A 57,671-nucleotide genomic window follows, 5' to 3' on the forward strand; every position below is an offset into this window, starting at 1 on the left:
TCGCCGTCCGGCCTATCGCCGTCGCCGTCCGGCCTATCGCCGTCGCCGTCCGGCCGATCGCCGTCGCCGTCCGACCGATCGCCGTCGGTCATCGACCGTCCCCGTCCGGTCCGCCGTCGCTCGCGGCGGTGCTCGTCCGGTCGGTCGTCCGACTCGTCTCGTCGCGCTCGTCGTCCGCGACGTCGCCGTCGATGGCGGGCTGCTCCGCGACGAGGAGCTTCGACGTGCCGAGGAAGCCGGTGCTCGGCTCGAGGTCCTCGAACCGACTCCCGCAGTGGGGACACTCCGGCGCCGACAGCAGCCCCAACTCGACGCCGCCGCCGCAGTAGTCGCAGTCGGCGGTCCGCACTCCGTGCCGGTTCGCGGTCCGCGTCAGCGCGTCCACGCGCTCGCGGTCCGCTCGGTCGCGCTCGGCCGCGTCGAGCCGGCGCTTGACCTTGACGACCGCGTTCGCGACCCGGGAGAGCTTGTCGTCGACCTCGGTCAGCTCGTCCGCGGAGATCCCGGCGAGATCGGACTCGACGCCCGAGACCCGCTCGTCGACCTCGTCGAGGCGATCGTCGACCCCGGCGAGGCGGGCGTCGACGGCGTCCAGTCGGTCGCGGACGGCGTCTAACTCGTCGAGGCGGGCGTCGAGGTCGTTGACCCGGCCGTCGAGGTCGTCGACCGCCTCCGAGGACGGGGCGTCGGCGACCGCCGCGTCGAGGCGGTCCAGCCGGGCGGCTATCCCCTCCAGTTCGTCGGTGAGGTCGTCGAGGGGCGCCGCGTCTCCCCCGGCGGCTGCCTCCCCGTCGCCGGCGTCGAGCGACTCCACCTCGCGGTAGAGGTCGATGAACCGCTCGCGGAGGTCCGCGACCTTCTCGTCCAGCTCGTCGTCGAGGTCGTCGAGGCGCGCCTCGAGCGTCGCCACCTCCTCGGCGTCGGGAACGTCGACCCCCTCGGACTCCGCGAGCGCGACGAGCGCGCGCTTGAGGAGCTCATCGCGGCTCACGCCGGCGTCTTCGGCCGCGGCGTCGAGGGCGGCCGCCGCCGGATCGAGGTCGCTCATCGCGGGTCCTCCGTCATCTACCCGTCGTTGCGTGGCGAGGCTTAAGTAACCTGTCGCGCCGTTCTCCCGATCGATACTCGGCGGCGGGGTCGAGTCGAGAGAGGCGAGGACGGCGGACGTACCGGGCGGACCGCACTCGCTACCGGATCTTCCGCACGTCGCTGATGTCGAACCCGCCCTCGTGGATCTCGGTCTCGAAGCGGACGATGTTCTCGGCCTCCAGCTGCGAGAGCACGCCGCGGAACTCCCGGACGAACATGGTCCGAGCGCGCTGTGACCCGCCGCTCTCCCAGGAGAACTGCAAGGTCCCGCCGGCGGCGTCCATCAGGGTGCCGAACTCGCGGTCGCGCAGCGAGTCGGTGTTCACCAACACGAGCACCAGAGCGTCCCACTCGTAGGCCGCCTTCTTCAGCCCCTTCATCACCATGGCGACGTCGCTCCAGTCGGTGTCGTCGGAGACCATCGAGACGAGGTCGGTGACGGAGTCGATACAGACGAGGCTCCCCCGGCCGTGTTCGGAGAGATAGTCGCCGAAGGCGGTAAGCACGTCCTCGTACTCGCCGCGGTCCCCCAGTTCGGTGATCGACGCCGTCGCCGTCTCGTACCAGTCGCGGGGCACCGGCGACAGCTGGAAGTACTCCGGCGAAAGGTCTCGGAAGGAGATCTCCGAGACCGCCGCGTCGACGATCTCGTCGGCCATCGTGTACCCCATCTCCCGGGTGATCGCGTCGGTGCCGGCGGTAAAGGAGATGTAGTGGACCGACTCGGGCAGCGCCGCGTCGGGGTCGACCTCGCCGTAGTACAGGTCGAACAGCTCCTCGTCGGCGCGCGCCAGGGCGTTCATTGCGGCGCTGGTGTAGCAGAACTCCCGGGCGCCGGCGCCCGCCTCGCCCGCGAGCAGCACGACGCTCCCCGGCGGCGCGCCGCCGCCGAGGATCGAGTCGAGGCGCGCGACCCCGAACGGAAGACTGGACATGGCTTACGCCCCGTCGCCGCGGGGTTTAGTGTTACCCCTCTCCGGGTCGGCGGACTGCGGGTCCGTCGCCCCGATCCGCGCCCCCTCGTTCGACGCCCGGACGACCGACACCTCGCCGTCGACCCCGGCCGCGTCGAGGGCGCGTTCGCCGGCGACGAGCGCCGCGTCCGCGCGGGCCGCGTCGGTGACGCCGTAGACCGTCGGCCCCCACGAGGACTGCCCCGCGCCGAACACCGCCGAGGCGGCCGACAGCGACGCGACGATCCCGCCGACCGGCGGCCGGTACACTCCGCCCTGTTCGTCGGCGTACCACGCGCCGTTGAGCCGACCGATCTCCGCGACGGCCGCGCCGAACGCCTCCGCGTTCCCGGTGGCGATCGCGGGGAGGACGCGCCGGGTGACGATCCCGCCGATCCGGTCTGCGAGCCCCGGATCGGCGCGCTCGACCGCGGTCCGCATCGCGTCGTCCTCGGCCGCCCCGCTCCGCCCGGCGTCCGCGTCCGGCTCGACGAGCAGGAACCGCCAGTCGTCCGGGACGGCGTGACGGGCGGCGACGGGCGGCACGGTCCACTCGCCGTCCGCCGGGCGGTCGGTGGTGAAGCGCGCGGTCGGGTGGCCGGCGTCGAGGACGAAGCCGCCGGACTCGAACGTCGCGACGCCGACGCCGGAGCGCCCGCCGCGCCCGAGCGCCGGCGCGCGCTCGCGAACCCGAGTCGGTTCGCCGTGCGCGGCCGCGACCGCCGCGAGCGTCGCCGCCGCCAGCTGCGTCCCGCTGCCGAGGCCTGCGTGTCGCGGGAGCGACTCGCGGACCGCGATCCGGGCGCCGTCGACGCCGAGCTGGTCGACCGCGACGGTCGCGTACTCGCGGACGTCGTCGCGCACGCCCGGAGCGGAACCGGTCGACGCCGCGGGGTCCTCGACCGCCGCGTCCTCGACCGTCACGCGTACGTCCGTGGCCGGCTCCGCGTCGATCACGACCCGTGGCGCCGCGAGGCCGACGCCGAGGGCGCCGTACAGCCGCTCGTGGGAGAGGCTGAGGTTACAGAAACCGAAGTGGAGCCGCGCCCCGGCGCTCGCGCGTGCCATCTCGGTTCCGGGTTCGGGACGGAGTACTAAAGGGCCCGTGACCGTGGCGGGAGTTGCCTCGGAAGCCGCGAACCGGCGCGCGAGACCCGCGAACTGGCGGGAGCGACCCGCGAACCGGCGCGCGAGACCCGTGAACCCCGCCGCGCCGATTCGGTCGGTGAGGCGACCGAACTGGTGCGCTTTTGAACGCGGGGGACCTCCGTTCGCGTATGACCGAAACGCTCAGGCTCGCGACTCGCGGGTCGGACCTGGCCCTCCGACAGGCCGAGACCGTCCGCGAGGCGCTGTCGAGCCGGCGCCGCGACGTCGAACTCCGACGGGTGGAGACGCGCGGCGACCAGATCCCCGACGAACTGATCCACCGCCTCGGGAAGACGGGCGCGTTCGTGCGCGCCCTCGACGAGGAGGTGCTCGCCGGCGACGCCGACCTCGCGGTCCACTCGCTGAAGGACCTCCCCACCGAGGAGATGGCGGACCTCGTCGTCGCGGGCGTCCCCGAGCGCGCGCCCGCCGGCGACGTGGTCGTCCATCCGGACGGACTCGGAATCGAGGACCTCCCGGCCGGCGCCGTCGTCGGGACCGGGTCGCTCCGGCGGGGCGCGCAGATCCGGGCCGCCCGACCCGACCTCACCGTCGAGCCGATCCGCGGCAACGTCGACACCCGGATAGAGAAGCTGCTCGCGCCCGGCCTCCAGGCGGAACACGAGCGACGCCTGATCGCCTCCGGGGAGGAGGCCGCGCTGACCGCCGAGGCCGACGACGCCGGGGACGCGGAAGCCGAGGTCGACGACGCCGGGGACGCGGAAGCCGAGGTCGACGAGCAGTTCGACCGCACCGTCGAGGAGTGGTTCGACTCGCTGTCCGACCTCGAACGCGCGGCGATGGAGCGGAAGGTCGAGTCCGAGTACGACGCGCTCGTCCTCGCTGAGGCGGGCCTGCGGCGGTCGAACCTGTTCCACGAGGTGGAGACGACGCGGCTCCCGCGCGAGGAGTTCGTCCCCGCCGCCGGGCAGGGCGCCATCGCGGTCACCGCGAGCGATCCCGACGTGATCGAGGCGGTCCGCGACGCGGTCGACCACCCGCGGACCCGCGTCGCGGTCACCGTCGAGCGGACGGTCCTGGGTGAGCTCAACGGGGGCTGTGTCGCACCGATCGGCGTCTCGGCGCTCGTCAAGGGCGAACACGTCCACGTCCGGGCGCGGGTGCTCTCGACGGACGGCACCGAGGAGGTGGCCGACACCCGCGACCTCCCGATCCGGTCGCACGCGACCGCCGCCGCCGAGTTCGCCGCCGACCTCGCGGACCGAGGCGCGGACGACCTGATCGCCGAGGCGCGCGACGAGGCGGAGACCGGAGGGGGCGATGACTGACTCCGGCACCGGCGCGGGCCCGGGATCGAACGCGGACGAACCCCCGACTCGCGGCCGCGACGAGCGGGTCGGCACCGTCTTCCTCGTCGGCTCCGGGCCGGGCGACCCCGACCTGCTCACGGTGAAGGCGAAGCGGCTGATCGAGTCGGCCGACGTGGTCCTCCACGACAAGCTCCCGGGTCCGGAGATCCTCGGCGAGATCCCGGAGGCGAAACGCGAGGACGTGGGGAAGCGCGCCGGCGGGGAGTGGACGCCGCAGGAGTACACCAACCGCCGCATGGTCGAACTGGCCCGAGAGGGGAACCGGGTCGTCCGGCTGAAGGGCGGCGACCCGTTCGTCTTCGGCCGCGGCGGCGAGGAGGCGGAGCACCTCGCCGACGAGGGGATCCCGTTCGAGGTCGTCCCTGGCGTCACCTCGGCCATCGCCGGCCCCGCGGTCGCCGGCATCCCGGTGACCCACCGCGACCACGCCTCGTCCGTCTCCTTCGTCACGGGCCACGAGGACCCGACGAAGGACGAGTCGGCGGTCGACTGGGACGCGCTCGCGGCGACCGGCGGGACCGTCGTCGTGCTGATGGGCGTCGGGAAGCTGCCGGCGTACACCGCCGAACTCCGCGACGCGGGCCTCGACGGCGACACGCCCGTCGCGCTCGTCGAGCGCGCCACCTGGCCGGGGATGCGCGTCGCGACCGGCACGCTCGACACCATCGTCGACGCCCGCGACGATGCCGGGATCGAACCGCCCGCGATCACCGTGATCGGGGACGTGGCCGCGACCCGCGACCGCGTCGTGAGCTTCCTCGAGAACGCCGGCTCGGCGCCGGTTCGGTCGGCGGGCGAGGACGGGGGAGCGGCCGGCGACGACGATCCGACCGGAGGCGACGGAGCGTGAGCGACGAGACCGACCGCCCGCGCGTGGCCGTCTTCCGCCCCGACGACGAGCGGATCGAATCGGCGGTCGAACTGCTCCGGTCGCTCGGCGCGGACCCGGTCCCCGACCCGATGCTCGAAGTCGAGCCGACGGGCGCGGTGCCGGCCGACGCGCCGCTGGTCGCCTTCACGAGCAAGACCGGCGTCGAACTGGCCGCCGAGGCGGGCTGGGAGCCCGGAGACGCCGACCTCGCGGCCATCGGGCCGGCGACCGCCGCGGCCGCCCGCGAGGCGGGGTGGACGGTCGACGCGGTCCCCGACGAGTACACCTCCGCGGGGCTCGTCGCGGCGCTCGAACCGCGCGTCGCGGGCGAGCGCGTCGTCGTCGCCCGCTCCGATCACGGCAGCGACGTGCTCCTCGACGGTCTCCGCGAGGCCGGCGCCGAGGTGACCGAGACGGTGCTGTACCGGCTCACCCGGCCGCCTGAGGCCGGCGACTCCGCAGAGGCGGCCGCGTCGGGCGACCTCGACGCGGCCGCGTTCACCTCCTCGCTGACCGTCGACAACTTCCTCGCGGCGGCGGCAGACCGCGGCGTCGACGAGGGGGCGCGTGCCGGACTGGCGGACGCGGTCGTCGGCGCCATCGGGCCGCCGACCGCGGAGACGGCCGCGGCCCGCGGCGTCGACGTCGACGTCGTCCCCGACGAGGCGTCGTTCGAGTCCCTCGCGACTGCGGTCGTCGACGCCGTCGACGCCGTCGACGCGGGGACCGCCGACGCGTCCGACGCCGACCCACGGTAGCCGGAGTCAGGCCTCGCCTCGTGGCCGCCGCGGGAATCAGACGTGCCGCGGAGTCGATAGGTCCGCGAGTTGATGAACGTATCCGAGTCTCTCGACCGAGAACACCGAGGGGGCGTCTTCGACGGTCGCTCTGAAACGTCTCGGTTGTGGTTGCTGGCCGGATCTGTGCGATCAGCGCATCGGTCGGTAGTATTGTATCTGATATTTTGACGCGGAGGTTTATAATCAGGAACGTGATATCTGAGGGTATGGAACCGAGCGAGCGCTGGCTGCTGCGGGTCGAGGACGACGTCCTCGTCGTCGAGTTCCCACACGGGACTGGACTGAGCCCCGCGGACGGCGAGGCGCTTCTCGGTCGGTGGCGGAACGCGGCGGACCCCGACGCCGTCGAGGCCGTCGTGATCGTCGTGCGGACCAGCCGGCCGTGTTCGGACGCCGGCCGTCGGGCGCTCCGCGAGTCCGCACAGATCGCGGTCGCCCGCGGCGTCGACCGCTTCGCCGTCGTCGGGCAGCGCTCGAAGCGGCGCTACCTCAAGCGGACCATCGACATCGAGGGCGTCGACACCGAGGCGTTCAACGACGACGACGCCGCGATGCGGTGGGCGAGGTGCCCGTCTACGGGCGCCTCGTCGGTCGAGACCTCCTCGTAGTTAACTTCCGGCTGCGGTTCCGTTCGCCGCGTCGTCCGTCTCGTTCCCGCCGGTAGCGTCGTCTCCGTCGGAGTCGTCGTCCGCCGTCTCCCCGTCGTCGGAGCCCTCCTCGTCGTCTGATCCCTCGCTTTCGGCGTCGTCATCGTCCTCGTCGTCGATCTCGTTGACCTCGATGTCTCGGCCCGCGACTCCGCTCCCCGAGATCACGGGCTTGAGGATGTAGCCGTTGTTCTTTCCGCGTTTGACGACGTTGATGTCGAAGACGAAGCTCACCGCCTCGTCGGGCGCGACCTCGAACTCGTTCGTGATCTGGAGCTTCTCGCTCGGGAGCTTCACGTCGACCTCGCTGCCGTCGACGATCCCCGACACCGCGGACACCTCGAGTTCGATCTTCTCGTAGCTCCCCGCCGGAATCTCGCCGTCGAACACGGCGATCGCGTCCTCGTCGATCACCTGCGTGAGGTCGACCGTCGCGCCGCCGAGCTCGACGACGGTGAAGCCGCGGTCGCCCTCGTCGTCGTCGTCTTCCTCCTCGTCGTCGTCTTCCCCGTCGGCCTCCTCCTCGTCGTCCCCGCCGTCATCGACGTCCGTCTCGTTCGCGTCGTCGTCTTCGTCCGCCGTCTCGTTCAGGGACTCGTCGTCATCGTCCGTCTCGGTGGCGTTCCGGTCGGCGCCGTCGTCCGCTTCGTCGTCTTCATCGGGCTCTTCCTCGTCGTCACTCTCGTCATCGTCTTCGTCCTCCCCGTCCCCCGCCTCGAAGACGCGGGCCCGATCGAGGGTGACGTCCAGCCGGTCGAAGTCGCCGATGTCGGCCGGGGCGTCGCTGATGAGGAGCCGGAAGTTCCCGGTGAGCGTCTCCGACCCGCCGGAGCCGTCGGAACCGTCGGAGCCGTCTGAGCCCCCCGCCGACGGGAGGGACCCGTCGCCGGCGCAGCCGGCGAGCAGCGTCGCGCTCGCGCCGGCGCCGAGGGCCACGAACTCCCGTCGGCGGACGCCGTCCGCGGACGCGTCCGCCGAGCGTCCGCCGTCCGCGGGCCCCGATCCGCCGTCGCCCGTCGTCCGCGATTCGTCGCCGCCTGTCGTCCGCGATCGGTCAGTCATCGTGAGCGGACGAACGGGTCCCGAACGGGTATAAGCGGTAGATACTCCGTCCGAATTTGTGCGGATAAAGCCGGTTTTCCGCCGATCGCCGTGGTTCGGGACCGAAGAGGGCGGGATCGCTGAGCCGGGCTACGGGCCGGCCGTCTCGATGCCGGCCGCCTCGACCACGCGCTCCGCGTGGCGCGTCGCGCGCTCGCGGACCGCGGCGGCGTCGGTCCCGACGTGCTCGCCGTCGGCGTAGCGGACCTCGCCGTCGACCATCGCGAAGGTCACGTCGTCGCCGTGGGCCGCGTACACCAGGTGCGAGAGCGGGTCGTGGAGCGGCGTCGCCCTGGTCAGGTCGGTCGAGAGTCCGATCACGTCGGCGCGGTGCCCCTCGCGGAGGGCGCCGAGGCGGTCGAAGCCGGCGGCGCGGGCGCCGCCCTCGGTCGCCATCTCCAGCACGGTCGCGGCCGGGAGGCGGGTCGGGTCCCGGGCGTCGACCTTTCCGAGCAGGCTCGCCTGCCGCATCTCGGTGAAGGCGTCGAGCGTGTTGTTACACGGCGGGCCATCGTTGCCGAGCGCGACCGTGATCCCGCGGTCGAGGTAGTCTTGAACCGGGGCGATCCCCGATGCGAGTTTCATGTTCGAGGAGGGGCAGTGCGTGACGACCGTGTCGGTCTCCGCGAGCACCTCGCGCTCGCGCTCGTCCGTGTGGACGCAGTGCGCGAGCGTCACGTCCGGGCCGGTCAGGCCGACCTCGTCGAGCCAGCGGACGTTGCGCTTCCCGGTGTCGGCCTCGACGGTCTCTACCTCGTCTTCGTTCTCGCTGGCGTGAGTGTGGATCGTCACGCCCTCGTACCGGTCGGCCAGCTCGCGGCAGCCGCGGAGGCAGGCCTCCGTACAGGTGACGGCGAACCGCGGCGTGACCGCGTAGCGGACGCGACCGCCGGCGGCGCCGTGGTACTTCCGGATGAGTTCCTCGCTCTCCGCGAGCGCGGCGTCGGTCTCCTCGATGAGCCCGTCGGGCGAGTCCTTGTCCATCAGCACCTTGCCGAGCCGCGCGCGGATCCCGGTCTCGATCGCGGCCTCGAACGCCTCGTCGGCGTGGTTCACCGAGAGGTGGTCGACGACGGTGGTCGTCCCCGATTCGAGACACTCCAGGTAGCCCAGCTCGGCGGCCGCCCGAGTCGCCTCGGCGTCCATCGCCGCCTCCATCGGGAGCACGGCGTCGAACAGCCAGTCGAGGAGGGCGTCGTCGTCGGCGATCCCGCGTCCGAGCGACTGGACCGAGTGGACGTGGCCGCCGACGAGGCCGGGGGTGACGATGTCGAACGCGCGCCGCTCGTGGTCGGGGTAGCGGTCGCGGAGTGCGGCCTCCTCGCCGACCGCGGCGATCGTGTTCCCCTCGACGACGACGGCGCCGTCGGGGATGACGGTCTCGGAGTCGGCGACGACGGTTCCGGCGATCAGCATGTCCGTCCGTTCCTGACGGTCGACCGGTAAGAGGCTGTCCGTTCGCGACCCCCCGATCCCGTCCGTTCGGGGCTGCCGGGCGATCAGGTGTCGAGACGGCGGATCAGCCCAGTACCAGTGACGCGATATTTAAATATGAGTGAGCGGCCGCGCGACCGCTTATAAATGGGTGCGGTGGCGCGTGCCTGCGAGCGGCCGCCCACGGCGGCCGCGAGACAGCACGCGCGAGGGACGCGGCGACCGGAGCGAAGCGGAGGGGGCCGCGAGGCTGGGGAGGCGTGAGGTGCGGTCCCGCGAGCGACCGGAGGGAGCGAGCGGGAGCACGGAAGTCGCAGCCCGCGCAGCGAGCGAAGCGAGCGAGCAGACCGTCTTCCGGCGGTTGCGGTGCGGGGCGGGACTCAAAGGGGCAGCCGCGAGGCGGGCGCAGGCGACGCAAGCACTGGAGGGAGCGAGCAACGCGAGCGACTGAAGCGCGCAGCGAGCGTGCGCCCGCCTCGCGGCTGGGGCTTTGGAGGTGTTCGCCGTCGATCCTCGAACAACTATTTATAACTGAGCGGTAGGGGATATCGGCATCCCAGAGTCAACAATTTATAAATAGCCACCAACTCAGTCCGATTAGATCTATGCCAGTCGGCGATCGCGGAACGCCCGAATCACGTCTTGGCGCGCGATGATCCCGACGATCCGCCCCTCCTCGTCGACCACAGGAACGCGGTTAATATCCGGGTCGTCGCCGACGAGCAGGTCCAGCACGGCGTCGACACTCGCGTCCGGCGTCACCGTCGCCACGTCGGTGCTCATCACCTCGGAGACGGGGCGGTCCGCGTTGCGGATCAGGTCGACCCCGAGATCGATGTCCGCCCACGGTCGCTTGATCTGATAGGAGAGCGTATCGACAAAGGGAGGAAGCCCGATCGGGATCCACAGCGTCTCGTCCTCGGGCTCGAACAGGTCGACGAGGTCGGACTCGGTGATCACGCCGACCACCCGCTCGTCGTCGTCGACGACCGGGAAGCCGCTGAACTCGTAGCGGGCGAACCGCTTGAACACCTCGGCGACGTCGTCGTCGGGCGAGACCGTCTTCACGTCCGGTTCCATCAGGTCGCGGGCGGTCAGTGTCATACCGAAGCGTCACGGCGGGAGGCCGTAGGCGTTTCGCCCCGGGCGCGCCGACGCAACGATTTACGTGCCGACGCAACGGACTTAGGGACCGGGAACGCAGTCGCTCACATGCACCGCAAGGGTCACGTCGGGGCGTCGCTCGTCGTCTACGCTCCGTTCGGGTTCCTCGTCACGGCCCTCGCCTCGATCGAGGTCGGCGTCGTCGGCGCCGCGGGCGTCGCCGCGATGGCGATGGTCCCCGACCTCGATATGCGGATCCCCTTCGTCAAACACCGCGGGATCACCCACACCGTCTGGTTCGCGCTGCTCGTCGGCGTCGCCTTCGGAGTCGTCGGGCTGGCTGTCGGCCTCCAGACCGGGGCCGTCGAGGCGCTGTTGTTCGGCGGCGCCGGGTTCCTGTTCGGCGCCGTGACGATCGTCTCGCACCTGCTCGCGGACGCGCTGACGCCGATGGGGATCCGGACGTACGCACCCGTGCGAGGCCACGAGTACACGCTCGACCTGTTCACGGCGGCGAACCCGCTCGCGAACTACGGACTCCTCGGGGTGGGCGGCGTCGTCGTCGCGGTCGCGCTCGTCGCCGGTGAGGCGGTTCCGGTGTAGGGGGTATGCTGTATGACCATTTTTGAACGTAGATTTCTGAGCGTCACCCCGGCGCGCGGGTGTCTATTTTATACGCTCTTGAGCTCCGAAACGTCACTGGCCAAGAAAAGCCAGTGACAGGTGACAATGGACGCAAAACAGATTCCAATACTGTTCGCGGCAGCACTGTGTTTGGTAGCATTGTTTATGTTGGCAATCCGAATTTTGTCCGTCGGTTTCTGAAACGCCGATGGACACCTCCGTTTTGCCGTTCTGATTTATTTGGAGGATGTACTCCTGAGAAGGAGAGCCAGATTACTACCCGGAGGTGGGTGTGTATTTCAACTCTATTATGGTGGTTGTACTTACCTGCCTTCTGTTACCGATTAGAGACTTCATCTCTCCTTCTCACTCAAAAGTTGAGACTGGCCGTCTCAATGCATACGGATCTGACACTGATTTCTTTGTACAGGGTCTCTCGATCAGTCGAGCCCGTGATTTAATTTGAGCGCGTCGTCGATTTCGCACATTGTCGCGTCGTCGAGACTGCCAGCAACCGAATGGATTCGGTTCTCGACAGACACGACTCGAATTTGGTCAAGCCGCACGAAGGGGTCTTTCTCAAACAGTGAGTCCGATGCTTCCACAAGTAACGCCAATCGATCCGTCAAGAAGTGAGAACGATGATACCCGACCGAGGATTTCTTCTGTCCGACATACTACGGTCGGTAGCGGCCGAAGCTTACAATATACACTGAATAGTGAACGGAGCATATAAAATGATATCAACACCCAGGAGTTTGCGTGATGAGAATAAACGGATCGCGCTCGCGGTTGTAGTCGGCGACGTCTCCGGCGACCGCCTCGATGAGTCGGCGATGAACTTCTCTAGCTGCTCGTCCCTCGTCTGGGCTTAGGTAGTGGAACCCGCCCAGACTCTTCCAGAAATCACCGTCAAGCCAAAAGAGTGTCTCGTCGTCCGACTGATAGATGATATCGCCGTTATCGGTCAGTCCCTCGGTGTCAAGTTGACGACCCGAGAGCTGGGCGCGTGCCAGCACCGCCACAAGCTGCCGGCGTGAAATGGATGCATGAACAGCAACATCGTCGATCAAACTCCCGAAGTAGGCTTCGACAATATCAATCGTTTGGGAGAACTCATCGAGCGTAACGGAATCTAACGGTATTGTTTCTCTTGGTACTTCTCGAGTTTCCCAAGAATAAGAGCCGCTAAGTAATACGTCAGATGCAAGGTTGAGTTCAATACTATCCGCCGTTCGACAGTACTGTGTTCTATCCCTGCTCTCGTCCGCAGTGACCTCTTCTAAATACATATTCTCAGAAAGTTCCTTCACACGTCTATAACAGGTGGCAATCGGGATATCTAGCTCTTGACTCAGCCAGCTAACTGATCGCGGTTCCTTCGCCGCCCGCAGTATATCTACGCTGTATTTCCGCCCGAGTACCTCAACTGCTTCCGTCGACATCTTGTTACCACGATTGATTCTCAAGGCTGAATAGCTGTACCCTATATTTATCGATCTAATTCTATTAGGGCCGATATGAAATGGTTCTCTAAGCGAAAACATAATACAGCGGAACAACAAAATCGGATGTATGAGCGATGGAGACGCGTACACGGACCATACCCCCGCAGGACTTCTCGAGTTGTCTTCGGAACTGAATCAAGCTGGTTCTATCGAGGACGTCTCTGTCGTTGCTGTCCGAATGTTGGATCTCAATTTTGATGCGCCTCTTTCGGCGATCTGGGAGTACAATGAAGAGGGAAACGAACTCCGCCCAATCGCCGAATCAACTGAGGCACAAGAGGTGATTGGCGATGCACCTATCCTTCCAGTTGATTCTCTCGCGGGGCGTGTGTACAGACAGAATCGTCCGGAAGTGTTCGACGATGTCCACGAGGCCGACGGCACGTATAATTCAGGCACCCCGATTCGGAGCGAAATTCTCGTGCCAATCTCGGACTTCGGCGTCTTGAGTGTCGGAGCTACTGAAGTGGATGCCTTTACCCAGAAAGACGCAGAACTGGCGAAACTCGTCGCCTCGAATCTCGAAGACGCAATTTCACGAATCCGATACGTCGAGGAGCTACAGGCCGAGCGTGATTGGACACACACGTTGTTTGAAGGCTCCAACGATGCCATTTTCATTAGTGATTCAGATGCGAACTTCGTCCAAGTGAATCAGGCTGCTTGCCAGTTAACTGGCTATGCGCGAGCGGAACTCCTCTCGATGCGTATTCCCGATCTTCACGAAGAGGTCGACTTACATGCCTATCAGGATTACCACGACCAAATTTTAGCCGGCGAACCAGCAACCACTGAAGCGAAACTACTTCGGAGCGACGACAGTAAAATCGATGTCGAGTTCTCGAACCGTCGGATCGAGCGCGATGGGGCGGCCTATATGCATACCGTTGCGAGAGATGTGACGGAACAGCGGGAACGCCGGCGTCGCCTAGAGTCATTTAAATCGGCCATCGAGAACGCGAGTGATGGGATTGCTATTTTGGAGAACGAGGAGTACACGTACGTTGATCAAACGCATGCCGAAATGTACGGGTTCGAGGACCAAGATGAGTTACTCGGGCAGACTTGGCGTGATTTGTATACTGATCCCGTTGAAATCGAGCGAATGGAGGATGAGGCGCTTTCAGCGCTCCGATCTGATGGTGAGTGGAGAGGCACTGTAACTGCCTCTCCAGAAGGCAAGGAAGAATTTCCGACTGAACTATCGCTGACACGCTTGGAAGACGATCGAATTGTCTGTGTTGTCCGTGACGTGTCTGAAAAATATCGGCGTCAAGCGGAACTTCGGGAGAATGAGCGGCGTTTCGAGTCGGTGTTCGAAGACCCCGAAATGCTGGTGGCGTTATTAGAAACTGATGGTGAGACGATTGAGGTCAATGAAACAGCGCTAGACTACGTTTCGAACGACAAATCCGATATCTTGGGGGAACCGTTCTGGGAAGGAGACTGGTGGTCGCATTCCTCGGACCTACAAGAAGATCTTAAAGGCTGGATCGAACGAGCGGCTGCTGGCAAGTACGTCAGTTTCCAGGCGGAACATCCGGATCGGGACGGTAATATGCGGTTCGTTACGGGCACAATCCGTCCGGTTACAGGGGAATCAGGCGTCGAATCACTCGTTATTTCCAGTCGGGATATCACGCCCCGCGAGCAGCGCCGTCGCGAATTGGAGACGTTCCAACAGGCTGTCGAGGATGCGAAAGACGGCTTCGCCATCCTCGAAGATGGAGAATACACCTACATCGACGAGACACACGTGGATATGTATGGATTCGATGATACTGACCAACTCATCGGGAACTCTTGGCGGATACTCTATGACGAAGATGAGGTAGAGCGCCTTGAGTCGGAAGCCTTCCCTGTTCTTGAGTCGGAGGGGCACTGGCGGGGCAAAGTAACCGGATCCCAACCAGACGGAACGACGTTCCCGGCAGAGATCTCTCTGACTATCATCGATGATGGTCCCCTCGTGTGTACTGTGCGCGATGAAACTGAAAGACAGCAACGGGAACGTGAACTCGAACTCAAGGAGCAAGCGATTGACTCCTCGAATGTTGGGGTTATGATCACCGACCCACAGCGAGAAGGCAACCCAATCGAGTACGTAAATAAAGGATTTACCGACATTACTGGCTACGAAGAGGACGACGCGTTGGGTCGTAATCCACGTTTCCTCCAGGGACCCGAGACAGACCCAGACGAAATATCGAAGCTCCGAGAGGCGATTGCGGCCGGTGAACCGGTGACAGTAGAATTGAAAAACTACCGAAAAGACGGGAGTGAATACTGGAATCGATTGTCCGTCACGCCAGTCACTGATGTAGATGGGACGCTTTCGAAGTTTATTGGCATACAGCAGGACGTAACAGGTCGGAGGCAACGGACTCGGAGCCTGGCAGAACAGAACCGGAAACTCGAATTGGTTCTTTCTGGAACGGACACTGGTATTGCAGAGTGGAGTCTTGAGACGGATCAGATATCATTCGACGACACGCTTGTCGATTTACTTGGCCATGATCCGGACAATTATGAAGAGTTCGTACAGATCGTCGCGCCGGAAGATCGGGACCGTGTTCGTGAGTCACTAGAACAAGTCGGCGAGACCAACGACTTGTCTGCGGATTTCAGAGTTATTGATGCCAACGAACAAACGCGATGGATACACACAGATGCTGTTCTGATACCCGATGACGAAACTGGAGAGAGACTTGTCGCGATTGCCACGGACATAACGGATCAAAAACGACGGATTCGGCAGATTCAACAGGAGCGGAAGCGATTCGAGATCCTCTCGGAAAGTCTCGAGGAATACGCCTTTGTCCTTCTCGATGACGATGGACAGATCGACAGCTGGAACGATGGAGCAGCCGACATCTTTGGATATGACGAAGAAGCTGCAATTGGTATGCCAGCAGCAGAGTTACACCCTGAACAGGATCAAAAACGTGGGATTGCTGATCGGTTACTAAAACAGGCATCACTCGCAGGAGAAAGTACTCACGAAGGACAGCGAGTCCGTCAGGATGGATCGTCGTTTCCTGCAGAAGTCTCATACGTCCCGCTTCAAACTGAAGATGGAGTGTTCCTGGGATACGGGATGGTCATCAGAGATCTTACTAACCAGCGTCAACAGCGGCGTAGAACAGAGCGGTTCGTTGAGGAATCAGTCGACGTCGTGTCTATCTTAGATCGCGACGGGTGTTTCACCTATCTTAGTGGCTCTACTGAACGGGTTCTTGGATATGATCCAACTCAGCTAAATCAAGAGAGTGTCTTTGATATTATCCATCCTGAGGATCGGGAACGTGTAATGGAAGCGTTTTTCGCCGCCGTGGAGGATTCCGATTCAAGCGTTCAGCTAGAGTTCCAAGCAATGGATGCGGATGAGGAGTGGATTACTGTAGAGGCACGTGGACGGAATCTCTTTGACGATGAAGCAATTGGTGGGTTTCTGTTATATATACGTGACATCAGTAATATAAGAGAACAAACGAAAAAATTCGAATCCGTATTCAATCAAACGTTCCAATTGACAGGGCTGATGACCCAGAGTGGTGAAATCCTCGAGCTAAACGACCCACTCACAGAGTTCGGCGGCATACGTGTGGAGGAGAGCAGAGGCACACCGCTCTGGGAGTACTCTCTGTTCGCGCATTCGTCTGAAGTGCAAACTCAAATCAGGCAGGCAGTTACTCAAGCATCTTCGGGTTCATTCGTTCGGTTCAACGTGGAAGCAGAAGGCGTTGATGGACTCGCCAGCTTCGACTTCTCGGTCAAGCCGATCTCAAGCCAGCGCGGGGAGCTTAGCTTCCTGGTATTCGAGGCACGAGATATCACAGCTCAGGAGCAGCGTCGGCAACACGTCCAGGTCTTACACCGGATTATGCGGCACAATATCCGAAATGATCTGACGAAACTGAGAGGGTATGTCGATCTGCTTGCGTCGGACACAGAGACAGACACTCGTGAACAGCGCGCTGCGACGATCCGAGACATTCTCGACAAGTGGGAAAGAATGGCAAACAAGACCCAAGAGCTCCAGAATATACTCACGAGCGAGAGCGCTCTCGCTTCCTACCAGAGTGCTCAGCAAATAGCTCAGGATATTCAAGCCAAAAAAGAAGACGAATATGCTAATGCGAATATCACTATCACAGCCGACCACGATCTAGAATCACAAATACCGAGTGAACTTGACAAGGCGATTTCTGAGCTCGTTGAGAACGCCATCACAGCGAACGATACTGAGCATCCATCCGTACAGATCAGTGTCTCGCAAGCCGATGAACGGTGGGTAGAGGTTTGTGTGTCCGATACTGGGCCTGGACTCCCGGAAATGGAGAAAAATCTCCTCGAAACTGGCGAAGAAACGCCGCTGAGTCACGGGCAGGGACTCGGATTGTGGATGGTGCGATCACTGGTGGCTCATGCCGGGGGATCGATTTCAGTTGAAACCTCGGGCGATGGGAGTGAGATCACATTGGAAGTCCCCACCCAACCGGCTCGAGAGGACTTATAAAAACCGGGCATCGTGTCGTAAACTATGACCCAAAACGGAAACACAAAAATCCTGGTCGTCGAGGATGACCAAAATTTGGCTGAGCTGTATGCAGAGTGGCTCGCAGACCGCTATGTTGTCGAAACCGCATACTCTGGCGAAGAAGCCTTGGAGGCGTTCGATGCGACTGTCGATATCGTTCTTCTGGATCGGATGATGCCCGGGTTATCCGGCGGAGAGGTTCTCACGCGACTCAGACAATATGAGTCGAACTGCCAGGTGGTTATCGTCTCTGCGGTGACACCGGACTTCGATATCGTCAAAATGGGATTCGATGCGTATCTCGAAAAGCCCGTTGAAGCTGACGACCTCGAAGACGTTATCTCCCAGATGCTCACTCGTGCCGAGTACAACGAGGATCTGCAAGAGCTGTTCTCGCTGATAGAACGCCAATCGACCTTGGAAGCCGTCATGGAGGCAGATACCCTCGAAACGAGCCCGAAATACCAGGCACTCACAGACCAAATCACAGAACTCGAGGATAAAGTCGAACGGTACCTCCAGAACCTGCCAGACAGGGATTTTCGAGTGGCTATTGAGCGCCTGCAACGAACAGCAGCAGAGCGCAGGGAACAACAGCAGTACCAGTCCCTCACTGAAGACGTCCTGGACACATCAGAGGAAGGGATCGTTGTAGTTGATCGCGACGGACAGGTGGTGTGGGCAAACGAAACTACGGAAGAATTACTCGGAGTTGATAGAGACGATATCCAAGGGTCTGACTACAGTCGCATTGCTTCTGAATCGTACAAGGAATATCCCTCAGGTGAGCAAACACTGTCTGACCTCGTAACTCATTCTCTAGAGAATATGCATTCCGAAGTCGAAGCCGTCGTCCGTATCCCTGAAACGGCTTCGAAAGAGCAGCAGTGGTTGGAGTACTGGAGCGGGCCGATCAAAACTGGTCTCTATGCGGGCGGGCGGATTGAACACTACCACGACATTACAGAGAGGTACGCGTATGAACAACAGCTCGGGGACCTGCATGCGGTTTCTCGCGATCTAATGACAGCCGACTCGGAACGTAGCATCGGCGAGACCGTGACAACTGCCGCAGTCGGTGAACTCGGATTCGAGTTTGCCGCGATATATACACGAGAAGAGCACACGGGACGCTTGGTCCCACTAGCACACGCATCCACGGAAGATGTTACTGAAATCGATCTTCCCACTATCTCTGAAGGAGACACACCAGTCTGGACGACCTATGTGACTCGAACGGAACAGTTGGCTCCCGACGACGAAGACGTAGTAGATACTCGGTCAAGCCAGTGGTTGGCAGAGGAGTTCTCGTCGTGGCGACTCTACTCACTAGAATCAGAGGGGGTTCTGTTGGTGGGGATGACCACGACGTCAGAGATCTCCTCAAGAAAGAACAAATTGGCAAAGACGTTAGCAGCGAACGCAGCAAGCGCATTCGAACGAACAGCACAAGAGGCGGCCCTTCGGCAACGCGACCAGCGGTTAAACGAGCAAAACGAACGGCTGACACGACTGGATCGAATCAATACACTGATACGGTCGATAAGTGCCACGGTTATCAGTGCAAATACACGAGAAGAACTGGAGCAAGAGGTCTGTAATGCTTTAGCTCATCTGGATCTGATTAGCGGGGCGTGGATCGGTAAAAAAGATATTAATACGAATACGATCGAGGTCAGAGCCAAAACGGAGTCGCTCCAATATCAAAAAGTGGGGGCGAACGACACTCCAGCAGATGACAATACCCAGCGGAGTAACTCTACATTGCCACCTGCTGAACGGGCATACAGGATTGAAGGTTCGGTCGTGGAGAGCGACTTAATGACCGCTCGCTCCGAAACGGAGTGGGAACAAGACGCACTGAAAAATGGCACCAACTCGATTGTGGCTGTACCACTACAGAGCGAGGCGTCGATCCTTGGCGTATTAGAAGTCCACTCCAAACTACCAAACGCCTTCGCTGAAGAAGAGGTGACAGCCCTCACAGAGCTCGGTCAAATAATAGGTCACGGGATATCAGCACTCCGGCAAAAGGCGGCGCTTCTATCTGGTGGGGGCACAATTCTCGAAATTCAGTTCGAGGACGATACTGGCCTTGCAACTCTTGTTTCGGATATGGAGACGGATCTCGAAGTGTTGAATGTAGTGACTGAGAGTCCAGATCACCTCCTGTTCGCGCGAGTGACCGGTGAAAACGTGACCCCCGAGGCGTTCGAAGCTGCTGGTTTCGATCCAGAGACGGTCATTTTGAGCGACTCTCGAAATGGTATCTACTGTAAAGTCCCGGTGCGGAACAGCAGCTTTTGCGAGAAACTGACCGACCAAGGAGTTGCGATAAATCAAATCACAAACGCTTCCGAGTCCAACGAGATCGTGGTTTCAGTAACCGTGCCATTCACCGTCGACGTCGGGGAATATCTGAGTTCACTCCGGGAAGACTACAGCGATCTCACCCTGTTATCCAAACTGGATAGTGAGCGGGGAGAAACTAATACCTCTCTCTCAGCACGTCTTGATGGAGCTCTTACCGCCCGGCAAGAAGAAGTCTTGCAGACGGCGCTCTACGCAGGATATTTTAATTGGCCGCGGGATGCAGATTCGACGTCGATTGCCAAGACTCTCGATATCGCACAGTCAACGTTCAACCAGCATCTTCGAGCTGCTGAGTCTAATCTGCTGACGACTCTCTATCAGGATTCAACCGAGCTGTGACCTGCCTCAGTATCACGTTCTACAGTACTCGGGCTGTCCTGCTTATCGACATTCGGAAAACTGGCTCCAAATAGTGGGCCTTTCCATATAGGCATTAAATTTGGCAACCCGATATTAGAGGGTAGAAGACGTTTGATTGTAGAATAGATGTATTCTTTATGGCCCAAAGCTCTCCGCACCGAGAGTCTGAACCTACGGGATGGAGTACAGATTCCCAAATAGTGCGTGAATTTGATAGACCTGTCCGTGTTTCGGATGCGGTCATTGAGACACTTATGGAAGCTGTCGAAGACTGGCCGGAACTCAGTAGATCACCTCCGGTGTTCGAATTTGTTGATACAGACAAATTAGATGGCTTGTTCAAAACTCGTACAGTCGAGGAGACCAGTCATATGCCCTCTGTGGAGTTTCTCTTTCAGGACGCACTTGTGACGGTCATGTACGCATCAACGGTGCGTGTCATCGTCGAACGAGATGCGTGAGTGAGAATAGATGACCCATTCCAGTACCGTTCTGATCGTCGAAGACGAAGAGAATCTCGCTGACTTGTTTGGCATTTGGCTACAGGAGCAGTTCGAGGTTCATGTGGCCTATTCCGGGGAAGATGCACTGGAAATCTTCGCTGAGGAACCGATTGATATTGTCCTTTTAGATCGTCGAATGCCGGGCCTCTCTGGCACGGAGGTGCTACAATCAATTCGTGAAGGCGGCGATGCCCAGCAGGTGATCATGGTAACAGCTGTTCAGCCAACGGAAGACCTAGCGTCCATCGATGTGGATGACTATCTTCTCAAACCAATCGACCGGACGAAGCTTCTTCGAGCTGTGGAAGCTGCGGAGCTGGTTCTAACATACGAAGATTCACTCACAGAGCTTCTCTCACTCACCGCGAGGAAAGCCACGTTAGAAGCGAACCTCGACAAGACAGAGCTAGAAAAGGACGACCGATACGGCGGTCTCCTCCAGAGAATACGAGAGTTGGAGGAAGAAGCTGATACGACACTCCAGCGTCTCGAGACAGATTATCAGATCGATATGCTGGTCAGAGACCAGCGTATCGGATCCCAACCTGTAGAGCAGTTCTGATATGGTGCGAGGAGCCGTGGCATCCACTAATTGTGCTACCAGCAGCAGTATCGAAGTACTCGCAGAAAATAAATATCCACTGCTCATCGGATTGGTCTTCGTACGAGCTATAGATGCGAGTCTCACGTACTATGGGCTAAGCATCGGACTGCGAGAAGCCAATCCGATTGTCGTACTTATTGTTGAGACTCTCGGAATCATCCCCGGCCTATTCTTTCTCTCGTCGGTGTCACTAGTGTTATTATTCTTTCTTGGTGAATACCTGCTTCCCTGGGTCGGACAATCGAGACATAATATCGATCTGTGGAGCAATGTAGCATACCTTTCAGCTTTGGTCGTATGGAGCGCTGTGTCGCTTCATAATATGGTACTCATTTGGATATGAGATTGATCGAGTTTGTCGGCGTATTATTATATGTTTCAATTGTGTTAATTATATCATTTGCTATGCTGCTTTCTCTGCTTTAATTTCTGCAATGAAGCTCCAAACCCTCACTTTATAAACGGTATAGGAGGATGGCTTAACCCTGCGGAAATTCACGGATTAAAACTGGATAGAGTATTGGCACCTATTAGCAGAGACAATCCACGAGTTACACTATACATAGCCCCGTTCACCCCTCAAAGCCGGATTATAGATAGTAAGGCCAATACTTAGACGTTGACAATATTGATCAGGTACATCTATTGGGTTCAGAATTATGTTCTTCCTCAATAATAATCGAACCGGATACCTCTCAAACTGGTATCCAGCGAAGCGTCAGAGGCACACCCACCCCACCCCCCCCCGTTTAATTAAATATAACACGCGTTTTGAGTTCGTTCTACTTTCTATAGACTGATGCCCTACACCAGTCAGTCCTGTCGGACTGTGTTTCGACGAATCGCCCAACGACAATATAGTGAGTGGCCGGCGTACAATTCGACACCACTGTACGATCGAACGTCGCTCGCTGGACTGGAATCAGATATCCGGACAGTCTCGGAGACGTGGTTCGATCACGATAGTCACGACTCTATCGAGGAGTTCGTCTGTGCACTCCCGCTAGCCTACTTTCGATTTAGCGCCCATGATCAGTATGCGGGGTCGACACGCTACCAGATGGCCACTCTCTTCCGGGTGTTCGTTCTGCAAGAATGCCACGGGTGGGAGCACGAAACCGCACTCGTTGGCTACCTCAGGAACCGCCCTGAACTCCGCGATAAACTGGGGTTCGAGACGATCCCGTACCAATCGACACTGTGGCGAAGCTGGCACGAGCGGTTCACCCCTGACCTCCGAGAGACTGTCGAGACAGCGGCTCGAACGATTCTCATCAAAGCACAGAATGTAGGTGTCGCGGTTCCGCGTGAGCCGGCACGAAAGCTCCGATACCACGGGAACGAGTCTGGTGAGTCAGACCCGAATGATCAAACTACGTTGGAGCAGGCAGAGAAGATCACCGGACACGTCAGCCGCATCGTGTTCCCGGCGTTTTCGCTGGAACGTGGCGAGGGCTGTGAGATACACGAGAACGCCTACTGGGACTTACAGACGTATCTCGGACTTCGCGAGCGGCTGGCTGCGAACGAAGGGGCTCGCAGTTTTGTCTACGAATCGACTCGGGATCGGACACCGCTGGGCCACGCCCATCGCGAGCACATCCGCGACCTCTCGGTTGACCAAGTGCGAGAGATGTACCGGCAGGCCATCACTCGGCTCCTGAACGAAGTTGCGGAGACAGAGCAGTTCTTTCGAGCGGGGATCGTCGCGATTGACATTACCGAAGCTGACCCCTTCACAGGCGATAGAACTGGCTACGAGGATGAGATCATCGGAACGAAGGAGAAGAACGACGAATACGCCTACCAGTGGGCGACAGTCCAGTTAGTCGGGAATGCCGTTCCGATCGTTCTAGACGCGCAGCCAGTTCGGAAGGGTGAGCCCCGCTTAGAAATTGTTGAGGGCCTCTTGGATTCTGCCGAGGAGATGGTTCACGTCGATAACGTGCTGATGGACCGAGAGTTCGATAGCCAGCACGTCCTGGAGATGCTCAGCCAACGTGGGCTTTCATACGTCGTGCCGAAGCGAATGCAGACCAGCGAGAAAGCCCAGGCCAAGCGATTGCTCCAGCGCGACCAAGACCGCTACGAGACCGACCGGAAGCTCCATCTCGGAAAGAATGAGTGGCACGAGACGACGCTGATCTACCGCCGGAAAGAGGACTCCGAGCACGACGATCATCGGCAGTACTCGGTGTTCATGATGAACCGGGGGAGCGGACACCTCACGGAGTACGGCTACAGGTGGGAAATCGAGAGTGGGTACAGGTCGATCAAACGGTTCATGGCGGCGACGACGTCGAAGGATTTCGGGCTGCGATTCTTCTACTTCGCGTTCGCCTGCCTGTTGTATTCGATCTGGCGGGCTGTCGATCTGCTCGTGCAGGTTGAGTTGACTGGTGAGTACGAACATTCGCCGATCGTAACAGCCGACAACACGCTGACGTTGCTGAAGAAGGAAACGGGAATCGGGTAGAGAGACACCCTGTCTGGGTTAGCGCGCCGTTTGAGTGGCTACACTATTGGATGTCTCGAAAATTCGCCCTTACGATTGGAAGTGTGACAATAATGTCCGCTTGGAGAGTGATCTGGAGCAGTTTCCGCTGACCGAATCGTTCAAATTCGCACATCACAGGCCCGCTAAACCCACTGTAGTCTCAACTTCACGATCCAAGGGGTAGTTGAGACTGGTCGTCTCAATGTATAAGATTGGATTCGACGGTTGAACGCCAATCGTTTTCCCCGCTACCCCCTTCGATTGAATTGTATCGATTGCCGAGCACGTCGCACCGGCTGTGTGTACAGATAGAACGTATGCCACTCGCTCAACTCCTCGAACAATACGTCAGTCTGGGTATCTTCGTCCTCGCTGCAGGCCTGAGTGTACTCAGCTTCCTCGCATGGCGGCGGGAACGTGATCGTCGTATGTGGATCGTTACGCTCGGGTACGCGATGTTCGCCGTCTATGGGTTCATCGTGTTCCTTGAGTACCCGCTGCTCCCGTACTTCCCGTACGCGACGCTGGAATTGCTCGAACACGGGAGTGCAATCCTGATCCTCGGTGGCCTCCTGGCGTTTTTCGTCGCTTTGACGCGGGACTAAGCAATGTCGGACCCGGATCTCGAATTGGCCTCTCGGCGGGAAATCTACCAGCGGATAGCCGATACGCCCGGAATTCACTTTCGCGCGCTCCTCGACGATCTTGAGTACGCACAAGGGACACTCCAGTACCAGCTCAGGTGGCTCGCCGATGGGGACCTGATCGACGTCTCGGATGACGGCAAGTACACACGGTACTATCCGGCTGCCGAGTTCGACGAAGCCGATCGAACAGTGATGAACGCGCTGCGCCGGGAATACAGTCGCCGCATCCTCGCACATCTTCTCACAGACGGCCCGCTCTCGACAACCGAACTCAGCGACCGCCTCGACAAGGCACAATCGACCGCCTCGTGGCATCTTTCGAAACTCGCCGAGGCCGACCTCGTCACCAAAGAGCGTGACGGCCGGAGTGTCGTCTACGAAGTCAGCGATCCTGATCGGGTAAAATACCTCTACACGGTTCACCGGCGCTCGTTCACTGACAAAGTCGTCGACCGTATCCTGGGCCTCTGGGACAGCTACTAGCTCGCCGCCGCGTTCGACGGGAGCCCTCGAAGCACCAACAGACGCAACAGGAGCACGTACACGAGAAACGCCACTGAGGGTCCCAGCAGGGGACGAATAAGTCCCGTCAGATCAGTCCCGATCGCTACAGCATGGATTGTCCCGAAGGCGAACCCAGCATACGCGAATGAGTGGACGACGCGTGGGCCCCAGGGGCGCTGGAAGCGTCTTGCGTCAATAAAGCCAAGCACCGCGACGACAAGCATGAGCAGTGCCCCCGCACCGACGGCGACGCCGCCGAGAAAGTACGGCATCGAGTATGCCGGCGCTGGAACCTGTCCGGTGATAACGAACCACGCATCAAGGACACCGAGTCCCGCGTGTAGCAACGTGACGATCATCGCGAACACGGATAGTTCGATATGGATTCGTTGAGCGGCCTCGTGGAGCATTCCAAACGATTCCGTGTTGTAGAGGATGCCCGTGAGAACTGCCAGATACAATGCCGGATACGTGACAAGTGCGGCACCTCGGTCGAGGAGCCAGACGAGCTGTGACATCACGATGCCCCCGTCGTTTCGACGATATCGGGACAGCCGTCCGCGTCCTGGAACCCGTTTTTCGTTTCCGGTCGTGTCGGACACGTATCCGCGGAGTCGTTGATATCATCATCATCGTAATCGGCTGGGGCCTGTCGCGTTGAAACGGTCTGGTCGACGAGGTCGCTTTGTTTTTGTTCGATCGCTTGGGCGGCACGCACGTCTCCGATCTGCCAAAGAGCAGGGACAGCCACCACTAAGACGACCATCGCCACGACGGTGATTCGTTGCTTATGTGTCCAAAACATGTGTCTCAAAGCCATCTGTCGTATGGAAGACGCCATCGTGGATGATGAGCGCCTCTAGACCCTCCCAGTCCGATGCTAATTCGCGTGCCTTGGCAAGCGGGAGTGCCGCGAGGGTCGTCGCCAGGGCGTCGGCTTCCATACAGTCTCGGCGTGCCACGACGGTGACCGATTCATGGCGAGAGCCGAGCGATTCGGTGGTCGGATCGTAGACGTGGTCAGTGCCGTTTCGTGACCGTCGGTATCCGCCCGATGTTGCGACATACCAGTCCGTGTCGAGGACCTTCAGCGGTGTGTCGTCACCGTACGGGCTCTCGATGGCGACCGGTCCCGTCGGTGGGGACATGTCACCGCCACCACTGACGAACCCACGTCGGCCGACGCCGCCGAGTGCCTCGCTGGCCCGATCAACGATGTACCCTTTGGCGAGGCCATTCAGGTCGAGTTCGACGTCGGTCGTGATGTGAGAGCCGCTGGCTTGGACAGTTCCAGTATCAAACTCTGTTGGTAGTGTTTCACTGTCACCGCGCAGGAATGTTTTGAGGGTGTGTTCGACGCGGCCCTGATAAATATCGAACACCCCGTCGGTCCGGTCGTTGTATTCGATTCCACGGCGAACGATTTGGGCAACGTGTTCGTTCCTGACTTCTCCTTCACGGTTGAGCCGGCTGACGGCACTCGCCGCATCGAAGGCGTTCAGTTGGACTTCGAGTGATTTAGCCGTTTTTCGGGCCACAGTAGCCCCAGCCTCGGCCCAAACGCCCGTCGCCTGAATCCGAAACGTTGTGTCACAACACTCGAACTCGCGTTGGGTGTCCCCGAACCGTTCGTAGACCGATGCGAGCGATCCCATCATCTCGGTCACTCATCCTCTTCGTGTTCTTCGTCCTCGTGTTCCTCTTCGTATTCTTCCTCGTCGTCTTCATCTTCGTCGTCTTCTTCGTACTCCTCGTGTTCTTTGTCCTCGTATCCGGACTGTGTCTGGACTGCTGGGGTGAACTCCTGATTCGGCGTCGGCGCATCCGAAGCGGCCTGTTGTGCTACATCCGATGCCGTTGAACCGGATGAGTCAGTTTGCTCGCCAACTTGCGCGAGGCCGCCACCGGGCAGCGCGAGGGCCCCGGCGACACCAGCTGTGAGGAGCGCACCGACGAGCGTGAAGGCGACGAGTTTGTTTTTCGGGACGGGAACGCGCATAATTAGCTACCCCTCGGTTCAGAACCACTATCTTCGACGTGTCGGTCGTTGCGTTCTGTCATTGCAAATAGAGGGTTGAGACAGCCGTAGTAAGGCGTTCGCGTCCAACCATCGAATGTTCGTACAGCTATCGAATCTGTTCAGGACATGAAATGGGTTCTGAGCACGCATGTGATTCGGTTACCAGGCATCTGGTGCGATCAGTGTCTGTCTGACCCTGTGCACGCAGACGATTCGATGGTTGTACGACGATTCGATAGATGGACGCGAATGCTATTTTGTAAACTGTACCTATGTGGGATTGCAATGCCAAGGAACAAGATAACCAGTATCGCGCTCGTTGCCTTGCTAATATTGAGTGCAGGTGCAGCAGCAACTGGTTCCGCCACCGCCGCGCCCGCGAACCAAACAGCAGATGCTGATCAAGAAACGAACAGTACTGCTACGGGGACGAGTGAGATAGGGATAGAGTCACTTAGCGGACTATCGCTATTTGATTCGCTCGGAGCACTCTTTTCCGATGATAGTGCATCCGATAGCTTGACTGCCGACACCCCGAGTGAGACCATCGATATCGACGACATCAACGAGACAGACACTGACGACATCAACGAGACAGATACTGACGACATCAACGAGACAGACACTGACGACCTCAACGAGACCGACACCGACGACAATTCGGATTCAGAGGATACGGTTTCTGACGACAGCTCAAACGAGAACAAAGGTGACGAAAACTCTGATGAGGATGACGCTGGCAACCCTGATTCAGACTCTGACTCCGACGACCAGTCCGACGATGATGACTCTGACGACCAGTCCGACGATGATGACTCTGACGACCAGTCCGACGATGATGACGAAGATTAGCTGATCGCGGATCAAACCTATCCGCTATTGTAAAGTAACCGTCTGCAGGCACAGTAGTCCCGGGCACCTGCGTTGAGCCCTTCGTATTATGCCAGAATACTGTGTGGACGCATACGATTCGATGACTGGACGCGAACACACTTTTTGATACCGTACCCACAGCTAGATATGTATAATCGATTATCGCAAGTCGGTCTCGCCGTTGTGCTCATTCTGGTCGTTAGTGGAGTCGGCACTGTTCAAGCGGGGGCATCACCAGTAGATGGTGATCATATAGTCGTGAAAAATCTTGACGCAACAGAACAGTCACTCCCTCCTGTTGCGGACGTGGATGAATTGGAGGGTGAGGAAGAGGAAGGTGAAGATGTAGAGGATTCGGACGAAGATGAGACAGGCGCGAGTCTGATTGGAGATTGGTGGGGCCTTGGTGGCGAAGTGAATGAGGCTCCGTACATTGGTGTGGTTGAAGCTGGCGTTGTCCTTCTCGTCTTCGGTGTCCTCGGGTACAGTCTTGTAAAGCGAAAGCGATTGCTGCCGGTGCAGTACCGTCGGTATCAGTTACAAACACACCAGTGGGTCGTTCTCATCGGGACGGCACTAACGCTGCCACACTTCATTGCTGTCGAAGAGTGGGAAGGCCTCGGTCTCGCAGTTGCTGTCTTGCTCGGTGTAGAGGTGGCGAGTGGCCTGTATGGTCGATATCTACATCGACACGTCGTCCGGCTTGGACGAGGAGATGAGACACCGTCAGTCGTTGGCCGTGTGCTGACTGTCACAAAAGAGACTCTCTTTTCACGATGGCGACGAATACACGTCTTGCTGACTGTTGTCACTGCCATCATCCTCGTCCTCCACATTATCACCGCAATCGGTGACTGACCTTCCCGTGGTCTCGACTCAGCCTGATAGTAGAGGACTGGCAGCAAAGTTGGAATTGGCCCGTTTCGGACAGTACCGCACATCTTTCGATGGAGATGAGTCCGTACACGAGTCAGGGGCATGGAGTTCTAGTGGTCCCGAGTGACACTTCCCGCCGTGATGTCTTTCGACGAATCGCTCAACGCCCACACGTCGATTGGCCGGCCTACGACGCGACGCCACTGTACGACCAAAGTTCACTGACTGCGCTCATTGAGGATTTCCGGACTGTCTCTGGAATCTGGTTCGAACACAGCGCTCACAACTCGGTCGAGGGGTTGGTCTGTCAGTATCTACTGTCCTACGTGGAGTTCAGTCCCCACGACCAGTACTCCGGTCCGACCCGATATGAGATGCCACAGCTCTTCAGAGCGTTCCTGCTGAAAGAAGTGTACGGCTGGGATCACGAAACCGCGCTCGTCGAGTATCTCCGTCAGCACTCTGAAACCCGTCGATCGCTTGGGTTCGATTCCGTTCCCGACCAGTCGACTCTCTGGCGCAGTTGGAATGAGCGCTTCAGTGCCAAGCTCCGTGAGACTGTCGAGAGAACGGCTCGGACGACCCTCATCAACGCCCAGAATGCCGGTGTTGCGGTTCCTCGTGACCCGGAACGGAAGCTCCAGTACCACAACGAAGAGTCTATGGAGACCGATCTTGACGACCAGACTATTTTGGAAGAAGCAGCGAAGATCAGCGATCACGTCAGCCGAGTCGTCTTCCCGTCATTCTCGTTGGACCGTGGTGATGGCTGTGAAATCCATGAGAACGCGTACTGGGACTTACAAACGTATCTGGGTCTTCGTGAGCGGCTGGCTGCGAACGAAGGGGCTCGCAGTTTCGTCTACGAATCGACTCGGGATCGGACGCCGCTGGGGCACGCCCATCGGGAGCAGATTCGGAACCTCTCGATTGAACAGGTTCGAGCGATGTACCGGCAGGCCATCACTCGGCTCCTGAACGAAGTTGCCGAGACAGAGCAGTTCTTTCGAGCCGGAATCGTCGCGATCGACATTACCGAAGCTGACCCGTTCACAGGTAACCGCACGGGCCACGAGGACGAGATCATCGGGACGAAGGAGAAGACCGACGAGTATGCTTACCAGTGGGCGTCCGTCCAGTTAGTCGGCAACGCCGTCCCGCTGGTCCTCGATGCCCGCCCCGTCCGAAAGGGGGAGACACGACTGGAAATCGTCGAGGACTTGCTGGATTCGGCTGAAGAGTTGGTACACGTCGATAACGTGCTGATGGATCGGGAGTTCGACAGCCAGCACATCCTGGAGATGATCAGCCAGCGCGGGCTTTCATACGTCGTGCCGAAGCGAATGCAGACCAGCGAGAAAGCCCAGGCCAAGCGATTGCTCCAGCGCGACCAAGACCGCTACGAGACCGACCGGAAGCTCCATCTCGGAAAGAATGAGTGGCACGAGACGACGCTGATCTACCGCCGGAAAGAGGACTCCGAGCACGACGATCATCGGCAGTACTCGGTGTTCATGACGAACCGGGGGAGCGGACACCTCACGGAGTACGGCTACCGGTAGGAAATCGAGAGTGGCTATCGATCGATAAAGCGGTTCATGGCGGCGACGACGTCGAAGAATTTCGGGCTCCGATTCTTCTACTTCGAATTCGCGTGTCTCTTGTACTCGATTTGGCGAGCGGTCGATTTGCTCGTCCAAGTCGAGCTGACGGGTGAGTATGAACATTCGCCGATCGTAACAGCCGACAATACGCTGACGCTGCTGAAGAAGGAAACTGGAATCGGATAGAGAGATACTCTGTCCGGGGTAGTCCGGATTCCTGAGTGGCAACACTGTCGGAGATCTTGGAAATTCACCGGTTTAGTTGGTAGTACGCCACCAGAAGACTATCGAGAGTAGATCCGAAGCAGCTTCGCCTCGAAAATTCGCCCGAAACCACGCATCACAGCCCCGCTAAACCCACTGTAGTCTCAACTTCACTTCTCACTATTAACGAGGTTTCTGTGGAGTCATTTGAGATCAGACCCCAATTAATCAGATATTTGTCAGTAACTGAATAGAATAGATTGTATGGCCGGGGTGGGCTCCGAACCCACGATCTCCGCATGTCCCAGGTCCGAGGCTCGGCGGAGCCACGGGAAGGACGCGGACGCTTCCAAGGCGTCACCGCACCGAATCTCCGAACCCTATGAGTGCGGCGCTATGTCCAGCTAAGCCACCCGGCCTCACCAGTTCGTACCGCGATGAGACTCTTTAACCTTCCCATCCGTCGGAGGGTTGTGAACCGATCGCAGATCGCCGCGGGCGGCCGCTTCCGGCGGTGAATCGGACCGAAGGCGCCCCCGTTTCCGAGCGGGGCGAACCCGACGGCCCCGCGCTCGCGGTCGACCCAGCGGATTTATGCCGGGCGCGGCGTATCCCCGGCGTATGAGCCTCCCCGAACTGCTCGCGGCGACCGTCGGCGACGAGGACGTCGTCGCCGAGGTGCCGCTGGGCGGCGACGATCGACTCGCGGTCACGCCCACCCGGACCCTGGTCTTCCGCGGAGACGGGCTCCTGTCCGACGAGTCCGTCGACGAGTACGGCCACGACGTCGAGCGCATCGAGGTCTCGACGGGCCGCCGCAAGGCGAAGATCACCCTCGGGTACGGCCTCGACGGCGACGAGACGCTCTCGGTCCCCGCCAAGCGCGTCGACGACGTCCTCCACCCGATCCTCGCCGGCGTCCTCTCGGCGAGCGGCGTCACGGGCCCCGGCGAGACGGTCGTGCGCACCTTCCGCTTCTCGGAGCTCACCCTGATCGTCACCAGCGAGCGGCTGGTCAAACACGTCGGCTCGGCCGTCTGGGACCCCGAGTTCGAGGAGTTCCACTACGCGGACCTCACCGGGCTCGACTTCGAGGAGGGGACGGTCGCCACCGCGATCGTCCTCGTCCACGACGGCCGTTCGGAGCGGTTCAAGGCCCCCAACGAGTCCGCCCGCGCGGTCCGGGAGACGCTCGCCGACGCGGTGTGTTCGTTCCACGAGGTCGACAGCGTAGAGGAGTTCCGCGTCGCCGCCGCCGAGGCCGACGAGTCGGCCCCGGACGCGGAGGCGAGGGGCCCGACCGACTTCGGCGAGGGGCCCGACCCGCTCTCGGCGTCCCCGGCCGCCGACGCGGAGGCCGACGCCGACGGGATCGGAACCGGACCGAACGAGTCGGCCGGTGCCGCCGACCTCGGTGGCGGGTCGGACCCGCCCGTCGAAGGCGATAACACCTCGGAATCGGCCGCCTCAGGATTGAATTCGGCCGATTCCGACGGTTCGGCCGACGAGGACGACGACCCGCTGGACGGAGACCCGCTCGCCGCGGACGCGTCCGTGGACGACGCGACGGGGGCAGACCCGCTCGACGACGCGACCGCGACGGATTCCCTCGGCTCGGAGCCGACCGGGGCCGCGTCCGTCGACGACGGGAGCGAACGAGAGGCGGGGGGCGAACCCGCGTCCTCGGCCGACGGTGAGACGGTCGCGGCGGACTCGACGGTCGCCGGTTCGACGACCGGAGACCCCGTCTCCGACGCCGCCGACGCCGACTCCGTCGCCCCCGGCGTCGAGACGGACGCCGCCGGTCCGGACGACGACGCGTTCGACGGGTCACCGTTCGAGAGCGCCGGGGTCGAGGACGCGGACCTCGCGAACGAGGTCGCCGCGTTGCGGCGCACCGTCGAGACGCAGTCCGAGCGCTTAGACCGGCAGTCGGCGCTCATCGAACAGCTGATCGAAGAGCTCCGGCGCGGGCGGTGACGGACCCGCGCCTCGCCGCGGCTCGTTTCCACGAACCGGCCGACCCGATTCTCTCGGGTGAGACTCGCGTCGGATCCGTTATCCGGCCGGCGGCGAATCCCCGGACGTAATGGCCGGAGTGGGAACCCGAATCGGTGCGGTGTTACGAGACGTCGCGAGCACGGAGGGACGGCTGGCGGTCACCGCCGGTATCGTCCTCGCGACGCTCGCGATCGGCTGGCTGTTGCTTCCCAGGGCCGTCCGTGCGGGTCAGCGGGTCGCTTCGGGCTGGATCGAGCGGGTCCTCGACGACCGCGCCGGGGCGTCGACGGAAGGCGCGATCGAGACGCTCCGCGACGGCGTCCCGTCGTCGTTCCTCCTCAGGCTGGCGGTCGGCGGCCTCCAGCTCGGGCTGTTCGTGCTCGCCGGCGTCGCCGTGCTGACGCTGTGGGGGCGGTTCGACGTCGTGGTCGCGGTGCTGCCCGTCGCGGAGAACGCCGTCAGGGTCGGTGCGCAGGTCGTCGTCTCGGCGGTGCTGCTCGGCGGCGCCTACGTCGTCAGCGACGTGGTGGAGACGTACGTCACGGAGCTGTCGGCGGACAGCGACCGGATCACGGCCCACCAGGAACAGCTCCTCACCCGGCTCGCGCAGGTCGGGCTGCTCGTGCTCGCCGCCATCACGGTCCTCGGGATCTGGGGCGTGAACCTCGGCGGCCTCCTCGTCGGCGCCGGCTTCCTCGGGATCGTGCTCGGGATGGCGGCCCGGCAGACGCTGGGGTCGCTCATCGCCGGCTTCGTGCTGATGTTCGCCCGCCCGTTCGAGATCGGCGACTGGGTGGAGATCGGCAGCGAGGAGGGGTTCGTCACAGACATCACGATCATGAACACCCACATGCGCAACTTCGACGGGGAGTACGTCGTGGTGCCCAACGACCTCGTCGCCAACCAGGCGATCACGAACCGGAGCCGCGAGGGGCGCCTCCGGATCCACATGGAGGTCGGGATCGGATACGACGACGACCCCGACGAGGCGGCCGAGATCGCTGAGGAGGTCCTCAACGGGATCAACGTGATCGCGAACAACCCCCAGCCGTACGCGATCCCCTCCGGGTTCGGGGACTCCGCGATCCTGCTCGACCTCCGCTTCTGGATCGATCCGCCGACACCGCAGGCCCGGTGGCGCTCGAAGGCGACCGTGGTCGAGCGGATTCAGGACCGCTTCGCCGACGCCGGCATCTCGATCCCCTACCCGCAGCGGACCGTCTCGTACCCGCCGGAGACGGCGCAAGCCGAGGAGACGGTCGAGCGCGTCGAGCGGACCGACGGGGACGACGAGGAGCGGTCGCGGGACCGCCCCGCCTGAAGCTCCGGCGCTCCGCCTCGCTCAGCGGTCCGACGGGCCGGTGTAGCCGCTCGGAAGCTCCGTCCCGCGGCCGGTGAACAGTCGCTCGAACCGCTCGATTCGCTCTAACACGTAGCTCAGGGCGGCCGTGAGCGAGTCCGCGCCGATGGACAACAGGTGGCGCGCGCCCTTCGTGCGGTCGGCGTGATAGAAGCTGATCTCCCCCTCCGGCTCGGTGTTCCGCTCCGGCATCACTACGAGATCCTGTCTGCTGGGGTCGTGTCGGAAGACGAGCACGTCCGTGAGCGAGTCCGCGCCGTAGGTGACCACGTCGTGGCGGACGCTCCACTTCGCCGGCGTCTCCTCGGCGAGCGCGTCCGTGTCGACGACGTTCCGCATCGTCGTCGCCGTCGAGACGCGTTCCAGGCCGGATCCGCGGCGCTCCCGAAGCCACGCGAGGATCCGCTCGACGACGTCGCGGAGACCCTCAGGGCCGGAGAACCGGCCGGCCGACCGCTCTCGCGGCAGCGACCCCCGCGTCACGTCGGTCCGCTCTCCCATGTGAGAACCCGCGGCCGCGTCGTGTTAATAGGTACCGGTCGGGGCCCGTACCCGTCTCGACGTGGAGCGCACCGGTACCCGGCTCGCCGGTCCCGACCCGCGACTCACCGGTCCCGACCCCCGACTCACCGGTCCCGACCGAACCCGGCCGCGAACGTCGCCTCGTCGACGGAGAGAACGGTCTGCCGGCCGTGCGGGCAGGCGAAGGGCCGGTCGCACTCGCCGAGGCGGTCGAGCAGGTCTCGCCGGTCGCCATCGTCGAGTTCGGAGAAGTCGCCGCGCTTCAGCGACGGGTGACACGCGAGCTCCGCGAGCAGGTCGTCGCGCGCGTCCCGCGGCGCGCCGCGGTCACCGTCCGACCCCGAAAGGGCCGCGAGCGCGTCGCGGAAGGCGTCGGCGTCCGCGGTCCGACCGAACGGCGCGGGGACGGTCCGAAGCCGACGCGTGCCGCCGCCGAACGCCTCGGTCTCGAAGCCGAGCGCGGCGAGGTCCTCGGCGTGCGCCCTCGCGGCCGCGGCCTCGTCGGCCGACAGCGAGACGGTCGCGGGCGGGTCGAGCGGCGCGGTCGGCACCGCCTCGCCGTCGAACGCCCGGGCGAGCCGCTCGTAGTTCACGCGCTCGTGGGCGGCGTGCCCGTCGATCACGAGGAGTTCGTCGCCGGCCTCGACGAGGACGTAGAGGTCGCGGAAGACGCCGACCGGCTCGGCGTCCGCGAACGCGCCGGTCCGCGAGCCGTCGTCGGCGCCGACCGGGCCAAGGGCGGATTCGAGGTCGGTGGCGACGTCCGCCGAGCGTCGGAGGTCCGCGCCGGTGAGCGCGTCCGTGACGACCGACGCGACCGCCTCGGCGACCGCGTCCGCGCCGCGGAGGCCCACCTCACGCTTGGCGGGGTGGACGTTCGGGTCGACGCGGTCGGGCGACAGCGACACGTCGACCGCCGCCACCGGCTCCCGGCCGTCGGCGAGGAGGCGACCGTACCCCTCGCGGACCGCGGCCGCGAGCCGGCCGTTCCGGACCGGCCGACCGTTCACGGAGACGCGGACGTGATCGCGGGTGGCCCGAGTGATCGACGGATACGCCAGTATCCCCGAGACGCCCACGTTGACCGCGTTCGGGTCCACGCTGGCCGACTCCGGTTCGGCGTCGACGCTCGCGTCGACCGTCGTCGACCGGCTCGCGGTGTCGCGGTCGTACACGCCGAGAAGGGCGTCCGTGCGGTCGGTTCCGGGCGTCGACAGCGTGGTCGACCCGTCGTGGTCGAGCGCGAACGCGACCGAGGGGTTCGCCAGCGCGTAGTCGGCGACGAGCGAGGAGACCCGGGCGAACTCCGCGCTCGCGCCCGCGAGCGACTCACGGCGGGCCGGCCTGGTCGCGAACAGGTCCTCGACGACGACCGTCGTCCCGCGGGCGCGACCCGCGGGCTCGACGGTGACGTCCCGCTCGCCGTCCGACCCCCCGGAGCGACTCCCGACCGCCGCGGTCCCGTCGACGACGACCCGCGTGCCGACGCCGTCGCCCGGGCTGGTCACGAGTTCGAGCCGGGCCGCCTCGGCGACGGCGGCGAGCGCCTCGCCGCGGAAGCCGAGCGAGTCGACACCGACGGGGTCGCCGTCGGGCGCCAGCTTGCTCGTCGCGTGGCGCTCGACGGCGCGGGCCGCGTCCGCGCGGCTCATCCCTCGCCCGTCGTCAGCGACCCGGATCCGGTCGGTGCCGTCGCCGTCGACGGCGACCTCGACCCGGGAGGCGCCCGCGTCGAGCGCGTTCTCGACCAGTTCCCCGACGACCCGGGCCGGCCGAGTAACGACTTCGCCGGCCGCGATCCGGTCGACCGTCTCCCGATCGAGCCGGCGAACGCGTCCCTCGTCCTCGGCCGAGTCGCCCCGGGCTTCGGCGGCGTCCTCGGCGCCGGACGCGCCGCGACCGCGGTTCCGCTCACCAGTCATCGTCGACCCTCGACTGGAGGTCGTGGAGCGCGTTCAGCGCCTCGATCGGCGTCATCCGCGCGAGGTCGAGGTCCCGAAGCTCCGCGGCGAGGCCGGAGGGCGCGTCGGCCGCGGCTCCCTCGTCCGCGTCGTTCGTCGAACCGACGCGAGACTCTCGGGCCGCCGAGGGGTCGACCGGTTCGGTTCCGTCCGCTTCCGGCCCCTCCGGCGTCTCCTCCGCGAGGAACTCGCGCAGCGACGCGTCGGCGTCGGGGGGATCGTCGTCCGGATCCCCCTCGCCGGTCGCGTCCGCGTCGCCCGTCGCGCCCGCGTCGCCGGGCGTGTCCGCGTCTTCGATCCGCTCCGCCTCGCGACCCCGCTCCGCCTCGCGACCCCGCTCCGCCTCCTCCGCGGCGACGAGGTCGCGAGCGCGGTCGACCACGGGACCGGGAACGCCGGCGAGCTCCGCGACCTCGACGCCGTACGACGACGAGGAGGCGCCGGGGACGACCCGGTGGAGGAAGGTCACGTCGCCGTCCTCGCGCGTCGCGGTGAAGTGGAGGTTGAAGACGCGCTCGCGCTCGTCGGCCAGGTCCGTGAGCCCGTGGTAGTGGGTCGCGAAGAGGGCGGTCGCCCCGAGCTCGTCGTGGAGGAACTCGGCGGCGGCGCGGGCGATGGCGCGCCCGTCGGTGGTGGCGGTCCCCCTCCCGACCTCGTCGAGGAGGACGAGCGAGTCCGCGTCGGCGTCGTGGAGGATCTCCGTCAGCTCGCTCATCTCGCGCATGAACGTCGACTGCCCGCCGGCGATGTCGTCGGAGGCGCCGACCCGGGTGAACAGCCGGTCGAAGACGGGGAGCGAGGCGGCCTGCGCGGGGACGAACGAGCCCGTCTGCGCGAGCACGACGATGAGAGCGACCGACCGCATGTACGTCGACTTCCCGCTCATGTTCGGCCCCGTGATCACGGCGACCGAGCCGCGCGGGAGGTCGGCGTCGTTCGGGACGAAGGAGTCCTCGGTGCGCTCGACGACCGGGTGCCTGCCGCCCTCGATCTCGACGCCTGCGGCGGGGTCGCTGGCGGCGTCGGGGGCGTCACCGACGGCCGCGTCCGAGCCCTCGCGCAGTTCGGGCCGGACGTAGTCGCGCTCGACGGCGACCGCGGCGAGCGAGGTCAGCGCGTCGAGCTCGGCCAGCGCGTCGGCGAGGTCCTGGATCCGCTCGGTCTCGGCCGCGACGCGGTCGCGGACGTCGACGAACAGCTCGTACTCCAGGGCGTCCGCGCGCTCGGCGGCGCCGACGATCTCCTCCTCGCGCTCCTTCAGCTCCGGGGTGACGTAGCGCTCGCTGTGCTTCAGCGTCTGCCGGCGTCGGTAGTCGTCGGGGACGCGGTCGAGGTTCGCGTCGGTCACCTCGATGTAGTAGCCGTGGACCTGGTTGTGACCGACCGACAGCGAGTCGATCCCGGTGCGCTCGCGCTCGCTCGCCTCCAACTCCGCGACCCACTCGCGGCCGTCGCGCTCGGTGGCGCGCAGGTCGTCGAGATCGCCGTCGAACCCCTCGCGGATCACGCCGCCCTCGGTGATCTCCTGGGGCGGGTCGGTCGCGATCGCGCCGTCGATCAGCTCGCGGACCTCGGTCAGCTCGTCGAGCCGGTCGCGGAGGTCGCGGAGGTGATCGGTTCGAGGGAGCGCGGGGTCGCCCTCATCGGCGGCGTCCGTCGCGTCGGCTCCGTCGCCGTCCACCCCTTCCGTCTCCGCGAGCGTCGCCTTCAGCTCTGGCACGACGGCGAGCGTCCGGTGGAGCGAGCGGAGGTCCCGGGCGTCCGCCCGTCCCCGCGAGACGCGGCTCACCAGCCGTTCGAGGTCGTAGGCGGTCGCGAGCGCGTCGGCGACTCCCTCGCGGGCGAGGCTCCGGTCCGCGAGCTCGCCGACCGCGTCGTGGCGGCTCCGGATCGCGTCGGCGTCGACGAGCGGACGGCGGAGCCAGCGCTCCAAGCAGCGGCGGCCGAGCGCGCAGTTCGTCTCGTCGAGCGCGTCGAACAGCGTGTCGCTCGCGCCCAGCCCGCGGTTCTCGAAGAGCTCCAGGCTGCGCTGGGCCGCCGCGTCGAGCCGGAGCCGGTCGCGGGGGTCGTACCGTCGGATCCGGGTCACGTAGGGGAGCGGCCCGTCGTCGCCCTGCGTGTACTCGGCGTACGCGAGCACGGCACCGGCCGCCCGCAGCTCCGCGTCGGCGTCGAACCGCCGGTCCGGTGCCGGGAGGTACGGCTCCAACCGCTCGGCCGCCGTCCGGCGGTCGAAGGCGCCCGCGTCGTAGTCGTGGGTCGTCCAGCCGCGCTCCGCGTCGCTCGGTTCGAACGCGGGAGCGTCCGGGCCGGCGATGAGCTCCGCCGGCGCGATCCGGTCGAGCTCGCCCGCGACCGCGTCCGCGTCGCCCGACGTGACGAGACATTCGCCGGTCGAGACGTCGACGGCGGCGAGGCCGACGTTGGTCGCGGGATCGGACTCCTCAACGCCCCGGTCGGCCGCGACCGCCGCCACGTAGTTCGTCGTCCCCGGTTCGAGGAGGTCGTCCTCGACGACGGTGCCCGGCGTGATCACCTCGGTGACGGCGCGGTCGACGAGGCCGGATGCCTGCTCGGCGTCCTCGACCTGGTCGCCGAGCGCGACGCGGTAGCCCGCGTCGAGCAGCGATTCGAGGTAGGGGGCCGCGTTGTCGATGGGGATCCCGGCCATCGGGTAGTCGCCGGTCGAGTCGGACCGCTCCGTCAGCGTCACCTCGCAGACGCGGGCCACGGTCTCGGCCGCCTCGCAGAACGCCTCGTAGAAGTCGCCGACCTGGAACAGCACCAAGGCGTCCTCGTGGGCGGCACAGAGGTCGGCGTACTGCGAGAGCATCGGCGTGAGCTCCTCGCGGACGGTCGCGATCCCGGGCGGCAGCCCGGTCACCGTCTCTCGGTCCGCCGGTTCCATACCCCGTACCCGGGCGGCCGCGGGCATAAACGGTGCGGAGGCGTCGGCGGAGAGCAGAACGAGCTCGTGGGGGCGTCGAGAGCCTTACGGTCCTTCGCCCCCGAGTACGGCCGTGACGAACCGAACGATCGTCGTGGGGCTCGCCGGGACGTTCGTCGGCATGACGGCGCTCCTCGTGATCGGCGGGATCGTCCTCCACCCGATCGCGTTGGCGCTCGCGGTGCCGTTTGGCGCCGTCTCCTACTTCCTCTGGTACCACGCCAGCGGGCGCCTCCACGACCGGGCGCGACGGTCGGCCGAGCAGGCGGGGCCGACGGAGCGCGAGCGCGCCAGACAGCGCGCCCGCACCGAGGCCAACCGGGAACGCGCGTACCGCGCCGCCGGCGACGGCGGTCGGAGCGCGAGCGGGCGACGCGGCGGTGCCCGCGGGGCCGGAGGGCGGTTCGGCTCCGGCGCGTCCGGAACGGGCGACCCCCGCGACAGGGCGCCCGCCGCCGACCGGATGACCGAGCGCGAGGCGTACGAGACGCTCGGGCTCGACCGCACGGCGGACGGCGAGGCGGTCCGGCGGCGCTACCGAGAGCGCGCGAAGCGGCTCCACCCGGACGGCGAGGACGGCGACGAGGAGGCGTTCAAGCGACTCAACGAGGCGTACGAGGTCCTCAAGGAATAGCGCGGAGCCGTACGAGGTCCTGAAAAAGTAGCGCGGAGGCGTACGAGGTTCCGAGAGGCGAGGCGACGGCTCACTCCGCGTCGACCGCGGCGGCGATCGCCCGCTCGGCGTCGTCCCGCTCTTCCCGCGTGTTGACGTTCGTGAAGGTGCGCTCGGTCGTCAGCGACCGGATAGCCTCGTCGCCGACGACGACCTCGTCGACTCGGTCCACGAGCGCGAGCACCTTCCGCTCGCCGCGGTTGAGCGCGCGGTCGCAGGCGGCCGCGGCGGGGCCAGTCGCGTACGCTGCCTGCGTCGTCTGGTACCAGCGGTCCTCCAGCCGCGGGACCGCGGCCTCGGCGTCGGCGGCCGCCTCGCGGAGGTGGTCGAGGAAGCCCGGGTCGACGAACGGCATGTCGCAGGCGACGACGACCGCGTACGGGTCGGTCGCGGCCCGGCAGGCGTTCCGGATCCCGGCCAGCGGCCCGAGGTCGGGCTCGTCGTCGAGCGCCCAGCGGACGGGGAGCGGGAACCCGGCCAGCGCCTCGGCGATCGCCTCGCGCTGATCGGGGCGACAGTTGACGACGAGCTCGTCGACGACCGGGTCGCCGCCGGCCGCGCGGTCGGCGCCGGGCGGGACCGGGTCGTCCGCTCCGGCGAGCCGGTCCGCGACCCGGCGGATCATCGGCACGCCGGCGAGCTCGGCGACCGCCTTGTCGGCGTCGCCGAAGCGCGTCGAGCGCCCGCCGGCGAGGATGGCTCCGGTGGTCACGGACGGGCTTTGAACGGGGAGGGACTTCGCGGTTGCGGTGGCGAGGCACGCGGCGATCGATCGGGCACCGTGCGCGGCGAGCCGTCCGGCCCGGCCCGCCGTGATCGGACGGGTCCCACGCGCGGTGATTGGACGGGCCGCGAACGCGCGTTTCGGCCGGTCCATCCGCCCGAAAGCGACCCGTTAAGTGGCCGGCGACCCAACCTGTATCCATGCCAGAGGCAACGGATCTGGAGGAGCTGAAGCGGGGGACCGAGCTGGTCAAGCGCGGCTTCGCGCGGATGCAGAAGGGCGGCGTGATCATGGACGTCGTCAACCGCGAACAGGCCCGCATCGCGGAGGACGCCGGCGCGGTCGCGGTGATGGTCCTCGAACACGTCCCGGCGGACATCCGAAAGCGCGGCGGCGTCGCGCGGATGCCCGACCCCGAGCGCGTCCCGGAGATCATCGACGAGGTGTCGATCCCGGTGATGGGCAAATCGCGGATCGGCCACCGCAAGGAGGCGGAGATCCTGGAGTCGCTCGGCGTCGACATGATCGACGAGTCCGAGGTGCTGACGCCCGCCGACGACGAGTACCACACCGACAAGCGCGACTTCACCTCCCCGTTCGTCTGCGGCGCGCGCAACCTCCCAGAGGCGCTCCGCCGGGTCCGCGAAGGCGCGGCGATGATCCGGACGAAGGGCGAGGCCGGCACCGGCGACGTGAACCAGGCGGTCAAACACCAGCGCACCATCAAAAACCAGATCCGCACGCTCAGCGGCCTCAACTACGAGGAGCGCGAGAAGTGGGCCCGAGAACACGGCGCCCCGCGCGACCTCGTCCACGAGACGGCCGAGGCCGGCCGGCTCCCGGTCGTCAACTTCGCGGCCGGCGGCATCGCGACGCCCGCGGACGCCGCCCTGATGATGTACCACGGCTGCGACGGCATCTTCGTCGGATCCGGCATCTTCGGCGCGGAGGACCCCGAGGCGATGGGCACCGCCATCGTCGAGGCCGTCAACAACTGGGACGACCCCGACGAGCTCGCCCGGATCGCGAGCGGCACCGGGAAGGGGATGAAGGGCCAGTCCAACGAGGACATGAAGGAGGAAGAGAAGCTCCAGGGCCGCGGCGTTTAGAGAGGCGTCTTCGGCAGGGCGGCGACTTTTTCAATTAAAACTGCGGTGGCGCGTGCCGACGAGCAGCCGTCAGGCTGCGAGTCGCACGCGCGAGGGACGCCGCGAGCGACCGGAGGGAGCGAGCGGCAGCGAGGCGCGACGCGCCTCTGGCAGCCGGCGGCGTCGCCGCCGGCGACGAGGCTGGGGAGGTGTGAGGTGCGGTTGCTGTGCGGCGCGGGGCGGGACTCAAAGGGGCAGCCGGGAGGGCGGCGCAGGCGTTCACGAGAGCGAAGCTCTCGTGAGCCAATCAGAACGCGAAGCGTTCTGATGACGACGTAAGCACCGCAGGAGCGAGTGAAACGAGCGACGAGGAGCGTGGTTCGAGAGAGCTTCGCTCTCTCGTCACCACGAGACGCCCTCGGCGTCTCGAACGACAGCGAGCGTGCGCCGCCCTCCCGGCTGGGGCTTCGGAAGTGTTCGCCGTCGATCCAGAGTCAACTGTTTATAAGCGGGCGGCTGCGCCTATCGAGATTCGTTTGTATGCGTCGAAAGTCGACCGATAGCCATCCCAACCGCGTACCCGGCGAGCCCGGCGACGACCGCGAACTGCAGCCCGAGTCTGACGCCGAGTTCGATTCCGCCGAGCAGCTCCCCACGCGCGGATTGGTACCCGTATCCCAGCATTCGCGGATACGTGTACCGGCCCGCGCCCGTCCAGTTACCCGTGATATAACCGACGAGCGGAGGAACGCGAACCACCAGCAGCCGACGAGCCACAGCGAGCCGACGGTCGGGACGACGCCCGCACTCGCGATCCCCCGCCGCGACGGCGATCCCGAGCGCCAGCGCGATCTACCACAGGGAGATTCCGGTGTTCAGCCCGAACGCGAATCCGAGAGAGGCGAGCAGGAGGAGGCCGACGACTCCCAGCGCGAGCAGTCCTCTCGCCGGGGCGTCGCCGATGAGATGCGGTGACGTGCGGGCGTCTCGGAGGGCCGTGGTCGTCGGTCGTCCCGCCGCACGCAGAAGTCGATCTGGGGCCATGATCAGTCGAGTCTCGACGGGGAACGCTTCCAAAGCCCCAGTCGCGAGGACTCGATGGGCTCGCTGCGGTCCTCGTCGCTCGCTTCGCTCGCTCCTGCGGTCCTTGCGTCGCCCGTCTTCGTCCTCGCGACTGCCCCTTTGAGCCCCGCCCCGCCCCTCACCGCACCGCCCCGCACAGCACCGCACGCCTCCCCGGCCTCGTCGCCGGACTACGTCCGGCTACAAGCGAGAGCTTCGCTCTCGCCCTGTCAGTCGCCCTCGCTCCGCTTCGGGCGACTGACTCCCTCGCGGTCGGCTCGCGCCCCGCGGGCGCTCGCCGGCGCGCCGTTCGGTTGACGAGTCGAGCGAAGGCGTGGATCTCTCGGTCGGTCTCGGCTCAATTCCGCAGCGCCTCGACCGGCCGCTCGTTGGCCGCCTTCCACGCCGGGTACGCGCCGCTGACGATCCCGACGCCGACGCCGAAGCCGAGCGCGAGCAGGAGGTAGTACCCGTTCGTCGGGTCGAGCACGAGCGCGGCGTCGACCGCGGGCGTCGCGGCGACGAGGCCGGCGACGAGCAGGACCGTGAGCAGGGTGCCGGCCGCGGCGCCGGCCGCACCGATGAGCCCGGCCTCCGCGAGCAGGACGCGCAACACGTCGCGGCGCGCGACCCCCACGGCGCGCATCACGCCGATCTCCTGCCGGCGCTCGACGGTGCTCATCAGCATGACGTTGAGGATCGAGACGCCCGCGACGACCAGCGAGATGGCGCCCAGGCCGAGCAGGAACGTCGAGAGGAGGTCGAAGAACTCGTTGATCTCGTCGACGAGGGCGGCCAACTCGAACAGGTCCACCCGCTTTTCGCGGGCGTTCACCGCCTCGCGGATCGCGTCCGCGGCCGCCCGAGCCTCGGCGCCCGAGTCGGCGACGACGAGCGCCTGCGCGTAGCCGTCGGCCGAGAACGCCGACTCCGGCAGGAAGACCGCGTCGTCGGGCGCCACCGGACTGAACGTCTGGCTCTCGACCAACACCGCGATCACCCGCACCTGCGAGCCCGCGATCTCGACGGTGTCGCCCGCGCCGGCGCCGAGGTCCTCGGCGATGCCCGCGCCGAGGATCGCGCCCCGTCGGTGCCGTTCCGGGAGCCGACCCTCGGCAGCCTCGTACGCGAGCGCGGGCTCCTCGATCCCGTACACCGTCGCGAACGTCTGATCGCCCTGCCGCGCGACCGTGGCGCTGTCGGAGTACAGCGGGATCACCGCGGGCTCGCCGACCGCCCGTCGGATCGACGCGACGTCCGCGTCCGACAGCGACTCGACGCCGGCGTCCGTGTTCGGGGAGACGACGACCTGCGTGCCGATGTCGCCGATGGCGTCGTCGGCGCCAAGCGCCAGGACGTTCCCGAAAATGCCGAGCGCCGCGACCGCGAGCACGCCGATACAGACGCCCAACACCGCCAGCACGGTCCGCACCCGATTTCGCCGGAGGTTCCGCGACGCCATCGACACCGCGGGGCGCCACCCCCGGAGCCAACCGGAGAGACCGTTCGCGTTCCGACTCCCGTCGGTCATGGCTCACCGCCGCTCATCGGTTCCCACCGCTCATCGGTTCTCACCGCTCATCTGCCACCCCAGTCGGTCCGGTTACTCGCGGGGTCCGCCTCGTCGTCGGCTTCCGCCCCGTCGTCGGCTTCCGCCCCGTCGCCGGCTTCCGTCTCGTCGTCGACCTCCGATCCCCCGTCGTCCGGAAGCCCGCCCGTCAACACCCCGTCGGTGAGGTCGACGACGCGGTCGGCGTACTCCTCGACGAGCGGGTCGTGCGTGACCGCGACGACGGCGACGCCCTCGGCCTTGACGCGCTCGAACTCCGCGAGGATCGACTTCCCCGTGTCGGTGTCGAGGTTCCCCGTCGGCTCGTCCGCGAGCAGCACGGCGGGTTCGTTGATCAGCGCACGGGCGATGGCGACGCGCTGCTTTTGACCGCCGGAGAGCTCGCTCGGCTCGTGGCCGAGCCGGTCGCCCAGCCCGAACCGGGAGAGCAGGTCGGCGGCTCGATCGCTCGCGTCGCCGGGGTCGAACGCGGTCGGCATCGCGACGTTCTCGACGGCGGTCAGCGTCGGCAGCAGGTGGAAGTCCTGAAAGACGAAGCCGATCGACTCCTTGCGCGCCAGCGTGCGCTCGGCCACCGAGAGGCTCGTGACGTCGGTGCCGTCGAGGAGTCGCCGTCCCGCGGTCGGGTCGTCGAGCAGCCCGAGGACGTTCAACAGCGTCGACTTCCCGGAGCCGCTGGGGCCGACGACCGCGACGAACTCGCCGGGCCTGACCGCGAAGTCGACGTCGTCGAGCGCGACGACCGGTTCGCCGCCCCCGCTCGGGTACCGCTTGACCACGCCCCGGAGCGCGACGCCGTAGTCGTCGCGCACGGGGGCGTCGCGGGCGGCACGATCGTTCTGGGGAACGTCGACACGATCGTTCGGGGAAGCGTCGGCGTCGCTCGTCCGTCCGTCCGCGGAGTCCCCGCTCACGGCGCCGACCCGTCTCGTCGTCCCGTCGAGCCGCCGATACGTCCGCTCCTGACCGCGGCGCCGACAGCGCCGGCGAGACCGACGAGCGCGAGACCGCCCGCGACGGCGCCCGCGGATCCCACGCCGCCGACGCCGATCCGGCCGAGCGCGCCGCCGGTATCGGTCTCGTCGGCCGGCTCCGGCGCCGCTACCGGCAGGGTCTCCGTGTACCGGACGCCGCGCTCGGTGTAGGTGACGCGGATCGGGATCTCCTCGGCCACCGAGGCGTTCACCGTCGGTTCGAGCTCGAAGCCGACGAAGTCGCCGGCGCCGAGCGTCCCGACGAAGTACTCGCCGCCGGCTGGAGTCGGCTCGACGCCGGGCGCGTCGCCGACCGAGACGACCGCCCCCGTCATCTCCCCGCTGCCCGCGTTACCGAGGTTGGCGTCGACGACGACCGCGCCGTCCTCCCCATCGCGGACCGTCGCGTCGGTCACGGTCGGCGTCGCCTCGCGGACCGGGTACGTCACCGTCGACACCGCGGTGCGGTCGGCCCCGCGGTCGTCGCGCGCGTCGGTGTCGGCGCGGAAGGTCGCGGTGACCGTCACTTCCGAGCGCCGGTCGAGCGGCCCGAGGTCGACGATCACCTGCCGCTCCTCGCCGGGCGCCACGTCCCCGACGACGAACGGGCCGGCGGAGACGGTCTCGTCACCCTCGCCTCCGGCGCCGGCGTCGCCCGGGGTGCCGGTTCCGCCGCCGTCGACCGCGGTCCCGACGGCGCGGAGGCTGACGCGATCGGCGGTCGTCGTGCCCGTGTTGACCACGGTCACCTCGACGGGCGAGTCGGGGACCGGCGGCGACGCCTCGCCCTGCCGCCCGTCGGTGCTCGCGTCGAGGCCGCCGCCACCGCCGAAGATGCCCTGGATGCCGCCGACGCCGAGGTCGGCGGCCGCGCCCTGGCTCCCGTCGTCGCTCCGGAGGTCCTCGGGGTCGAGCGCGCGGGTCCGGAGGTCGAGCGCCACCTCGATCGGCCGCACCTCGATCACGGTGGCGCGGGTGACGGTGACGAACTCGCCGCTGGTCGACTGGTTCGCGACGGCCTCGACGGTGAGCCGCTTCTCACCCGGCTCCGCGAACGTCGTCCAGAGCGTCGCGTCGAGCGAGTCGCCGGCGGAGAGGGCGCCGACGCCCGAGACGCTGTCGAGCACGTCTCCGTCGGCGTCGCGGACGCGCACCGCGGTGACGTTCGCCGCCGCGTCGCTTCCCCCGGAGTTCGAGACGGTGACGTTCAGCGCCGTCCGCTCGCCGGCGGTCGGAGGGTTCGGGGACACGTCGATCTCCCCGACGGTGATCCGCGCGTCCGGTACCGCCGCCGCCCCGCCGACCGCGAACGCCCCGCCGACGGCCGACAGGATCGTCAGCGCGGCCAACAGCGCGGCTGTGGTTCGTGTGAGCGTCAATGTCATGCGCGTTACGCGACGTGCGTGGATATATCCGTCGCCGGCGGAACCGGGGGCCGCGTCGCCGCTTAGCGACGGACGCGAGGTGATTCTCCGGAAGGACCGTTCCGGCGACCGGCGGGCCGCCGGACCCGGGGTTGCGGAGGCTCCGAGACGTACCGGTTACGGATGCTTTTTCAACGCCGCGGCGTAAGGAGCGGTAATGAGCGAGCGCGACACCGCGCGAGCGGGTGATCGACGATGATGGGGAACAACGACCAGCAGGCGTACGACCGCGGCACGTCGCTGTTCTCGCCGGACGGTCGAATCTACCAGGTGGAGTACGCCCGGGAGGCGGTCTCTCGCGGCGCGCCGAGCGTCGGCGTCCGGACGACCGACGGCGTCGTCTTCGTCGCGATGTCCCGCCCCTCCTCGTCGCTGATGGAGGCCGAGAGCATCGAGAAGCTCCACAAGCTCGACGACCACGTCGGCACCGCGAGCGCGGGCCACGTCGCCGACGCCCGCCAGCTGATCGACCTCGCACGCCGCCAGTCGCAGGGGAACCGCCTCCGATACGGCGAGCCCGTCGGCGTCGAGACGCTGACGAAGTTCGTCACCGACCACATCCAGGAGAACACTCAGCGCGGCGGTACCCGGCCGTACGGCGCCGCCCTCCTCATCGGCGGCATCGACGACGGCGAGCCGCGCCTGTTCGCCGCCGACCCCTCGGGCACCCCCAACGAGTGGAAGGCGACCGTCATCGGCGGCGGCCGCCAGGAGATCCAAGGCCACCTCGAGGAGGAGTGGAGCGACGACCTCTCGCTCGAGGCCGGCATCGAACTCGCCGTCGCGGCGCTGGCCGCCCACGACGACGAGTTCGAGCCCTCGGACCTCGCGGTCGCGACCGTGACGGAGGCCGACGGCTTCCGGACGGTCCCGGTCGAGGAGGTCGAGGCCGCGTTCGAGGCGGCGGGTCTCGACGCCGACGACGACGAAGCGGACGCCGACGACGCTGACGCCGACGACGCTGACGCCGACGAGGAGTAGCGACCCCGTTTCGGCCCGGCTTCCGTCGACGGCGTCGCGGTCGACGACCGTCCGCCCGGCCGAATCCGTGGAATTGTGCTTTTTACACACAACACTTTTATCGACGGAGAGCCTCTTTTCTCGCGTAAAATGCCCGATTCGATGTCCGAACAGCTCCAGCGGGACATGGAGTGCGAGGGGTTACTCGAGTGTTTCCACGGCCTGAAGCAGTTGGACAAGGACTGCTACCGGACGCTGGTCTCGGCGGAGGAGTCGCTCACGATAGACGAGGTCGCCGAGCGCGTCGACCGCGAGCGCTCGACCGCCTACCGCGCGGTCCAACGGCTCCTGAAGGCCGGCTTCATCCAGAAAGAGCAGATCAACTACGAGCAGGGCGGGTACTATCACGTGTACAGTCCGACGGACCCGTCGCAGATCGCCGACGACATGCAGCGCATGCTCAACGACTGGTACGCGAAGATGGGCCGGCTCATCGGAGAGTTCGAGGAGAAGTACGACCGCCCCGAGCGCGCCGCCCCCGAGAGCTGATCCGAAACGCGAGCCGACACCGTCGCCACTCGACGAGCGCGACACGGACGAGCCGAGATCGGATCTCGTCGGCGTTCGATTCGTATTGTGCCGAGTTCCCAATCGGGCGACTCTGCGATCGCTTCCGCGAGGACCCGCCGCGGGGATTTTTGCTCTCGGGGCGCGGAGCGGGAGCCGATGACACGAGAAGTCGTCTCACATCGCGACGGCCACGTGTACGAGTTCGGTCCGGAGATGGATCCCGTCTACGAGGCCGCCGACGGCGAGTCGCTGACGATCGAGACGGTCGATAGCCTGAACGGCGAGATTCGAGAGGAAGGCGACCTGCTCGACGCGATCCCGGAAGAGGTAAACGCCGCCACCGGTCCGATCGCCGTCGCGGGCGCGAGCCCCGGCGACGTCCTCGCGGTGGAGATCGAGGACGTGCGCGTCGCCGAAGACCGCGGCCGCGTGCTCACCGCGCCCGGGTTCGGCCTCCTTCAGGACGACCCCGATATCGACCACCCCGCGACGCGGATCACCGAGGTCGAGGGCGGCGGAGCCGACGGCAGCGGCGGCGACGCGGCGGGCACGATCGACTTCGAGGGGATCGACGTCCCGATCGAGCCCGTGATCGGGACGATCGGCGTGGCAACGGACGAGGAGACGGTCTCGACGCTTACGCCCGACGACCACGGGGGAAACCTCGACACGACCGACGTGACCGGCGGGACGACCGTCTACTTCCCGGTCTTTCAGTCGGGCGCGATGCTGGCGATGGGCGACGCGAAGGCCGCGATGGCCGACGGCGAGATGTGCGGGACCGGCGCCGAGATAGCCACCGAGATCGACGTGACGCTCTCGGTGATCGAGGATCCGGCCGTCTCGCCGGACCGGCCCCTCCTCGACACCGGCGACGCGGTGAAGACGCTCGCGAGCGCCGAGACGATGGAGGAGGCGGTCGAGCTGGCGAACGGCGACATGCTGGACCTACTGACGCACCACCACGGCTTCTCGCGCACCGAGGCGTACCTCTTTTCGAGCCTCGTCGGCGGCCTGGAGATCAGCCAGGTGGTCGACCCGCAGGTGACCGCGCGCAACGCGGTGCCGAGCGACCACCTCTCGCTACCGTTCTGACCGGCGAGGCCGGGAGACGGTAGCGCCGCTGGTCCCGGGTCGAACTCAGCGGTCCGAGCGCTCGGCGAACCGACGGGCGGCGTCGCTCAGCCCGGCGTCGGTCGGCGTCTCGGTGCCGTCGGCTTCGTCGGTCTCACCGGCCTCGACGTCCGTCGCGGTTCCGTCGCGGTCGGCGGGGGCTTCCTCGTCGCCGGTGACCGCGCCGTCGGCGTCAGCGAAGGTGGCCCCGTCGCCGTCCCCGGTGACCTCCACGTCGTCGACTTCGGACGGGTCGGCGTCCGCCGGGTAGCTCAGTTCGGCGGGCGGGACGAAGACGCTCTCGACGGCGCGGACGATCTCGTCGACCTGCGCCTCGTCGAGCCGGTCGGCGTACGCCTCGCGGACGAGGTCCGGGACCGCGTAGGCGTAGTGGCCGCGACCGGCGTGGCGGATGAGTCCCGCGCGCCGGACGGGTCGGTGACGGCTGTAGGCGTGGCCGGAGTCGCCGTCGCCGCCGGCGTCGATGTGGGCCGCGACGGGGTCGCTGGCGCCCTCGCGGCGGTAGTGGCGGAGCATCCCGCGCGAGAGCTCCGGGAGCGCCTCGATGCGCGAGCGGAGCTCCTCGATCACCGCCTCCCGAGTTCCGAGCTCGATCGCGTCGTCGAACCGGAGCGCGCTCTCGGCCACGTCGTCGCGGGTGACGGGGTTGACGTCGTCCGGCGGGCCCGCCTCCCCCTCGGTCGCGGGATCGGCGCTCGGAGCGTCCGCAGCGTTGGCGTCCGCGGTGTCCGCGGTGTCCGCGCCCGCGGCGTCGGCGTCCGCGTCGATCTCGTCGCCGCCGTCGGCGGCCGAGGCGTCCGGTTCGGTCGCGGTTCCGGAGTCCGCTTCGCCCGCGTTCCCCTCGGTCGCTTCGGTCGCGGCGACCGCCTCGTCGTACGACTTGAGAACGGACTGGTCGGCGGCGTCGTCGGCGTCGCGGGCGGCGTCGGGTCGCTCGGCGCCCGTCGAGGAGGGCCCGCCGCCGCTGCGGTAGGGCGCCTCGGCCTTGCCGAGGAGCGCCTGCGCGAACTGGTCGGCCATGTTGCTCAGGTCCTTCGCCTCCTCCAGCTCGCGTTCGAGGTCGGCGATCCGCTGGTCTTTCCTCTCTAACTCCTGTCTGAGGTCGGCGATCTCGGACTCGCGACGCTCCTCCTCGTCGGAGATGGACTGGAGCTCGCCCACGAGGTCGCTGGAAACCGACTTCAGCTCGGGGCGCTCGAAGTCGTCGAGCCCGGGCGTCGCGCCCGCGTCGAACGTCTCCTTACGGTGGAACTGGATCCGGCGGATCGACTCGTCCCAGTCGGTCATCAGGAACGCCTCGCCGTCGCCAAGGTCCTCGACCGCGCTCGCGTACTTCGAGCCGAGGATGCGCCCCACCACCTTCGTGTCGTTGTCCCAGGTGAGCCGGTGCCAGCAGAGCCAGTCGCACTGGGTGATGAAGTCCTTCTTGACGTCCGCGGGGCGCTGGCTGATCCCGACGATGCCGAGCCCGTGTTTCCGGCCGCGCTTGCCCACCTTGATCAGCATCTTCCCCGTCTCGTCCATCCCGCCGCCCTCCGGGATGTACTCGTGGCACTCCTCGATGACGAGGAGGAACGGCTTCTTCATCCGCTTCTCCTTCGCGAACAGCTGCTTGACGACCTCTAAGAGCAGCTCGTTCGCCGTCTCCTCTTCGAGGTAGCCGGAGACGTCCAAGATGATCGGGACGTTCTGCTCTAAGGCGAGGTTCGCGAGCTTCTCCGCGTGTTCGGGAGAGACGACGATGTCGCACTCCTCGTCGGCGCCGGCGTGGAGGATCTCGTACTCCTCTTTTAAACCATAATATTCACCGTCTGTATCCACGATGAGAACCGGAAATCCGCTGTCGAGCAGGTTCTCGATGACGACGGACGCGGTGTTGCTCTTCCCGGACCCGCTTTTTCCCGTGATAAACGATCGGCCGGTGAGCACGTCGACGACCGGGAGCTCGACCGGGGAGCCGGGGTCCGCCGTCGCGTCGCCGCCGATCCCCTCGCTGGCGTCCGCGACGTGGATCGTCTCCTCCTCGCTCATACCCGTGAGAGGTGGCGCCCGCCCCATAAACTATCGCCTCGCTCGGCGGTCGGTCGTGCCGGGCGCGAGCCGACCCCGCCGCCGGTCTTCGCAAAACGTATGCCGCCGCCGGGAGTCTGACCGCGCATGGACACCGAGAACACCCTCCTCAACGCGGTGGTCGGCGCGATCGCGTCGGCCGTCCTCTCGTTCACCGGCGTCTCACCCCTCCTCGGCGGCGCGGTCGCCGGGTACTTGAACGGCGACGACGGGCTCCGAGTCGGCGCGCTCTCCGGCGCGATCGCCGCGATCCCGATCGTCGGGCTGCTGCTGCTCGCGCTGGTGATCCTTCCGTTCCTGGGCGTCTTCGGGTTCCCGCTCGAAGTCGGCCTCGCGACCGGGGGGATCGTCGTCGTCGCGGCTCTCATCGTGTTGGGCGGCGTCGCCTACTCCGTGGTACTGAGCGCGCTCGGCGGGCTGCTGGGCGCGTACGTGAAAAGCGAGCTGTAGGTCGATCGCTGGTACTTATAAATATTGGTTGCGGATCGGCGGAGAACGGCTTCAAAGCCCCAGTCGCTTACTTATAAACAACCGACAGTAGATCCGCGGCGGACACCTCCAAAGCCCCAGCCGCGAGGGCGCAGTACGCTCGTTGTGCTCCTCGGTCGCTCACTTCGTTCGCTCCCTGCGGTGCTTACGTCGCCTACTGCGCCCTCGCGGCTGCCCCTTTGAGTCCCGCCCCGCACCGCACAGCGCCTCACGCCTCCCCAGCCTCGTCAGTCGCCCTCGCTCCGCTTCGGGCGACTGACTCCCTCGCGCGGTGCCGTTCGCGGCCGCCGATGGCGGCCGCTCACGGGCACGCGCCACCGCACTGTTCATTTATAAATGACGTGTGAAATCGGCCTGCGACCCGGCCACGAAACGCCTCAGTGCTCGCCGCCGGTGCCGCGCCGGTCGGAGTCGAGGTCGATGTCGAGGTCGTCGAGCAGTTCCTCGGCCTCCTCGCGCTTCTCTTGGTGGTCTTCGAGGAACTCGCGCATGAGCTCCGCGGCCTGCTCCTTACAGCCGCCACAGAGGCGCTCGCCGTTGACGCACTCGGAGTAGACGGTCTTGGTGAGCTCGTCGTCGTCGCCCGCGAGCAGGTAGGCGTACAGCTCGTAGACGGGGCACTCGTCGGCCTCGCCGCCGAGTTCCCGCTGCTTCTCGGCGGTGTCGCGGCCCCCCGTTGTGGCGGCCTTCACCTTGTCGTAGCCGTCCTCCGGGTCGTCGAGCAGGGAGATATGGCTGGCGGGGATAGAGGAGGACATCTTCCCGCCGGTGAGCCCGGTCATGAACCGGTGGTAGATCGAGGATGGCTGCCGGAAGCCGAACCCGTCGTGGTCGATCTCGACCTCCCGGGCGATCGACTCGGCCTCGTCGCGAGCGAGGTCGAACGCGTCGACGTGGCCCTCGAAGACGCGCTTCTCGCCGTCGACCGCCTCGATCAGCGCCTCGAACGCCTCGTCGGTCGCGTTGCGGTCGAAGAAGCGCACGCGGGGGCGGAGCGGCTCTTTCCCGCCGGCCCGGAGCTTGTCGAGCGCGGTCGACTTCGCGGCCGCGAGGTCGACGCTCTCGCGGTCGCTCTCCGGCGGCTCGTAGTCGACGAGCCACTCGGCGGCGTCCTCGCAGCGCACGTCGGTCTCGGCGCCGTCGGCGGCCGCGTCGCCCGCAGCGGCCGCGAGCGCGTCGTAGGCGGCCCGCACCAGCTGTCGCTCCTCATCGTCGAGCTCGAAGGAAGCGAACGCCTCGGTCACCTTGAAGTAGCGCACCCGGGTCGCCAGGTCGCGGGTGAGCCGAACGTGGGGGTCCTGATCGGGCCCGACCGGGATGACGGTGGGCTTCGGTTCGTCGACGAGCTGCGGGTAGAGGATGTCCGCGGTCTGGGTGATCACGCTCTGCATGTGAGAGACGTTCGTCTCGCCGTCGAAGCCGTAGATCGCCTCGAACTCCGAGAAGTTCGCCTTGGAGCCGAGCTCGAAGCCGAGGTCCTGTACCGCGCGGTTGTCGGACTGGCGGTACAGCTCGCCCTCCTCGGCGTCGAAGCCGAGCGCGAGCAGCGAGAGGAGGTAGTTACGGGCGTGCTCGTCGATCTCGCCCCACGACATGCCGCGCGCCGAGTGGGCCTCGAGGTCGGCGATCAGTCCGAACGCGTCGCCGCCCTGCCGTTGGTGCCAGATGATCTCGTCGAACACGAGCTTGTGACCGATGTGCGGGTCGCCGGTGGGCATGAATCCCGACAGCGCCGCGAACGGCTCGTCGTTCGCCATCGCCTCCGCGACCGCGTCGTACTCGCGGTGCCCGAAGATGACGCCCCGACGCATCAGGTAATGCGGGTCCGGCACGTCGTCGGCGACCTCGTCGAACGCCTCGATGCCGAACTCCGCGAAGAGGTCCGCGTAGTCCCCGACCGACGCCGAGCCCCACGGGTCGAGCGCGACGTCCTCGGCCGGCTCGTCCGCGCGCTCGGTCCCGCCGTCGGTCCGGAGAGGCGTCGACGGCCCGCGGGCGCCGGCGGACTCGCGTCCGTCGCCGCCCGTCGCCGTCCCCTCTGGGGTGTCCTCGTCCATACCACCCCTCCCGTCGGTCGACGCAAAAACCGTTCGCTTGCGCGGGAGCGATTGCCACGGCGCGGCGACTCGGGGCGTCTCCGCGGGCCGCGTCACTCCGCGAGCGCGACCAGCCGCGTCGCGGTCGCCTTCCACCGGATCGAGACCGGGTCGTCGGGGGCGAGATCGAGCCGGTCGACGCTCTCCGCGGTGATCAGCGCGACGACTTCGGTGTCGGGGTCGGGCGCGTCGTCCGAGCCCTCCGCCGCCCCGACCGCGATCCGTACCGTCGACACCGTCTCGCCGGGATCGATACGCGAGACTCGCCCGTCGAGGCGGTTCCGCGCGCTCGTCGCGTCCGGGTCGACCGCGGTGGCCGCGTCGTTGACGGTGACCGCGTCGGCGCCGATCCGGACCTGAACCGCGTCGCCGGCGGCTATCCCGCCGCTCCCGCCGCTCTCGGCGCCTCCGTCCGCGCCGTCCCCGTCCCCGCCGTGGAGTCCGGACAGCTCTCCGACGGCGGTGTCGACGACCGCGAGTTCGCCGTCGACGGCCGTAACGGTACCGTCGAGGACCGTCTCCGGCACCGCCGCGGTCGCCGCGAGGACCGCCTGGAGCCGGTCGTAGCGGTCGAGCAGGGACCGGCCCGACGCGGCGAGCCGGCTTCCGCCGCCGCCCTCGCCGCCCCGCCGACGCTCGACGAGGGTCCCGTAGGCGCCCTCCAGCGTCTCGATCCGGGAGAGGGCGCGGGAGCGGGAACGACCGAGGTCCGAGGCCGCGCCGGCGACCGACCCCGTCGCGTCGACCGCGCGCAGCAGGGCGGCGTCGCGGTCGTCGAACTCGACGCCGCCCTCGACGAGCGCGGCGCGGCCGCGCCCCGTCGCCGCGTCCGGACCGGCTTCGGTCGGCTCTCTCATGTGCCGAGGTTGCGGTCGGCCCGTATTGGCGCTTTCGGCCGCCCGCGCGCCGTCGCTTAGCCGCGGCACGGAACTTATATGTGGCATCGACCTATCGTTGTCTCTATGCTGATACAACGAAGGCGGTTCGTGGCGGCGCTGGGTGCCGGAGCGATCGCGAGCACGGCCGGCTGCTCGTCGACGGACGGCGGTGACGGGGGGAACGGAAGCGGGAGCGGCGGCGAGTCGATCGGCGTCGCCGGCGAGACGCTGACGCTCACGACGACGACCAGCACCTACGACACGGGACTGCTCGACGCGATCCACACGGACTTTCAAGAGATGTACGGCGTGACCGTCGACGCGGTCGCACAGGGAACGGGTGCGGCCCTCGAGACGGCGCGCAACGGCGATTCCGACGTGGTGATGGTCCACGCCCGCGGACTCGAAGACGAGTTCATGCGGAACGGGTACGGGATCAACCGCCGCGACCTGATGTTCAACGACTTCGTGATCGTCGGGCCCGAGAGCGATCCGGCGGGGATCCGGGGGATGAGCTCCGCGACGGACGCGCTCACCGCCATCGCCGAGGCGCAGGCGACGTTCGTCTCGCGGGGCGACAACTCCGGCACGCACACGAAGGAGCTGAACCTCTGGGAGGCGGCCGGCACGGAGCCGGGCGGCGACTGGTACCAGGAGACCGGCACGGGGATGGGCGAGGCGCTCAACATCGCGAACCAACAGGGCGCGTACACCATCTCGGACCGCGGCACCTTCATCTCGCAGCGCTCCGAGATCGACCTCACGATCCTCGTTCAGGGACCGATCGAGGGCGGCCCGGAGATCCTCGCGAACCCGTACGGGGTCATGGCGGTCAACCCCGGCGTCCACGAGAACGCCAACTACGACCTCGCGATGGCGTATATCGGCTGGATCACCAGTCCCGCCGTCCAGAACGCCATCTCGGAGTACCGAGTGAACGGCGAGCAGCTGTTCTTCCCGCGGGCGGTCTCCGAGGATCCGGACTTCCAGCAGTACGTTCCGGAAGGCTGGAGTAGCGAGGGCGACGACGCGTAGCCGTGCCGGTCGAGTCGACGGTCCCGCTGATCCCGGCGCTGCTCGGCGTCTCGTTCAGGGACGGCTACGTCGGGAGCATCGTCGTCGTCTCGCTGTACGTGAGCCTCTCCGCGGTGGCGCTGAGCACGCTCGTGAGCGTGCCGGCCGCCGTCGCGATCGGGCTCACGGAGTTCCCGGGAAAGGGGTTCGTGAAGTCGGTCGTCAACACCGGGATGGGGTTCCCCAGCGTGGTCGTCGGGCTAGTCGTGCTGTTCGCGGTCTCCAACCAGGGACCGCTCGGCACGTTCGACCTCATCTTCACCCGCGAGGCGATGATCATGTCGCAGTTCGTCCTCGCGACGCCGCCGATCACCGCGATCAGCCTCGCGGCCGTGAGCGGCGTCGACGACGGGGTCCGTGACGCGGCTCGCGTCCTCGGCGGGACGCGAATCGACGTGGCGCTGGTCGTGATCAAGGAGGCCCGGTACGGGATCGCGACCGCGGTGCTCGCCGGGTTCGGCCGCGCGATTAGCGAGGTCGGCTCCGTCCTCATCGTCGGCGGGAACATCACGAGCGCGAGCGGCATCTCGAAGACGCGCACGCTGACCACCGCGATCCAGCTCGAAGCGCGACAGGGGCAGTACGAGACCGCCATGGTGCTGGGCGTCGTGCTGGTCGCGCTCGTGTTGACCGTCAACGCCGTCGTCGTCCGCTTCGGTGACCGCGGGGTGGCGGGCTGATGTGTCGCGGGGTGGTGAGCTGATGTGTCGCGGGGTGGTGAGCTGATGTGTCGCGGGGTGGTGAGCTGATGCGCCCGGAGGTGACGGACTAATGCTCCGCGCGACGGACGTGTCGCAGTCGTACGGCGACGAGACCGTGTTCCGCGACCTCTCGCTCGACGTCGACGCCGGCGAAGTCGTCGGGATCATCGGCCCCTCGGGCGTCGGGAAGACCACGCTGCTCCGGACGCTCGCCCTGTCTCTGGAGCCGGACGAGGGGACCGTGACGCTCGACCGGACCGACGCGTGGGCGGTCGACGAGGCCGAGCGGCTCGCGCTGCGCCGCCGCGTCGGGATGGTGTTCCAGGAGGCGAGCCTCTTCGACGGGACGGTCGCCCGCAACGTCGAGTACGGGCTCCGCGTCCGGCGCTCGTGGGGCGACCGGATCGCCTCGATGCTCCGACTGAACGGCGCCGCCGACGCGGTCCAAGAGTCCCTGGAGGTCGTGGGGCTGGCCGACAAGACCGATCAGCCCGCCGACTCGCTGTCGGGGGGCGAGGCTCAGCGCGTGTCGTTCGCCCGCGCGCTGGCGTACGACCCCGACGCCCTGCTCCTCGACGAGCCCACCTCGGACCTCGACCCGCGGAACACCGCCGTCATCGAGGGGGCGATCGGAGAGGCGAGAGACAGGGGCATCGGCGTCGTCGTGGCGACCCACGACATGCACCAGGCCGAGCGGGTCGCGGACCGCGTCGCGGTGCTGCTCGACGACGGGATCACGGAGATGGGGGCGACGGAGAAGATCTTCGAGGACCCCGAAGACGAGCGCACCCGGAAGTTCATCTCGGGCGAGCTGGTGTACTAATAAGTACCGAGGGGTGACGGGAACCGAGTCGGATCCGGCGATCCGAGATAGGTGATCGACGACGCCGCGGTGAATACCTCCAGAGCCACGGTCGTTTACTTATAAATAATCGACAGTAGATCGACCGTGACCACCGCCAAAGCCCCAGTCGCGAGCAGGCCGTACGCTCGCTGTGCTCCTCGCTCAGTCACCCCGTTCCTTCGCTGCGGTGCTTGCGTCGCCTACGGTCTGCTCGCGACTACCCCTTTGAGTCCCGCCCCGCACAGCACCGCCCCGCACCTCACACCTCCCCAGCCTCGTCGCGGCCGCTTAAAAACGGCCGCGACTCCCTCGCGCGTGCTCCTCGCGGCCTCC

48 protein-coding genes, 1 tRNA gene and 2 pseudogenes are annotated in these 57,671 nt (G+C 65.5%); 28 read left to right on the top strand and 23 right to left on the bottom strand.

Annotated elements, in window-relative coordinates:
* Nucleotides 1–88: 88 nt before the first annotated feature.
* The 3 genes from EXE42_RS07400 to EXE42_RS07410 all read right to left on the bottom strand — a co-directional run bounded on the left by EXE42_RS07400 (nucleotide 89) and on the right by EXE42_RS07410 (nucleotide 3,110).
* The gene (locus tag EXE42_RS07400; RefSeq protein ID WP_137706216.1) at nucleotides 89–1,048 is read right to left on the bottom strand and encodes a hypothetical protein; all 960 of its coding nucleotides are present in this window, start codon (nucleotides 1,046–1,048) and stop codon (nucleotides 89–91) included.
* Between the two features lie 139 nt (nucleotides 1,049–1,187).
* A complete protein-coding gene (locus EXE42_RS07405) occupies nucleotides 1,188–2,024 on the bottom strand; it encodes an HTR-like protein (protein ID WP_092920187.1) in 837 nt (278 codons plus the stop codon).
* 3 nt (nucleotides 2,025–2,027) lie between these two features.
* Nucleotides 2,028–3,110, bottom strand: coding sequence for a beta-ribofuranosylaminobenzene 5'-phosphate synthase family protein (locus tag EXE42_RS07410; protein WP_137706217.1), 1,083 nt, complete (start codon nucleotides 3,108–3,110; stop codon nucleotides 2,028–2,030).
* 209 nt (nucleotides 3,111–3,319) lie between these two features.
* On the opposite strand from EXE42_RS07410, the gene hemC reads away from it, so the two are divergent.
* The 4 genes from hemC to EXE42_RS07430 all read left to right on the top strand — a co-directional run bounded on the left by hemC (nucleotide 3,320) and on the right by EXE42_RS07430 (nucleotide 6,801).
* On the top strand, nucleotides 3,320–4,480 hold the full coding sequence (hemC, locus tag EXE42_RS07415) for a hydroxymethylbilane synthase (protein WP_137706218.1): 1,161 nt from the start codon (nucleotides 3,320–3,322) through the stop codon (nucleotides 4,478–4,480).
* Entirely contained in the window at nucleotides 4,473–5,372 is a 900-nt protein-coding gene (gene cobA, locus EXE42_RS07420) for a uroporphyrinogen-III C-methyltransferase (RefSeq protein ID WP_137706219.1), read from the top strand. The genes hemC and cobA overlap by 8 nt, the downstream gene beginning before the upstream one ends.
* Nucleotides 5,369–6,151 (top strand): uroporphyrinogen-III synthase, encoded by a 783-nt coding sequence (locus EXE42_RS07425; RefSeq protein ID WP_137706220.1) that lies wholly within the window; start codon nucleotides 5,369–5,371, stop codon nucleotides 6,149–6,151. The genes cobA and EXE42_RS07425 overlap by 4 nt, the downstream gene beginning before the upstream one ends.
* Nucleotides 6,152–6,399: 248 nt before the next feature.
* On the top strand, nucleotides 6,400–6,801 hold the full coding sequence (locus EXE42_RS07430) for a hypothetical protein (RefSeq protein ID WP_137694591.1): 402 nt from the start codon (nucleotides 6,400–6,402) through the stop codon (nucleotides 6,799–6,801).
* On the opposite strand, the gene EXE42_RS07435 is transcribed toward EXE42_RS07430, so the two are convergent.
* From EXE42_RS07435 to EXE42_RS07450, 3 genes are all read right to left on the bottom strand, one after another.
* Complete coding sequence (locus tag EXE42_RS07435; RefSeq protein ID WP_137706221.1) at nucleotides 6,802–7,902, bottom strand: DUF4382 domain-containing protein; 1,101 nt, start codon at nucleotides 7,900–7,902, stop codon at nucleotides 6,802–6,804.
* Between the two features lie 129 nt (nucleotides 7,903–8,031).
* Entirely contained in the window at nucleotides 8,032–9,357 is a 1,326-nt protein-coding gene (locus tag EXE42_RS07440) for a 5'-deoxyadenosine deaminase (protein ID WP_092920180.1), read from the bottom strand.
* 621 nt (nucleotides 9,358–9,978) lie between these two features.
* Complete coding sequence (locus EXE42_RS07450; RefSeq protein ID WP_137706223.1) at nucleotides 9,979–10,479, bottom strand: HPP family protein; 501 nt, start codon at nucleotides 10,477–10,479, stop codon at nucleotides 9,979–9,981.
* A gap of 108 nt (nucleotides 10,480–10,587) precedes the next feature.
* Between EXE42_RS07450 and EXE42_RS07455 the strand changes: the two genes are divergently transcribed.
* Nucleotides 10,588–11,082 carry a metal-dependent hydrolase gene (locus tag EXE42_RS07455; protein ID WP_137706224.1) on the top strand — a complete coding sequence of 165 codons (495 nt, stop codon included), beginning with the start codon at nucleotides 10,588–10,590 and terminating at the stop codon, nucleotides 11,080–11,082.
* 461 nt (nucleotides 11,083–11,543) lie between these two features.
* On the opposite strand, the pseudogene EXE42_RS07460 reads toward EXE42_RS07455, so the two are convergent.
* Nucleotides 11,544–11,714, bottom strand: a pseudogene (locus tag EXE42_RS07460) (type II toxin-antitoxin system PemK/MazF family toxin); the annotation flags it as partial.
* Nucleotides 11,715–11,846: 132 nt separating this feature from the next.
* A complete protein-coding gene (locus tag EXE42_RS20765; protein ID WP_137706252.1) occupies nucleotides 11,847–12,248 on the bottom strand; it encodes a hypothetical protein in 402 nt (133 codons plus the stop codon).
* Between the two features lie 430 nt (nucleotides 12,249–12,678).
* Here EXE42_RS20765 and EXE42_RS07470 point away from each other — a divergent pair, with 430 nt between their 5' ends.
* From EXE42_RS07470 to EXE42_RS07495, 8 genes are all read left to right on the top strand, one after another.
* Nucleotides 12,679–17,130: a PAS domain S-box protein gene (locus EXE42_RS07470; RefSeq protein WP_137706225.1), complete on the top strand. Its 4,452-nt coding sequence runs from the start codon at nucleotides 12,679–12,681 to the stop codon at nucleotides 17,128–17,130.
* Nucleotides 17,131–17,154: 24 nt separating this feature from the next.
* Nucleotides 17,155–19,863, top strand: a complete 2,709-nt coding sequence (locus tag EXE42_RS07475; protein WP_137706226.1) for a response regulator — start codon at nucleotides 17,155–17,157, stop codon at nucleotides 19,861–19,863.
* Between the two features lie 158 nt (nucleotides 19,864–20,021).
* Entirely contained in the window at nucleotides 20,022–20,345 is a 324-nt protein-coding gene (locus EXE42_RS20770; RefSeq protein ID WP_158293471.1) for a HalOD1 output domain-containing protein, read from the top strand.
* A 10-nt stretch (nucleotides 20,346–20,355) separates the two neighbouring features.
* A complete protein-coding gene (locus tag EXE42_RS07480; protein ID WP_137706227.1) occupies nucleotides 20,356–20,949 on the top strand; it encodes a response regulator transcription factor in 594 nt (197 codons plus the stop codon).
* Between the two features lies 1 nt (nucleotide 20,950).
* Nucleotides 20,951–21,334 (top strand): DUF5658 family protein, encoded by a 384-nt coding sequence (locus EXE42_RS20775; RefSeq protein WP_369333759.1) that lies wholly within the window; start codon nucleotides 20,951–20,953, stop codon nucleotides 21,332–21,334.
* Nucleotides 21,335–21,790: 456 nt separating this feature from the next.
* Entirely contained in the window at nucleotides 21,791–23,467 is a 1,677-nt protein-coding gene (locus EXE42_RS07485) for a transposase (RefSeq protein ID WP_137706228.1), read from the top strand.
* Between the two features lie 449 nt (nucleotides 23,468–23,916).
* Nucleotides 23,917–24,093 (top strand): hypothetical protein, encoded by a 177-nt coding sequence (locus EXE42_RS20190; protein ID WP_241988353.1) that lies wholly within the window; start codon nucleotides 23,917–23,919, stop codon nucleotides 24,091–24,093.
* Nucleotides 24,094–24,096: 3 nt separating this feature from the next.
* Nucleotides 24,097–24,618, top strand: coding sequence for a metalloregulator ArsR/SmtB family transcription factor (locus tag EXE42_RS07495; RefSeq protein WP_092920172.1), 522 nt, complete (start codon nucleotides 24,097–24,099; stop codon nucleotides 24,616–24,618).
* Here EXE42_RS07495 and EXE42_RS07500 read toward each other — a convergent pair.
* The 4 genes from EXE42_RS07500 to EXE42_RS18530 are packed head-to-tail and all read right to left on the bottom strand — an operon-like array spanning nucleotide 24,615 to nucleotide 26,638.
* A complete protein-coding gene (locus tag EXE42_RS07500; protein WP_137706229.1) occupies nucleotides 24,615–25,157 on the bottom strand; it encodes a hypothetical protein in 543 nt (180 codons plus the stop codon). The genes EXE42_RS07495 and EXE42_RS07500 overlap by 4 nt on opposite strands.
* The gene (locus EXE42_RS07505) at nucleotides 25,157–25,405 is read right to left on the bottom strand and encodes a hypothetical protein (protein WP_241988354.1); all 249 of its coding nucleotides are present in this window, start codon (nucleotides 25,403–25,405) and stop codon (nucleotides 25,157–25,159) included. The genes EXE42_RS07500 and EXE42_RS07505 overlap by 1 nt, the downstream gene beginning before the upstream one ends.
* Before the next feature lie 22 nt (nucleotides 25,406–25,427).
* A complete protein-coding gene (locus EXE42_RS07510) occupies nucleotides 25,428–26,297 on the bottom strand; it encodes an FAD:protein FMN transferase (RefSeq protein ID WP_137706230.1) in 870 nt (289 codons plus the stop codon).
* 5 nt (nucleotides 26,298–26,302) lie between these two features.
* Nucleotides 26,303–26,638, bottom strand: coding sequence for a hypothetical protein (locus tag EXE42_RS18530; RefSeq protein WP_092920168.1), 336 nt, complete (start codon nucleotides 26,636–26,638; stop codon nucleotides 26,303–26,305).
* A 306-nt stretch (nucleotides 26,639–26,944) separates the two neighbouring features.
* Between EXE42_RS18530 and EXE42_RS07520 the strand changes: the two genes are divergently transcribed.
* The 3 genes and pseudogenes from EXE42_RS07520 to EXE42_RS07530 all read left to right on the top strand — a co-directional run bounded on the left by EXE42_RS07520 (nucleotide 26,945) and on the right by EXE42_RS07530 (nucleotide 30,198).
* On the top strand, nucleotides 26,945–27,511 hold the full coding sequence (locus EXE42_RS07520) for a hypothetical protein (protein ID WP_137706232.1): 567 nt from the start codon (nucleotides 26,945–26,947) through the stop codon (nucleotides 27,509–27,511).
* Between the two features lie 168 nt (nucleotides 27,512–27,679).
* On the top strand, nucleotides 27,680–28,390 hold the full coding sequence (locus tag EXE42_RS07525; protein ID WP_137694631.1) for a hypothetical protein: 711 nt from the start codon (nucleotides 27,680–27,682) through the stop codon (nucleotides 28,388–28,390).
* Nucleotides 28,391–28,485: 95 nt separating this feature from the next.
* Nucleotides 28,486–30,198: pseudogene (locus EXE42_RS07530) on the top strand (transposase).
* 283 nt (nucleotides 30,199–30,481) lie between these two features.
* On the opposite strand, the gene EXE42_RS07535 reads toward EXE42_RS07530, so the two are convergent.
* A tRNA-Met gene (locus EXE42_RS07535) sits at nucleotides 30,482–30,635 on the bottom strand.
* 202 nt (nucleotides 30,636–30,837) lie between these two features.
* Between EXE42_RS07535 and EXE42_RS07540 the strand changes: the two genes are divergently transcribed.
* Nucleotides 30,838–32,196: a hypothetical protein gene (locus EXE42_RS07540; RefSeq protein ID WP_137706233.1), complete on the top strand. Its 1,359-nt coding sequence runs from the start codon at nucleotides 30,838–30,840 to the stop codon at nucleotides 32,194–32,196.
* Nucleotides 32,197–32,305: 109 nt separating this feature from the next.
* A complete protein-coding gene (locus EXE42_RS07545; protein WP_174548984.1) occupies nucleotides 32,306–33,538 on the top strand; it encodes a mechanosensitive ion channel family protein in 1,233 nt (410 codons plus the stop codon).
* A 21-nt stretch (nucleotides 33,539–33,559) separates the two neighbouring features.
* Here EXE42_RS07545 and EXE42_RS07550 read toward each other — a convergent pair whose 3' ends face one another.
* The 3 genes from EXE42_RS07550 to mutS form a co-directional block, all read right to left on the bottom strand.
* A complete protein-coding gene (locus EXE42_RS07550) occupies nucleotides 33,560–34,078 on the bottom strand; it encodes a hypothetical protein (RefSeq protein WP_137706234.1) in 519 nt (172 codons plus the stop codon).
* 125 nt (nucleotides 34,079–34,203) lie between these two features.
* A complete protein-coding gene (mutL, locus tag EXE42_RS07555) occupies nucleotides 34,204–36,021 on the bottom strand; it encodes a DNA mismatch repair endonuclease MutL (RefSeq protein ID WP_137706235.1) in 1,818 nt (605 codons plus the stop codon).
* Entirely contained in the window at nucleotides 36,011–38,968 is a 2,958-nt protein-coding gene (mutS, locus tag EXE42_RS07560) for a DNA mismatch repair protein MutS (RefSeq protein WP_137706236.1), read from the bottom strand. The genes mutL and mutS overlap by 11 nt, the downstream gene beginning before the upstream one ends.
* Nucleotides 38,969–39,080: 112 nt before the next feature.
* Between mutS and EXE42_RS07565 the strand changes: the two genes are divergently transcribed.
* The gene (locus EXE42_RS07565; RefSeq protein WP_092920161.1) at nucleotides 39,081–39,641 is read left to right on the top strand and encodes a DnaJ domain-containing protein; all 561 of its coding nucleotides are present in this window, start codon (nucleotides 39,081–39,083) and stop codon (nucleotides 39,639–39,641) included.
* Nucleotides 39,642–39,711: 70 nt separating this feature from the next.
* Here the strand turns inward: EXE42_RS07565 and EXE42_RS07570 are convergent, their stop codons facing one another.
* Nucleotides 39,712–40,392: a molybdenum cofactor guanylyltransferase gene (locus EXE42_RS07570; protein ID WP_092920485.1), complete on the bottom strand. Its 681-nt coding sequence runs from the start codon at nucleotides 40,390–40,392 to the stop codon at nucleotides 39,712–39,714.
* Between the two features lie 212 nt (nucleotides 40,393–40,604).
* On the opposite strand from EXE42_RS07570, the gene pdxS reads away from it, so the two are divergent.
* Nucleotides 40,605–41,513: a pyridoxal 5'-phosphate synthase lyase subunit PdxS gene (pdxS, locus tag EXE42_RS07575; protein ID WP_092920160.1), complete on the top strand. Its 909-nt coding sequence runs from the start codon at nucleotides 40,605–40,607 to the stop codon at nucleotides 41,511–41,513.
* A gap of 519 nt (nucleotides 41,514–42,032) precedes the next feature.
* Entirely contained in the window at nucleotides 42,033–42,467 is a 435-nt protein-coding gene (locus EXE42_RS18535) for a hypothetical protein (RefSeq protein WP_158293697.1), read from the top strand.
* A 445-nt stretch (nucleotides 42,468–42,912) separates the two neighbouring features.
* Here EXE42_RS18535 and EXE42_RS07585 read toward each other — a convergent pair whose 3' ends face one another.
* The 3 genes from EXE42_RS07585 to EXE42_RS07595 form a co-directional block, all read right to left on the bottom strand.
* Nucleotides 42,913–44,085, bottom strand: a complete 1,173-nt coding sequence (locus EXE42_RS07585) for an ABC transporter permease (protein ID WP_137693358.1) — start codon at nucleotides 44,083–44,085, stop codon at nucleotides 42,913–42,915.
* Between the two features lie 47 nt (nucleotides 44,086–44,132).
* The gene (locus EXE42_RS07590; RefSeq protein ID WP_137706254.1) at nucleotides 44,133–44,936 is read right to left on the bottom strand and encodes an ABC transporter ATP-binding protein; all 804 of its coding nucleotides are present in this window, start codon (nucleotides 44,934–44,936) and stop codon (nucleotides 44,133–44,135) included.
* A gap of 98 nt (nucleotides 44,937–45,034) precedes the next feature.
* The gene (locus EXE42_RS07595; protein ID WP_199240740.1) at nucleotides 45,035–46,483 is read right to left on the bottom strand and encodes a CARDB domain-containing protein; all 1,449 of its coding nucleotides are present in this window, start codon (nucleotides 46,481–46,483) and stop codon (nucleotides 45,035–45,037) included.
* Between the two features lie 234 nt (nucleotides 46,484–46,717).
* Between EXE42_RS07595 and psmA the strand changes: the two genes are divergently transcribed.
* From psmA to EXE42_RS07610, 3 genes are all read left to right on the top strand, one after another.
* Entirely contained in the window at nucleotides 46,718–47,503 is a 786-nt protein-coding gene (psmA, locus tag EXE42_RS07600; protein ID WP_174548981.1) for an archaeal proteasome endopeptidase complex subunit alpha, read from the top strand.
* Between the two features lie 129 nt (nucleotides 47,504–47,632).
* Nucleotides 47,633–48,031, top strand: a complete 399-nt coding sequence (locus EXE42_RS07605; RefSeq protein ID WP_092920157.1) for a helix-turn-helix domain-containing protein — start codon at nucleotides 47,633–47,635, stop codon at nucleotides 48,029–48,031.
* Between the two features lie 177 nt (nucleotides 48,032–48,208).
* A complete protein-coding gene (locus tag EXE42_RS07610; RefSeq protein WP_137706237.1) occupies nucleotides 48,209–49,147 on the top strand; it encodes an acetamidase/formamidase family protein in 939 nt (312 codons plus the stop codon).
* A gap of 45 nt (nucleotides 49,148–49,192) precedes the next feature.
* Here the strand turns inward: EXE42_RS07610 and EXE42_RS07615 are convergent, their stop codons facing one another.
* Nucleotides 49,193–51,217 carry an ATP-binding protein gene (locus tag EXE42_RS07615; RefSeq protein ID WP_137706238.1) on the bottom strand — a complete coding sequence of 675 codons (2,025 nt, stop codon included), beginning with the start codon at nucleotides 51,215–51,217 and terminating at the stop codon, nucleotides 49,193–49,195.
* A gap of 126 nt (nucleotides 51,218–51,343) precedes the next feature.
* Here EXE42_RS07615 and EXE42_RS07620 point away from each other — a divergent pair, with 126 nt between their 5' ends.
* On the top strand, nucleotides 51,344–51,706 hold the full coding sequence (locus EXE42_RS07620) for a DUF5518 domain-containing protein (protein WP_092920154.1): 363 nt from the start codon (nucleotides 51,344–51,346) through the stop codon (nucleotides 51,704–51,706).
* A gap of 416 nt (nucleotides 51,707–52,122) precedes the next feature.
* On the opposite strand, the gene EXE42_RS07625 is transcribed toward EXE42_RS07620, so the two are convergent.
* Both EXE42_RS07625 and EXE42_RS07630 read right to left on the bottom strand, forming a co-directional pair.
* On the bottom strand, nucleotides 52,123–53,802 hold the full coding sequence (locus tag EXE42_RS07625) for a tryptophan--tRNA ligase (RefSeq protein ID WP_137706239.1): 1,680 nt from the start codon (nucleotides 53,800–53,802) through the stop codon (nucleotides 52,123–52,125).
* 92 nt (nucleotides 53,803–53,894) lie between these two features.
* A complete protein-coding gene (locus EXE42_RS07630) occupies nucleotides 53,895–54,698 on the bottom strand; it encodes a TOBE domain-containing protein (protein ID WP_137706240.1) in 804 nt (267 codons plus the stop codon).
* 105 nt (nucleotides 54,699–54,803) lie between these two features.
* Here EXE42_RS07630 and EXE42_RS07635 point away from each other — a divergent pair, with 105 nt between their 5' ends.
* From EXE42_RS07635 to EXE42_RS07645, 3 genes are all read left to right on the top strand, one after another.
* Nucleotides 54,804–55,754 carry a substrate-binding domain-containing protein gene (locus EXE42_RS07635; protein ID WP_137706241.1) on the top strand — a complete coding sequence of 317 codons (951 nt, stop codon included), beginning with the start codon at nucleotides 54,804–54,806 and terminating at the stop codon, nucleotides 55,752–55,754.
* Nucleotides 55,755–55,756: 2 nt separating this feature from the next.
* On the top strand, nucleotides 55,757–56,473 hold the full coding sequence (locus tag EXE42_RS07640) for an ABC transporter permease (RefSeq protein ID WP_092920150.1): 717 nt from the start codon (nucleotides 55,757–55,759) through the stop codon (nucleotides 56,471–56,473).
* Nucleotides 56,474–56,564: 91 nt separating this feature from the next.
* A complete protein-coding gene (locus EXE42_RS07645; protein WP_137706242.1) occupies nucleotides 56,565–57,317 on the top strand; it encodes an amino acid ABC transporter ATP-binding protein in 753 nt (250 codons plus the stop codon).
* Nucleotides 57,318–57,671: the final 354 nt, after the last annotated feature.

It is taken from the genome of Halorubrum sp. SP3, assembly GCF_005435195.1.
Lineage (GTDB): Archaea > Halobacteriota > Halobacteria > Halobacteriales > Haloferacaceae > Halorubrum > Halorubrum sodomense.

Coding starts and splice junctions, on each gene's coding strand:
- EXE42_RS07500 (WP_137706229.1), bottom strand. CDS start 25,157: ATGTCACAGCTCGTCTGGCTCCTCGACCGAGGTGCCGCACTTGTCACG.
- EXE42_RS07495 (WP_092920172.1), top strand. CDS start 24,097: ATGTCGGACCCGGATCTCGAATTGGCCTCTCGGCGGGAAATCTACCAG.
- EXE42_RS20190 (WP_241988353.1), top strand. CDS start 23,917: ATGTGGATCGTTACGCTCGGGTACGCGATGTTCGCCGTCTATGGGTTC.
- EXE42_RS18530 (WP_092920168.1), bottom strand. CDS start 26,638: ATGCGCGTTCCCGTCCCGAAAAACAAACTCGTCGCCTTCACGCTCGTC.
- EXE42_RS20770 (WP_158293471.1), top strand. CDS start 20,022: ATGGCCCAAAGCTCTCCGCACCGAGAGTCTGAACCTACGGGATGGAGT.
- EXE42_RS07485 (WP_137706228.1), top strand. CDS start 21,791: ATGCCCTACACCAGTCAGTCCTGTCGGACTGTGTTTCGACGAATCGCC.
- EXE42_RS07450 (WP_137706223.1), bottom strand. CDS start 10,479: ATGACACTGACCGCCCGCGACCTGATGGAACCGGACGTGAAGACGGTC.
- EXE42_RS07470 (WP_137706225.1), top strand. CDS start 12,679: ATGAGCGATGGAGACGCGTACACGGACCATACCCCCGCAGGACTTCTC.
- EXE42_RS07435 (WP_137706221.1), bottom strand. CDS start 7,902: ATGACTGACCGATCGCGGACGACAGGCGGCGACGAATCGCGGACGACG.
- EXE42_RS07410 (WP_137706217.1), bottom strand. CDS start 3,110: ATGGCACGCGCGAGCGCCGGGGCGCGGCTCCACTTCGGTTTCTGTAAC.
- mutL (WP_137706235.1), bottom strand. CDS start 36,021: ATGACTGGTGAGCGGAACCGCGGTCGCGGCGCGTCCGGCGCCGAGGAC.
- EXE42_RS07550 (WP_137706234.1), bottom strand. CDS start 34,078: ATGGGAGAGCGGACCGACGTGACGCGGGGGTCGCTGCCGCGAGAGCGG.
- EXE42_RS07440 (WP_092920180.1), bottom strand. CDS start 9,357: ATGCTGATCGCCGGAACCGTCGTCGCCGACTCCGAGACCGTCATCCCC.
- EXE42_RS07480 (WP_137706227.1), top strand. CDS start 20,356: ATGACCCATTCCAGTACCGTTCTGATCGTCGAAGACGAAGAGAATCTC.
- EXE42_RS07455 (WP_137706224.1), top strand. CDS start 10,588: ATGCACCGCAAGGGTCACGTCGGGGCGTCGCTCGTCGTCTACGCTCCG.
- EXE42_RS07525 (WP_137694631.1), top strand. CDS start 27,680: ATGTATAATCGATTATCGCAAGTCGGTCTCGCCGTTGTGCTCATTCTG.
- EXE42_RS18535 (WP_158293697.1), top strand. CDS start 42,033: ATGCGTCGAAAGTCGACCGATAGCCATCCCAACCGCGTACCCGGCGAG.
- psmA (WP_174548981.1), top strand. CDS start 46,718: ATGATGGGGAACAACGACCAGCAGGCGTACGACCGCGGCACGTCGCTG.
- mutS (WP_137706236.1), bottom strand. CDS start 38,968: ATGGAACCGGCGGACCGAGAGACGGTGACCGGGCTGCCGCCCGGGATC.
- hemC (WP_137706218.1), top strand. CDS start 3,320: ATGACCGAAACGCTCAGGCTCGCGACTCGCGGGTCGGACCTGGCCCTC.
- EXE42_RS07540 (WP_137706233.1), top strand. CDS start 30,838: ATGAGCCTCCCCGAACTGCTCGCGGCGACCGTCGGCGACGAGGACGTC.
- EXE42_RS07645 (WP_137706242.1), top strand. CDS start 56,565: ATGCTCCGCGCGACGGACGTGTCGCAGTCGTACGGCGACGAGACCGTG.
- EXE42_RS07510 (WP_137706230.1), bottom strand. CDS start 26,297: ATGATGGGATCGCTCGCATCGGTCTACGAACGGTTCGGGGACACCCAA.
- EXE42_RS07585 (WP_137693358.1), bottom strand. CDS start 44,085: ATGACCGACGGGAGTCGGAACGCGAACGGTCTCTCCGGTTGGCTCCGG.
- EXE42_RS07505 (WP_241988354.1), bottom strand. CDS start 25,405: ATGGTCGTCTTAGTGGTGGCTGTCCCTGCTCTTTGGCAGATCGGAGAC.
- cobA (WP_137706219.1), top strand. CDS start 4,473: ATGACTGACTCCGGCACCGGCGCGGGCCCGGGATCGAACGCGGACGAA.
- EXE42_RS07610 (WP_137706237.1), top strand. CDS start 48,209: ATGACACGAGAAGTCGTCTCACATCGCGACGGCCACGTGTACGAGTTC.
- EXE42_RS07400 (WP_137706216.1), bottom strand. CDS start 1,048: ATGAGCGACCTCGATCCGGCGGCGGCCGCCCTCGACGCCGCGGCCGAA.
- EXE42_RS07595 (WP_199240740.1), bottom strand. CDS start 46,483: ATGACATTGACGCTCACACGAACCACAGCCGCGCTGTTGGCCGCGCTG.
- EXE42_RS07620 (WP_092920154.1), top strand. CDS start 51,344: ATGGACACCGAGAACACCCTCCTCAACGCGGTGGTCGGCGCGATCGCG.
- EXE42_RS07630 (WP_137706240.1), bottom strand. CDS start 54,698: ATGAGAGAGCCGACCGAAGCCGGTCCGGACGCGGCGACGGGGCGCGGC.
- pdxS (WP_092920160.1), top strand. CDS start 40,605: ATGCCAGAGGCAACGGATCTGGAGGAGCTGAAGCGGGGGACCGAGCTG.
- EXE42_RS07405 (WP_092920187.1), bottom strand. CDS start 2,024: ATGTCCAGTCTTCCGTTCGGGGTCGCGCGCCTCGACTCGATCCTCGGC.
- EXE42_RS07605 (WP_092920157.1), top strand. CDS start 47,633: ATGCCCGATTCGATGTCCGAACAGCTCCAGCGGGACATGGAGTGCGAG.
- EXE42_RS07430 (WP_137694591.1), top strand. CDS start 6,400: ATGGAACCGAGCGAGCGCTGGCTGCTGCGGGTCGAGGACGACGTCCTC.
- EXE42_RS07635 (WP_137706241.1), top strand. CDS start 54,804: ATGCTGATACAACGAAGGCGGTTCGTGGCGGCGCTGGGTGCCGGAGCG.
- EXE42_RS07545 (WP_174548984.1), top strand. CDS start 32,306: ATGGCCGGAGTGGGAACCCGAATCGGTGCGGTGTTACGAGACGTCGCG.
- EXE42_RS07625 (WP_137706239.1), bottom strand. CDS start 53,802: ATGGACGAGGACACCCCAGAGGGGACGGCGACGGGCGGCGACGGACGC.
- EXE42_RS07520 (WP_137706232.1), top strand. CDS start 26,945: ATGCCAAGGAACAAGATAACCAGTATCGCGCTCGTTGCCTTGCTAATA.
- EXE42_RS07615 (WP_137706238.1), bottom strand. CDS start 51,217: ATGAGCGAGGAGGAGACGATCCACGTCGCGGACGCCAGCGAGGGGATC.
- EXE42_RS07475 (WP_137706226.1), top strand. CDS start 17,155: ATGACCCAAAACGGAAACACAAAAATCCTGGTCGTCGAGGATGACCAA.
- EXE42_RS20775 (WP_369333759.1), top strand. CDS start 20,951: ATGGTGCGAGGAGCCGTGGCATCCACTAATTGTGCTACCAGCAGCAGT.